Below are 55,208 nucleotides of genomic sequence, written 5' to 3'. Positions count from 1 at the left end.
CACCGTTCGGCAATGTTCTCTACATGCAGAACCTGACGGCGCTGAACCCGTATTTCGAGGCGACCGGGACCAAGCCCGAAGCCGCGGTCGGGGGCACCTGGCCTGAGCTTGGTTTTCGGCTGCCGACGCCGGAGGAAGGCGCGACGGAGGCGGCGCTGGTGGCAGGGGTCGAGTACGTCCTGTCCGATGCCATTCTGGTCCTCCGTCACGAGGCACCGCCGCACGAGCGGGAGTCCGCGCGGCAGTTCCTCCAGATGCTCGGCGCCGCCTATCAGTTGCTGGATCTACCCGCGGTCGAGTTCCGCGACTGGGTTGGGCGGGCGGAGAAGTCGGCGCACGATCTCGACACCGCACCGGCGGCGACGATCGAGCATTATGGCCACCGCTACGTCCATCCCTATACCGGCGCGGAGTATCCCGACGTCATGGTCCAGATGTCGGTGATCGCAGCGCTCCACGGCTGGGGGGAATGGCGCGGCGAGGCACATCCGCTGGAGGCGCAACTGAAGGCGGGGCTCCGCCGCTTCTACGACCCACAGCTGCGCACGATCCGGCGCTATCTGCCGAACGTCGGCGACGACAAGAATGCCGATGCCGTCGACAGCTGGTATATGTACCACCCGCTGCTGAACCTCGGCATCCTCGCGCTCGGCGAGGACGAGGAGGCCCGCAACCTTTTCCTCGACTCGATCGACTTCGCGGTGCGCGCGGCCCGTCATTTCAAATACCGCTGGCCGATCCAGTACGACATCACCGACTTCAGCGTGATCGACGAAACCGCGCCTGCCGACGGCCGCGGCCAGACCGACGTCGGCGGCATCTACGCGTGGGTCATGTTGCAGGCGTTCGAGTTGACGGACGACAAGATGTTCCTGGACGAGGCGCGGGCCGCGATCGATGCGGCGATGGGTTTGCGGTTCAACGTCAACTACCAGGCGAACCTGACCGCCTGGGGTGCTACCGCCTGCATGCGGCTTTGGCGGGTCACCAACGACGAGGTCTACCGCGAGCAGAGCTACGTCTATCTCGCCAGTTTCTTCCACAACAGCATCATATGGGACAGCCGGATCGGCCACGCCAAACATTACGAGACGTTCCTGGCGGTCACCTGTCTTCAGGATGCGCCGTACATGGCGATGTACGAGTGTTTCGACACGTTCGTCGCGTTCGAGCGCTTCTGCAACGACAGCGGCCCCGATCTGGAACCTGCTGCACGGATGCTAGTCAGCGAATATTGCAAATATGCGCTGTCGCGGGCCTGGTATTATTATCCCGACGCTTTGCCCGCGGACGTGATCGCCGACCAACAGCGTGAGAACAACGGCCATGTCGATGGCAAGCTGTCCTTCCCGCTGGAGGACCTCTACCCCGACGGCCAATGCGCCGGGCAGGTGGGGCAGGAGGTATACGGCGCGGGTGCCGCGTTCATCTTCGCGACCCGGGCCTTCCATCCTGTCGAGGGCGCGCCGTTCCAGCTGTTCTGCGACCATTTCGTGCGCGCGATGGAGCGGACCGGCGATCGCGCGCTGACGATCACGCTGGACGGCGGCGAGACCTGTGCCGCCAATCTGCGACTGGTCCGTCTCAAGCGGCGCAAGCTGCCGAAATCGACGGTGCGTACTGCGACCGGCGACAGCATCCGGCCGAACGCCACCACCACCGACCGCATCGATTACCGCGTTCCCGCGGCCGGCCGCCTCGTCCTGACCTGGGAGTGACCCATGACCTCGGATCCGACTTCGCTCACCGGTAAGCGGGTGCTGCTGACCGGCGGCACCACCGGCATCGGCCGCGCCACGTTGCAATTGCTGGTGGCGCAGGGCGCGCGCGTACTAACCTACGGCAGGCACCAAGAAGCGTTGGACTCGGCGCTGGACGAGTTCGGGCCAGCCGGCAGCGGGCAGGCGTTCGGCATGATTGCGGACTCCGCGGACAAGGCGCAGGTGGACCGGGTCTTCGCCGCCGTCGACGAACGACTGGGCGGGATCGACATGCTGGTGGCGTGCGCGGCGCTGGGCGCCGATCCGCTGGACGAGATGGCGGACGAGGACTGGCGGTACGTGATCGACACCAACCTCGTCGGCTATCTTGCCTGCGCCAAGGCGGCGATCACGCGCATGGAAGCGCAAGGCGGTGGCCACCTGCTGTTCGTCGGATCGATCAGCACCGAGATCAAGGCCCCCGGCGAGAGCGTCTATTCGGCGACCAAGGCCGGCATCCAGGCCTTTGCCGAAACGCTCCGCAAGGAGGTCGCCGAGCGTAACATCCGTGTCAGCGTGATCCAGCCCGGCTCCGTCGACACCGACATGCAGGAATGTAGCGACGACGAAAAGCGCGCCGCCGTCGACCGACACGAGATGCTGACCGCGACGGAGATCGCGGAGGCGATCGTCTTTGTCCTGACGCGTCCGGCGGGCACCGACGTCGTCAACCTCCGGATCGAACCCCGATTGCAGAAGACGAGCTGATACCGGCTTAGCTTCTCGTCATGACGGTGATACCGCCATTCCGCTCCAGAACGGCATACTGGATGTCGGACGAGGAACCGATGCCATGCATGCGCGCGGCGGCAACGACGCCTTCCCGACGGACGCCCATGCCCTTCAGCACGTCCTCCCGCCACTCGCCTCCCTGAACGATCACGATCGGCGTGCCGTCGACGATCGCACCGATCCGCGGACTCCGGCTTTTGGCCCAGGAGACGAAGCGGTGGAGGGAGGCGACGGCGATCACCGCGCAGGTGCAGTTCGTCACCGACCGGTCGGGCCCGAGAGTCGCGAGGATGATGACACCCCCGATCAGGAACACGAGCACGAACTCGAACAGCGTCATCTGCGATCCTGCCCGCCGGGCGAGCACACGCACGACGAGCAACAGGATGAAGTATCCGGCGGTCGCTCTCAGGATCGTATCCATGTAGGTGGCTCAGGGCAGGACGAGCACGCGTCGCGTGATCGGCGCCGCATCGGCGAGCTGGATCTTGAACGTGTAGCGACCGGGCGCGGCCGGCTGAAGCTGGATTTGCACCGCCGCTGGAGCCGCCGTCACCGGGACGACGTAGCTGATGCCACCCCGTCCGGGTGTGGAGGTCGACGGCTGCGGCGCGATACGTTGCGCGCCGAGATCGCGCACGACCGCATCACTGACATGAAACTGCACATGCCCGTTACGGATCGCAGCAGGCCCGAAACGCAACGTCATCGTCGAGGGCGTGTTCGCCCGTTCGATCCGCTCATAGTCCACGATCAGCGCCCTGTCGGGTGTCGACGCTTCGGCCTTGGCCAGCCATCCGCGCCCGAACAGCCCTGCCAGATCGCAGACGATGACGATCAGGAACACGGTCCAGACGAGCTTCTCGAACCGCCACCAGCGCCGCTGGAAGTCGAGGTCCTCGCCCACGGCGATTTCGTCATCCACCTTGGGCACGGAGTCTTCGACGGGGTTTAGGAAGGACTCGCGCGTCATCATGCGTCTCGCGGGGGGTGTTGGGGTTTGGGGATGACGGCGATTTGTCCGAACGTTTCCAGCACCGCGATGCGGATGCCGGACAGATCGCGAATGCCCTGCTCGCGCGCCACGTTCATCACGTCGTCATCCTGAACCATCATCCGGCGCAGCGTATCCGTGCGCCATCCGCGCGCCTCCATCAGGATCAGCGGCACGCCGTCGAGCACCTTCATGACGCGATCCGATCGAAACCGCAGCATCGACAGCGTGCGGTGGCACAGCGCGAGCGTCAGGATCTGGCAGACGCCGTTGACCATCGACGCCTCGATCCCGACCATGCCGGTGAGCGTCAGCCCCCCGAGATAAAAGATCAGCACGAATTCGAACGGCGTCAGCTGTTTGCCAAGCCGTTGTTCGACGATGCGCTCGACCAGCACCAGGATCAGGTACCCGACCGCTGCGCGTATCGGAGTTACCCGAGCTGGACGGACCGTCTGAGCGTCGACGCCAGTTCCGGCATCTCCGCGAGTGCAGCCGCCTCTGCCTGCGTAGCAGCCGAACCGTTCACGATCGCGACAAGGCGGGCGAAGGAGAACTGCTGCGGGCGATGCACGAGGACGACATCGGCACCCACGCGGAGCTCGCCGCCTTCGAGCACGCGGTAGTACCAGCCGGAGCGACCGCTCCTGACCATCGCACGCGCCATTCTCGGATCGCCAAAATACGCAACAAGCTTGAAGCATGGTTGACGCGGCTGACACACCTGCAAGGTGACGGAGCCGATCTGGTGCACGTCGCCGACGCACAACCCGCTTTCATCCAATCCGGCGATCGTCAGGTTCTCACCCATGCCGCCAGCGACGAACAGCTCGGACCGCTCCGGGAACTCGGCTCGCCACGCGGGATAGTGGCTGGCGGAATACCCGTAGACGGCTTTTTCCGGCCCACCGTGCACGGAATGGTCCGCCTGCTCGTCCCCGCTCAACCCCAGCGACGACACCGACACCGTGCCGACAACGGGTCGCTTCACATAGCCGCTCGGCACGGCCTTCGATCCCAACGGCGCGACCTGGCCGACCTGTACGCCCTCCACGCTGATCGTCATGCTTCCCCCTTTTGCACGGCAGCAATGCCCGACAGGATTACCGATCCGCGTTCGACCGACACAACCGTTCTGGATCATACATCCCTTGGCAACCGCGTCTGCATAGGTCGCGATGATGTCCATCGCCATTGTCGCCACCAAGCCCGAATACACGATCGAGGATGATCGGCTCCAGAGCGTGATCCTCATTCATGTCGAGGGTTTCTTCGACCTGCCGACACTGCGGGATCATTTCGCCGAAAATGCCGCGGTGGTGAAGCGCTGGCGTGCGGCAGACCGTCCGATCAGGGTCCTCATCAACGCCGTCGACCTGAAGCCGCACAGTCCAGAGGGTCAGGCCTGCGTACAGGATGCGACGGGAAGGATCTATCAAGCCGGCGACAAAGTGGCGGTCCTGGTGTCCTCAAGCCTCGTCAAGATGCAGATGCGAAGAGCCCTGTCGCGCGGCGACATCCTGAACTTCTTTATCTCGGAAAGTGCAGCGCTAACCTGGCTGGACGTTCAGCAGGATCAGGACCGACCCGAGGCAGCGGCTTAGCGGGCGATGCGTTTCGCGTCGGCGCACCCCGCACTCCGCAACCCACCAGACACACGATCGTTGTCCCTGCGTAACAGGAGGGATTTCGATGTTCACCACGACCCAATGGCTGATCGTCGCGCTGGTGCTCGTCGCGGGCTGGCTGCTCGGGCTGGCGAGCCATCCGGGCGGCAAGACGTGGAAGACGCGCTACGCCGCCGAGCGGGAAGCACACGCCGCCAACCGCAAGGAAGCCGAGGCGCGGATCGCCGCCGCCGACCGCCGCAACGCCGAGCTGGAGCGTGAGCATGCCCGCCTCGCCAGGACCGCGCCCGTCACCGCCGCGACGATCGCGCCCCGCGCCACGGCGGCGGCCAACCGCGCCCGCCCCGCCTACCCGACCGGCGAGCGTCGCGGCTGGTTCGACTGGGGTCAGCGCCCGCGCGTGTGATGCTCAACACCTCGTTAACCCTCCTGCGCATAGGGTCGCGACCGTAACGAAACGGGAGTGGACGATGCGCCAGAGGTGTTCGGTGGCCGGGATCGGCGAACAGGCGCAGGCCGTGCGCGCCGAAGCCGACAAGATGCGCGCCGCCGTCGAGGGCCACAACCGGGACGCCAAGGTCACGATGACGGTCCTGCAATTCCGGATGCTCGCCAGCATGATGACACAGCTTGCCGACGCCGCATCAGGCTGCGGCGGCAAGGACTGCATGGGTGCCGAAGTCGACGGCTTCCGCTTCTGGGTCGCCCAATCGCCGGTCGGTCATCCGCAGGGAACGGCTTGATACGGACGATGCCGGCAAGCGGCACCGTCCGTATCGACGTCATTACGCCGCGACGGGTACCAAAGCGCTACGACGACGCAGTGCGCCGCCGACCACGCCGATGCCCGCGATCATCAACGCCCAGCTGGCTGGCTCCGGCACGCGCGCGCCGCCGATGGCGAAACGGAAATCGCCATCCTGACGGCCCGAGTAATTGTTCAGCGGGTTACCGGAGCTGACGTTGCCGTTGGTCGTCAGGCGCAACGAATACGGCGTGTTGGCCGCCAGGGCGAAGGTGAGTAGCCCCGTGCCCCGCGGATCCGTCACGGCGTTGCCGCTGGCAAGACTGGTCATCGCGCCGTTGATGACGAAGTTCCAGCTTTGCAGCCCGAACGTCGCGCCGTCCGCCGTGATGGCGTAGTTGAACGACAGCGTCGCAGCCCGATCGAGCGTGAAATCGTAGCTCCAGCTCAGCCCGTCGCCGAAATTGGCGCCGACACCATCCTCGCCCGGCTGGGCAGCGAAGCTCCAGCCGGCGTTCGTGCCGATCGCACCCGACAGGCCGTCGGTCGCCCAGCTGCCTGTCGTTCCGCCGAAAGTGGTGACGGTACCGCCACTGGGGCCGGAGGCGACGGCACGGGCAAGAACGCCCATCGTGCGCGGCGTCGTGGTCCACGTATCGCTTGGCATATCCTGCGCAGTGACGTTCGAGGCGATCCGGGCATTGGCGTCGAACCCGACGAAGCCGCTGGCATTGCTGACGGTCTGCGCGGCCGCAGGCAATGGCGCGAGCAGCAATGCGGTCGTGACGATGGTCTTGAGCATGATGGTTCCCCCTGACAGTATGACGTCCTGCGCCGAACCACCATGCCGTCACCGCGAATCGGGCAAACCCGGATTTAACAGCCCTATCAGGGTTTTGCCGAATACTTCCCATCCGCCAACGAACACACCGGTTAACGCAACGTCAACTATAGCCGAAATGACTCGACAGCGCCATCGTTGCGCCCGTCGTTCAGGATCGCGCCAAGGCCGCCTGCGCCGCCGCCAGCCGCGCGATCGGTACGCGATACGGCGACGCCGACACGTAATCGAGGCCCACCTTCTCGCAGAACGCGATCGAGGCGGGATCGCCGCCATGTTCGCCGCAGATGCCCAGCTTGATGTCGGGCCGCGTCGCGCGCCCGCGCTCCACCGCCATCTCCACCAGCTCGCCGACGCCTTCGACGTCCAGGCTGACGAACGGGTCCTTGGCGTAGATGCCCTGCTCCACATAGGCGCCGAGGAAGCGGCTGGCGTCGTCGCGGCTGACGCCCAGCGTCGTCTGCGTCAGGTCGTTGGTACCGAACGAGAAGAACTCGCCCGTCTCCGCGATCTCGCCCGCCTTCAGCGCGGCGCGAGGCAGCTCGATCATCGTCCCGACGAGATATTCGACGCGCTTGCCGCGCTCGGTGAACACGGCCTCCGCCGCCTTGTCGACGACGGCCTTCATCAGATCGAGTTCGCGCTTGGTGCCGACCAGCGGGATCATCACTTCCGGGATCGGCGGCTCGCCCGACTTCTCGGCGACATCCAGCGCCGCCTCGAAGATCGCGCGGGCCTGCATTTCGTAGATTTCCGGATAGGTCACGCCCAGCCGACACCCGCGATGGCCGAGCATCGGGTTGAACTCGTGCAACTCGGCCGCGCGCCGCTTCAGCGTATCGATATCGACCCCCGCCGCCGTTGCGACCTCCGCGAACTCGGCTTCCTCGTGGGGAAGGAATTCGTGCAGTGGCGGGTCGAGCAGACGCACCGTCACCGGCAGGCCCGCCATGACTTCGAAGATTTCCGCGAAGTCGCTGCGCTGTTCGGGCAGCAGCTTGTCCAGCGCGGCGCGGCGACCCTTCTCGTCAGACGCCAGGATCATCTGTCGCACCGCGGTGATGCGTGCGGCGTCGAAGAACATATGCTCGGTCCGGCACAGGCCGACGCCCTCCGCGCCGAATTCGCGCGCGGTGCGGCAGTCGGCCGGCGTCTCTGCGTTGGCGCGCACCTTCAGGCGGCGGACCTCGTCGGCCCAGACCATCAGCGTACCGAAATCGCCCGCCAGCTCCGGCTGCACGGTCGCGACCGCGCCGGCCATGACCTCCCCGGTCGCGCCGTCGATGGTCACGATGTCGCCCTCGCGCACCTCCCGCCCGCCGACGCGCAGGATCTTGTCCTTGGCCGAGATGGAGATGCTGCCGGCACCCGACACGCAGGGACGGCCCATGCCGCGCGCGACGACGGCAGCGTGGCTGGTCATGCCGCCCCGCGCGGTCAGGATGCCACGCGCCGCATGCATGCCGTGGATATCTTCCGGGCTGGTTTCGGTGCGGACGAGGATCACCGCCTTGCCGTCCGCGGCCCAGCGTTCGGCGGTGTCGGCATCGAACACCGTCGCGCCCGACGCCGCGCCGGGCGAGGCCGGCAGCCCCTTGGCGATCACGTCGCGCGGCGCCGAAGGATCGAGCGTCGGGTGCAGCAACTGGTCGAGCGCGGCAGGATCGACGCGGGCGATCGCCTGCCGGTGCGTAATCAGCCCCTCGTTCGCCATGTCGACCGCGATCTTCAGCGCCGCCTTGGCGGTGCGCTTGCCCGACCGGGTCTGGAGCATCCAGAGCTTGGCCTTTTCGACCGTGAACTCGATGTCCTGCATGTCGCGGTAGTGGTTTTCGAGCCGGTCGAACACGGCGGCGAGTTCGCCGTACACTTCCGGCATCGCCTCTTCCATCGACGCGGCCTTCGCGCCCGCGTCCTCGCGCGCGGTCTTCGTCAAATATTGCGGCGTGCGGATGCCGGCGACGACGTCCTCGCCCTGCGCGTTGATGAGGAATTCGCCGTAATAGGCGCGGTCACCCTTGGACGGATCGCGGGTGAAGGCGACGCCCGTCGCCGACGTTTCGCCCATATTGCCGAACACCATCGCCTGGATGTTGACGGCGGTGCCCCAGCCGGCGGGAATGTCGTTCAGGCGACGATAGACCTTCGCCCGCTCCGACTGCCACGACCCGAACACCGCACCGACCGCGCCCCAAAGCTGGTCATGCACGTCCTGCGGGAACGGCTTGCCCCATTCCGCCTCGACCAGCGCCTTGTACTCGGCGACCAGCGCTTTCAGATCGGCGGCGGACAGTTCGGTGTCCAGCGTGAAGCCGTTGTCTTCCTTCGCGATCTCCAGCGCTTCCTCGAACGCGCCGTGATCCAGTTCCAGCACCACGTCGGCATACATCTGGATGAAGCGGCGATAGCTGTCCCACGCGAACCGCTCGTCGCCGGAACCCCGAGCCAGCCCCTCGACCGTCTCGTCGTTCAGCCCGAGGTTCAGGACGGTATCCATCATCCCCGGCATCGACACGCGTGCGCCGGAGCGGACCGACACGAGCAGCGGATTGGCGGGATCGCCGAACGCCTTGCCCGTCACCTGCTCGATATGCGCCAGCCCCTGCGCCACCTCGTCGCGCAGCGACTGTGGGAAGACCTCCCCCTCCTCGTAATAGCGCGTGCACATCGCGGTCGAGATGGTGAAGCCCGGCGGCACCGGCAGGCCGATCGAGGCCATTTCCGCCAGATTCGCACCCTTGCCGCCGAGCAGGTTCCGGTCGCCCTTGCCCCCATCGGACACCCCCCCGCCGAAGCGGTAGACATAGCGGTCGTCGGCCCCGTTCAGATCGGTGCTCGTTCCGGGTGCCGTCGCCATGTCCCTCGTCCCTCTATATATCGATGCATTCGTATGTTGTGCGCCGCAACATTCTGGCAAGCTATTTTCACGATGGGCCGCGGAAAGTTAGTCTAAGGTTAGTCCAACGCGGCTTTATCCCTCGATGCGCGAGAAGTCGGCGACGGTATGCACGGCGTCGCGCACGCGGGCGAGCAGCGCCAGACGCGCGGCGCGCTTGTCCGCATCCGGATCGTTGACGGTCACGCTGTCAAAGAACGCGTCGATCGGCCCGCGCAGCGTGGCGAGCGCCGCCATCGCCGCCTCGAAATCCTCCGCCTCCACCGCGCGGGCGGCAGCGGGTTCGGCGGCGTCGAGCGCGGCGATCAGGTCCGCTTCCGCTATTTCCGGCGTGTAGGACAGCGTTTTTCCGCCCCCTTCGTCGCCCCCCCCTTCTGGGGAGAGGTTGGGTAGGGGCTTGGCGGAACCGTCCTGAGACTCACCACCCACCCCCGGCCCCTCCCTTGGAGGGAGGGGAGAATAGCCCTCCTTCTTCAGGATATTGGCCGCACGCTTGTAGCCGGCGAGCAGGTTGGCGCCATCCTCCGTCCCGACGAACGCTTGCAACGCGCGGACGCGGGCGAGCAGGCGGACGAGATCGTCCTCCCCACCCAACGCGAACACCGCGTCGATCAGGTCGTGGCGGACGCCGGCTTCGCGTTGCTGGACTTTGAGGCGGTCGATGGCGAAAGTGATCAACTCATCGACGTATCGAGAGTACCCTGCATCGGCATCGGTTGTAACGTCACGAGCGCGACGTGCGCGATGGTTCTGCTCCAACGCCAACTCAAACATCTTCCGCAAGGACGCCGATAGCGCGTTCTGTTGGATAATCGAAGCGACTCCGAGAACTGCTCGACGCAGAGCAAAAGGATCTTTTGATCCCGTCGGTTTTTCATTGATTGAGAAAAACGCAGCAATCGTATCCAGCTTGTCCGCCAGCGATACCGCCACCGTCACGGGATCGGTCGGCACCTCGTCACCCTGCCCGACCGGCTTGTAGTGATCGCGCACCGCCGCTGCGACGCGGGGGTCTTCGCCTTGCGCGGCGGCGTAATAGCCGCCCATCAGGCCCTGCAGTTCCGGGAACTCGCCGACCATGCCGGTGACGAGGTCCGCCTTCGCCAGCCGCGCGGCGCGTTCGGCGAGGTCGGCCAGTTCCTCCCCGGCACGGGGAGGGGGACCATCCGCAGGATGGTGGAGGGAGGCGTCCGCAAGCGACGCACCATGAGGCACGCCCCCTCCACCAGCTTCGCTGGTCCCCCTCCCCGTGCCGGGGAGGATTATCCCCTCCTCCACCAGCCACCGCGCCAGCTTCGCGACGCGGTCGACCTTGTCGGCGACGGTGCCCAGCTTCTCGTGGAAGACGATCTTCGACAGCTTCTCCGCCTGCGTCTCCAGCGGCACCTTCAGGTCGGTGTCGTAGAAGAAGCGCGCATCCGACAGGCGGGCGGCGAGGACCTTGCGGTTGCCCTCGACGATCGTCGCGCCGCCGTCCGACGCCTCGATATTCGCCGTGCAGACGAAGGCGTTGGCCAGCGCGCCACCGGAATCACGGCACACGAAATACTTCTGGTTCACGCGCGCGGTCAGCTGGATGACCTCGGGCGGCACGCTCAGGAATTCGGCGTCGAACCGGCCGAGCAGCGGCACCGGCCATTCGGTCAGGCCGGCGTTCTCGCCCACCAGCCCCTCGTCCTCGACCAGCACCAGACCGGCCTCCGCCGCCAGCGCGGACGCGCGGTCGCGGATGATCGTGCGGCGGGCGTCCTGATCGACGATGACGTGCGCGGCGTTGAGCTTGGCGACGTAGTCGTCGGCCGATCCGATCGTGATCGGGCCGGGGTGGTGGAAGCGGTGGCCGAGCGTCGCATAGCCGCTCTCGATGCCGGCGATCGACACCGGCACCAGTTCCTCGCCGAGCAGCGCGACGATGCCGTGCAGCGGCCGCACCCAGCGCAGCGACTCGGTGGACGTCGACGCTGCGCCCCAGCGCATCGACTTGGGCCAAGGGAAGGCGCGGACGATCGCCGGGATCGCGTCCGCCAGCACGTCGGCGGTGGCGCGGCCGGGCTTTTCGGTGATCGCGAAGAACACGCCGTCCCGTTCGGTCAGCTGCTCGCGCGTCAGGCCGGTCTTGCGCAGGAAGCCCTCCAGCGCCTGTGGCGGCGCAGCGGTCTTGGGGCCCTTCACCTCCTCGGTGACGGCGGCGGTTTCCAGCGGCAGGTCGCGCGCGATCAGCGCGAGGCGGCGCGGGGTCGCGTATGTGGCGATCGCACCAGTCGTGATGCCTGCCTTGGCGAGTTCGGCGGCGAACAGGCGGGCGAGGTCTTCGCGCGCCTTGTCCTGCATGCGCGCCGGGATTTCTTCGGAGCGGAGTTCGAGGAGGAAGTCGGTCACGCGGCCCATCCGTTCTTGTCCATCCACGCCCCGCACGCGCCCTTCGCCAGATCGCGGACGCGGCCCATATACGCCTGCCGCTCGGCGACGGAGATCACGCCGCGCGCCTGCAACAGGTTGAAGGTGTGCGACGCCTTGATCGCCTGTTCGTAGGCGGGGATCGGCAGCCCGCGCTCAAGGCAGTTCTCGCACTCCGCCGCGGCCTTGCGGAACAGGTCGAACAGCGTGTCGGTGTCCGCGACCTCGAAGTTCCAGGTCGACATCTGGCGCTCGTTCTCCAGGAACACGTCGCCGTAAGTGACGCCGCTGTCGTTGAACGCCAGATCATACACGTTGTCGACGTTCTGGATGTACATCGCCAGCCGCTCCAACCCATAGGTCAGCTCGCCCGCGACAGGCTTCATGTCGTAACCGCCCATCTGCTGGAAATAGGTGAACTGCGTCACCTCCATCCCGTCGCACCAGACTTCCCAGCCCAGCCCCCATGCCCCGAGCGTCGGCGATTCCCAGTCGTCCTCGACAAAGCGGATGTCGTGGAGCGCGGTGTCGACGCCGATCGCCGCCAGCGAGCCGAGGTACAGGTCCTGAAGATCGGGCGGACTGGGCTTCAGGATCACCTGATACTGGTAGTAATGCTGGAGGCGATTGGGGTTCTCGCCGTAGCGGCCGTCGGTCGGACGGCGGCACGGCTGCACGAAGGCGGCGTTCCAGGTATCCGGCCCCAGCGCCCGCAGCGTGGTGGCGGGGTGAAAGGTGCCCGCGCCCATCTCCATGTCATAGGGCTGCAGGATCACGCAGCCGCGCTCGCTCCAATAGTCGTGCAGCGCGAGGATCATCCGCTGAAAGGACAGCGGGCGCTGAGCAGGTGGGGCAGCAGGCGGGGAGGCGGGTGGAGCGGCGGACATGCCCTGCGCTTTGGCGAAACCCCGCCGCCCCCGCAAGGGGAGCACCGGTTCCGCTGAAGGGTTCGTAACGTTTCCGGTATTATCGATCGCGCGCCCTTTCGCTCGCACCCGGGACGCTCCACATGACGCGCATGCTGAAACTCACCGCGACGGCCCTCGCCGCGTTCCTCGCCCTTCCCGCCTGCGCGCAGCAGGCGCCCACCCCGCAGACCGCGAAGGCGGATGCCGATCCGGCCTTGTGGGTGGTGAAGGACGCGGACACGACGATCTACCTGTTCGGGACGATCCATGTCCTGAAGCCGGGGATGACGTGGTTCGACGAGGCGGTGAAGACCGCCTTCGATCGATCGGGAGAGGTGGTGCTGGAACTGGTGATGCCTGACCCCGCCAAGATGCAGGGGCTGGTCGAGGCGACCGGCGTCGCGCCCGCGGGCACGCCGCCGCTGACCGAGCAACTGCCCGCGAGCAAGCGCGCCGCGTTTGGGAAGGCGGTGGTCGATCTCGGGCTGCCGGCGAACGCGCTGGATCGCTATCGCCCGTGGCTGGCGGCGACGCAGCTGTCGGTCGCGCCGCTGTCCAAGCTCGGCTACGACTCGGCTAACGGCCCGGAAGAAGTCATCACCGCCGCCGCCAAGGCCGCGGGCAAGCCGGTGATCGGGCTGGAGACGGCGGAGCAGCAGCTCGGCTATTTCGCGGGTTTATCGGCGAAGGCTCAACTCCAGTTCCTCGAGAGCACGGTCGACGAACTGCCGACCGTCGAGAAGCAGATGGCGCGGATGGTCGACGACTGGGCAAAGGGGCGGCCCGACGATCTCGCGAGCGAGATGAACGACAGCCTGAAGGACTCGCCGGAGGTGGCGAAGGTCCTGCTCACCGACCGTAACGCGCGCTGGGCGGACTGGGTGAAGATGCGGATGGACAAGCCGGGCACGGTGTTCGTCGCGGTCGGCGCGGGACATCTGGCGGGGCCGGAGAGCGTGCAGGCGCAATTGCAGCGGATCGGCGTCAAGGCGGAACGGGTGCCGTACTGATCTTCTGGTCCTCCCCCCGCACGGGCAGGGGGACCAGCGAAGCTGGTGGATGGCAGTCACGGGCGACACGGCTTGGGGCTGCCCCTCCGTCACGCCTACGGCGCGCCACCTCCCCGCGAGCGGGGAGGATTGAGTGCCGCACCTTGCCTTTCATCCGCATTTCCGCTAGGCGCGCCCGCTTCCGGCCATCACCATCCCTGGAGGCGTGGCGCGGATAGACACACTGTTTTCGGAGACGTTACATGAGCGAGACCATCACGCTCGCGGCCGAGACGCGTGACCGGGTTGGCAAGGGAGCCTCCCGGGCACTGCGTCGCGACGGCCGCGTGCCCGCCGTCATCTACGGCCTCGGCAAGGAGCCGACCGCCATCCACCTCGAAGAGAAGGCGCTGAACAAGGCGCTGTCGACGGGGCACTTCATGAACACGGTCGTGATGGTCGCCGGACAGCGCACGCTGCCCAAGGACGTCGCCTTCCACCCGGTCAGCGACCGCCCGACGCATGTCGACTTCCTGCGCATTTCCGAGCATTCGACGGTTACCGTCGCGGTGCCGGTGGTGTTCACGGACGAGGCCGAGTGCCGCGGCCTGAAGCAGGGCGGCGTGCTGAACATCACCCGTCACGAGATCGAGCTGGTCGTCGACGCCGCGGACATCCCGGCGGAACTGACCATTTCGCTCAAGGGTCGTGAGATCGGCGACGCGATCCACATCAGCGACGTCACGCTGCCGAACGGCGCGACGCCCGCGATCGAGGACCGCGACTTCGCGATCGCCACGATCGTGCCGCCGACCGTCCCGACCGCCGCCGACGAGGCGCTCGACGCCGAAGTCGCCGAGGCACAGTCGGAAGAGGCCGCCGCCGAGGCTGCTGCCGACGCCGCCGAAGAGGCCGGCGACGAGGATACGGCCGAGGGCTGATCCCCTTACCGTACCGACGTTTCGGGGGCAGGTGGCGGCAACGCCCCCTGCCCCTTCGTCGTTTATGGGGACTGAAATCCTCCCCTCAGGGGGTTGGGGTGGAGCCTCTCCCCCGGGGCGGGTCGCCCGCGGCACCCCCCCACCCCCAGCCCCTCCCCTGAAGGGGAGGGGAGAATAGAAGGTATGACGACATGCAGGTCTGGGTCGGGCTGGGCAATCCGGGGCCGCAATATGCGATGCACCGCCACAATATCGGCTTCATGGCGGCCGACGCGATCGCCGCGGTGCACGGCTTCGGCCCGGTCAGGAAGCAGTTCCAGGGGTGGACGCAGGAGGGCCGGATCGGGTCGCAGAAGGTTCTGCTGCTGAAGCCGGCCACCTTCATGAACGACAGCGGCCGGTCGATCGGGGAGGCGCTGCGCTTCTACAAGCTGGGCGTCGAGGCGCTGACGGTGTTCCACGACGAACTCGACCTCGCACCGTTCCGCGTCAAGGTGAAGACCGGCGGGGGTGCGGCCGGGCATAACGGCCTGCGATCGACCGACCAGCATCTGGGGCCGGAGTATCGCCGCGTCCGGCTGGGTATCGGCCATCCCGGGCACAAGGATCGCGTGACGGGCTATGTCCTCGGCAATTTCGCGAAGGTGGAGCTGGACTCGCTGTCCGACATGCTGGGCGCGGTCGCAGCCGAGGCGCCGCTGCTCGCCGCGAACGAGGATGTGCGCTTCGTCAACGACGTCGCGCTGCGCATGGCGGGCTGACGTGTGAATGATAGTCGTTCGCAACTATGCACGACGTTGCTTTTGATAGTCTGTCGCAAACAACTATACTGTTATTGACACTAACTCTCATCTTGTATGAGAATAACTCGCAACGGTGATTTGTTGTTGTCTTGGGAACTTTGCGGACGTACTTGCCGTTTTGTCATCAAGATTACGACTACAGGAGCAGTTCTCATGGCCCTCACCACCGCTGGCGTTGCCGCCTGTGCCAAGTGCAAGTTCTTCGACACCGAGGCTTCGGGCGAGCAGCTCGGCCTGTGCCGCTACAACCCGCCGATCAGCCAGCCGAGCGGCGACACCGCCGGTGTCTGGCCGAAGGTCGAGGCCAGCGACTGGTGCGGTCACTTCGAAGCGGTTGCCGCCTGATCGAACAACGGCGGGCGGTTCGCTCGCCAGCCGATTACGGAACGCCGGTCGCGCAAGCGGCCGGCGTTTTTGTTTTCCGCCGTTCTGCCGGGCTCGTCCCGGCATGACGGAAACTATTCCCCCAGCAACTCCGCCAGCCCCACCGGCCGGAACCCTCGCGCATCCACTCCCACGTCGAACTGCCGCAACATCGGCTTCAACCGTCCGTGACTATGGCCATGCAGGTTGATCGCGCCGCGATGCTGGCCGTTCCAGCTTCGGAAGGGATAATGGCCGAGAACGAGCCGCCGCCCTGCCCCTTCGATCTCGGCATAGTCGCGCACGCTGGCCCAACCCGCGATATCGCCGATCTCCGCCGGGTCGTTGTTCCCGCGCAGCAGATGCTTGGTGCCGTTCAGCGTCACCAGCAACGCCGGCAGGTCCGCCAGCCGGCGACAGACATCGCCCAGGTGCCAGATTACATCGTCCGGTCCCACGACCGCGTTCCAGTTCGCGATCAGCAGCGCATCCATCTCGATGACGCTGGCGAACGGCCGGCGCTGGATGTTGATCGTGCGGTGATCGCCAAAATGCGTGTCGGCGGTGAAGAACACGGCCACGATCAGGTCCAGTAGAGGACGCGAGCCTGCGGCAGGTCGCGGGCGATCCGCATCTGGAAAAACGCCCGCAGGTCTTGCATCGTCGCGGCGTCGTAGACATGCTTCACCGATCCGAACTTGGTCCGCTTCGCCGAGCGTTGCGCGCCGGTCATGTCGAGCGCGGAACCGGGATACCAGCTGTCGAGCACGGCCTTCGATCCCGGCGTGTAGCGGTGGGTGATGAGTTCGATCGTCAGGTCCGGCGCATCCGCGAGCAAGGCCGCGGCTTGCCCGATAAGGTCGCCATACGCCTGCTCCCATCCCTCGACCGCGATGATCGGCGCGATCGTCAGGCCGAGCGGGTAACCCGCGCGGCCCATGCGGGCGAGCGCCGCCAGCCGCTGGGCGACGGGATCGGTGCCCCCCTCGAACCGGGCGAATCGCGCCGGATTGACCGACGCACGCATGCGGGTGCGGCCGTGGTGGTCTAGCGACAGGAGCGGATCGACGGCGGCGAACTTGCTGGTGAAGCGAAGCTGCACGTCGGCCTCCCACGCCCCGAACCACGCGATCGTCGCGGACAGCGAGCCGGTCAGATGTTCGAGCGCGAGCGGATCGGTGTAGCAGCTCGCCTCGAACGTCGTGCCCTCATGCGCGCGGGCGGCGGAGCGCGAGGTCACGGCCCCCTGCCCCAGCCGTGGCGGCAGCTCCGCCCAGATTTCCGGCAGGTTCGCGTAAGCGCGCGTGATCGGCGGCCCCTTCAGCGATCCGGCGAGGTAGCAATAGCTGCAATGCGCCGGGCATCCTTCCGCGAGATCGATCCGCCAGTCGGCGGACGGCGCGATCGGTTGCGGGCGGCGCTTCGACGGCGGCGCGACCACGATCGCCAGCGTCTGCTTCGCCAGCGCATAGGCGGCGCGCGGGTCCCCGGGCTGGGCGAGCGCGAGGCGATCGGTCGCGAGGCGTTCGACGGCGATCCCCAGCGCCTCAACCCGAGCGACGATGGCGCGGCCATGCTCCCACTCCAGCGCCGACCGGGTCGCAACGACCCGGCGCGGTCGCCACAGGCGCGGGGCGGACGCGGACCGCAGTGTGGCGAGCGTGTCGGTTGGGGCGGAAGCCATATCGTTCAAACGCATCAGCGCGGGATCGGAAGCATGGATGTCGGCGATCGGCATCCTATGTGACTGATAACGATGCCAGACCCTTCACCGCTCATCCTCGCATTCGGCGACAGCCTGATCGCCGGTTATGGCTTGCGTCCCGACGAAAGCCTGCCCGCCCGGCTTCAGGCGCGGTTGCGCGCGACCCGTCCGCGCGCGCAGGTGGTCAATGCAGGCGTGTCCGGCGACACGACCGAAGGCGCATGGCGGCGATTGCCGCGCGTGCTGAGTGCGCTGCCGGAGCGGCCCGAACTGGCGCTGGTGCAGATCGGCCCCAACGATGTCCTCCGGGCGATCCCGCCGGAACGGATGCGCGCCCATCTGGAGGCGATCCTGACCGAGTTCGAGCGGTGCGCGATCCCCGTGCTGATGGCAACGGTCGCCGCGCCGCCGTTCCTGATCCAGCGGACGGAGGCGTATGCCGGCATTCACGAAGCCGTCGCGGCGCGGCACGGCGCGACGACCTGTCCGTTCTTCCCGCCGGGCGTGTTGGGGCACCCGGACATGGTGCTGTGGGACCGTGTCCACCCCAATGCCCGCGCGATCGCGCTGGTCGCGGAGCAGCTTGCGCCGGCGGTGGAGCGGATGCTGGCGCTTGCTGGTTCCGAAGCGGGATAGACCCACCTGTCTTCATTCCGGGCGCAGCGAAGCCATCCAGGCCTGCACTCGCGGCTCTGGATTACTGCGTCGCCCCCGCTCCTCGCAAGGACGGGTGCGCCTAGTGCGACAGGGTGGCGACGGCGCGCGCATCGGGATCGTCGCGAAGGGCCAGCGACAGGCTGGTCGGCGGCACCGCGGCGGCGGGGAGGTCGATCGTCGTGCCGGTGAAGCCGTCCGGAACCGCCGTCCGCTCCGCGCCGCCGGTCCCGACATCGCGGATCAGGAACAGGTTGCTGCCGCTGACGGTGCAGCGCGCCGCGTCGCAGGTGAAGCCGCTCAGGGTCGGCAGGCGGACCAGCGTCATCAATGGCTGCCACTCGCCGGTCGCGTCGCCCCGCTTCAGGCGGAAGCGCAGCGGACCATAAGCGGAGGGCCCGAGCGCGGTGCCCGGAGCGACCGTGGCGACCGCGACTTGGGCGTCCTGCAAGCGCAGGGGGACGCTCGTCGTCAGCCGCTCGTCGGCGGCGGCGATCTCCACCGTGTCGCCGGGCGCGAACCTTTCCTTGGTGCGCAACGAGAAGGTCAGTCGCGCGTCCTGCGCGATGAGGTTCTCGCCCTCCAGTCGCAACGGCATCGGCCCCGGCGGGGCGATCCGCTCCACCGATTTCGTCACCAGCGAAGCCTGCGGGCGCGGCGGGGCTGCTTTGACCGTACACGCGGCCTTGTCGCCGATCGCGAAACCGGGTCCGTCGAACGGCGTGAAGCCCCACAGGCCGTGCAGCACGCCCGGCATGGCGGTATCAACGTCGGCTGGCGCTGCACTCGCTAGGACATAGCCGCCCTTCGCCGCGTCGACCGCCACCGGCAGGTCGATGCTCGCGCCGTCCTTCTTGCGCAGTCGCAACGCCATCCGGCGCGGATAGTCGGTCGCGAACACCAAAGGCGCGCCGTTCACCGGCAGCACCAGCCCGCTGCGGCCGAGGCACAGGGGAGCGTTCGCGGCGGACTGAAGCGGCGGCAGCTTCGGCGCGGAGACGGGCGGCAACGCGACGACCAGCACCGATTGCGGTCGGCGGAACGAGGGAACGGCGTTCAGCAGCAGCCCGGTCGCACCGCCATCCTGCTCGCTGAGCGCGGGGATGAACTGCAACTGCGCCGACTGGAACGCGCCGAAGATACGGGCGAGGTCTCGGACGACGCCGATATAGGGGCTGTAATAGCCGTACCCGCCCTGCGGCGTCGCGCTGAGTTGCAGCGCGAGGTCGACCGGAGCGCCCGCCAGCGTTTCCGCGATCGAACTGGTCTGGCTGTCGGCGAGAACGACGGCGTTGCTGCTCTGCGTCAGGCACGCCGCCTGCACGTCCGCCTGACGCAGCAGGCAATTGGTGTCGAGCTTCACCGCAAGGCTCTGGGCGAGTTGGGGCGACACTTCGGCGATGCGCGTCGAATCGTGGCGCTGGATGCCGTCGAGGAACGCCGCCAGTCGCGCGCGGTCGAGCATCGCCTGGTTCAGCTCCTGCGACGCGCGCACGAATGCGCCCGGCCGGTCGCGGACCGCGCTCGTCACTGCGCCGATCGCGCCGCCGGTATCGGGGACGAGGAACACCAAGGCCTGCTCAGCGCCCTTCGGCACGACGGTGTCGATGATCGCCTTTTTAGGCTTCCACGTCTCCGCCTGCGTCAGCCAGTTCTTAGGGGGCGGGTTGGTCGCGCCGCGCAGGAACGCCAGCACCATCAGGTAATGCGCGCCCTGTTCGGGCGGCAGGTCGACCGCCACACGGATACGGTCGCCCGCCGTCAGGTTGGGCACCTGCGACAGCGGAAGCGTGACATCGCCGTGCCGGACCGACACGCGCAGCGACGGGCCGACAAGGTCGAACTGCCCGGTCTGCGCGACCGCGGCGGAGGTGGCGAGCAGCGCGGCGGCTGCGACGATCAGGGCCTTGGCGAAAGCGGGTACGGACACGCGCGGTGCTGTAGCGTGCGGGGCGCGCGTCGCCAAATCGCGTGGATCAGTACACCCGCTCGCCCACGACATTTCCGGTCGGGCTGTACCGGCACACCAGATACTCGTTCTGCGCATCGCCCGCCATCGCGCAGCCCAACCGCTGCGAATTGCGCCAGACGATCTGGGCATAGTGGCTGGCATCGCGGTAGTCGCCGGTGGTGCTGAACGCCGGGGTAATGCCGTTCACGAACACCTTTCGCTCGTCGAGCCAGTGCCCCAGCATCTCCTGGTAGGTGTAGGCCCGCGTGGTGCCCGTCCACAAATTTTCGCCCTCGTGATCCGGGCCGGGCGGCTGGTCGGCGTGGCGGAAGCGGCCGATCCGCGTCATTTCCAGTGCATAGGCGCGCGCACTCGTCACCAGCGTCGGATCCCAGGTCAGCGGCGGCAGCCCCAGCGTTGCGCGCTCGGCATTCTGCCCGTCGAGCATCGTCGCGCGCAGCAACGCCGCGCCGCGCGGCGCCGGTGCGGCGTCCGTCCTCGGCTCCACCACGCGGCGTGGCCCGTCGGTACAGGATGCCAGCAGCAACAGCGCCGCAATCCAGAGCTTTCCACGCATCCCTCGCATCTCCATAGACGGGGCCGATGACCGCACCTGACTTGGCCCTCTACGTCCATTGGCCGTTCTGCATATCGAAATGCCCCTATTGCGATTTCAACAGCCATGTCCGCGATTCCGTCGATCAGGCGGCGTGGCGCGACGCGATGCTGGCCGATCTCGCCTATGAAGCCGCGCTGACGCCCGGCCGGCGGCTGGGGTCGATCTTCTTCGGCGGCGGCACCCCGTCGCTCATGCCCCCGTCCACCGTCGCCGCCGTGCTGGAGGCGGCCGAGCGTGCGTGGGGCTTCGCGGACAGGATCGAGATCACGCTGGAGGCGAACCCGTCGTCGGTCGAGGCGGCGCGCTTCGCCGATCTGGCGAGCGTCGGCGTCAACCGCGTGTCGCTGGGGCTACAATCGCTGCGGAACGAGGCGCTGCATTTTCTGGGGCGAGCGCATGACGTGGACGAAGGGCTGGCCGCGCTGGCGACCGCGCAGGCGGCGTTCGCGCGTGTCAGTTTCGACCTGATCTACGCGCTGCCCGGCCAGACGATGGCCGAATGGCAGGCGGACCTCGCCCGCGCGCTGGCGCTGGGGACGGAGCATCTGTCGTTGTACCAGCTGACGATCGAGCCAGGCACGCGCTTCGCCACCGATGCGGCGGCGGGGCGGCTGACGATACCGGACGGCGACAGCGCCGCCGACCTGTTCGAGGCGACGCGGGCGACGACCGCGGCGGCGGGGCTGCCCGCCTACGAAACGTCGAACCACGCGCGACCGGGCGCGGAGAGCCGCCACAACCTCACCTATTGGCGCTACGGCGATTATGCCGGGATCGGTCCCGGCGCGCATGGCCGGCGTGCCCATGAGGCGGGGGCACTGGCGACGGTGCGCCACAAGAAGCCGGAGAACTGGCTGGGCGCGGTCGCGCGCAACGGCCACGGTGCGCAGGTCGAGGACCCGCTCAGCCCCCATACCCGCGCGGTCGAGGCGCTGTTGATGGGCCTGCGGCTGACCGAGGGCGTGGACCTGAAGCGGATCGCCGCGTTGGCGGGCGGGGTCGCACCGCTGGACCAGCGCGCGATCGAGCGGCTGTCGGCGCTGGGGCTGATCGTCGCGACGCCGGACCGGCTACGCGTCACCGAGGCAGGCGCGCTGCTGCTCGATGCGATCCTGACGGAGGTCGTGGAAACGCGCGTCGCCGCCTAACGGAGGCGGCACGCCGTCGATACCGCGAGCCCGTTCCCGAAATCGCGGCAATCCCAGCGCGCGTCGCGGGCGAAATCCGGATTGCGTGGGGCATCGCCCAGATGCGGCGTGTTCGCGACCCACAGGATCGCCGTCCCCGCTGCATGGCCCGCCCGCCCGAGGACGTAGCCGTTCGCGTCGATATGGGCGGGCACGATGATCTGGCGCACGGCGACGCGCCGCCCCGCGCGATCGAAGAAGAAGCGCGCGACCTGCGCCATCCGTCCGGTGTCGGATCGCTCTGCATCGGGATCGCTCCACACGAACACCAGTTCGCGAACGGGCCGCTGCATCAGCCATTCGCTGGGGCGTTCGAGATTGAACGAATGGCGCTGGTCCGCCTCCTGGGTGCCGAAGGACGAGCCGACCAGCCCGACCGCCCCGACGATCATCGCGAGGAAGGCCGCCGCGACGGCGGGCGCGTTGAAGCGGAGCGCCCACCGAGCCCAGACCGCGATGCCGAACAGCAGAGCCGGACAGGACGGCAACAGGTACCGGGGCGCGAATCCCGGCCGATAGACGCCGATCACGAAAAACAGCAGCACCGCGACGACGCCGCTGATGCCCAGCCACGCCTCCGGCGAGGGATCGAGGCTCAACGATCCGCCGAACCCGGACCGGCCTCTCCTCAGCCGCTCGACCAGCGTCCACAGCATCGCCGCCACGCCGATGCCGGCGAACACCGGGGTCCCCGCCAGCACGCCGGGCAGGCTGACGATGCTGGACCACGGGATCGTATAGCTGCTGCCGACATAGCCGCCGGTGAACCGCAGCACGAACGGCAGATGCACCGCCATCCACGCGATAAGAACGGCGAAAGGCGCCAGCGCCGGCCATGTCGCCAGCGCACGCCGGGGCCGCGTGCCGACGACGATCGATCCCTGCACCAGGCCGATCAGCAAGGCCCAGTAATGCGTCAGCCCCATCGCGGTCGTGATCGTGGTCCAGATCAGCATCCGCGACGTCGTCGTGCGGCGCATGGCCGCGACGAAAGCGATCCCCTGCGCCGTCGCCTGGAACGCCAGCAGCGAATAGGGCCGCGCGTCGCTCGACAGGATCGGTGCCGGCAACCACAGGAGCGTCGCCGCCGCCCAGAACAGCCGCAGGTCACGATCGGGGTGGCCACGCCACAGGATCATCGCCGGCGCGGCCAGCGAGAGTATGAGGCTGGGCAGACGCAGGGCCACGTCGCTGATGCCGGCGATCCGTGCCCATAGCCACATCGGGGCATAGAAGAGCGGCCCGGTCAGCTCGGCGCGCAACCAGTTCCAGAGACCGTTTGCGTCGTGCTGGCCGGCAATGACGCCCGTGAAGGTTTCGTCGAACCACAAGGGCGCGTGCCGGTTGAAGAACAGGCGCGTGGCGAGACCCAGCGCCAGCGCGGTCGCGAGCAGCGCCGGCCGCCAGTGTCGCTCCGCCCAACGCTCCGCCGCCAGGACGAGCCGCGGCGTGCGGACGGCAGAGATGCTGGTCGCCATGCTGCCCCGTGTACGGGCGAGCGGTTTGCGAATGGTTAATGGAATGCGAAGGCGGGGGCCGCCGATCCCCCCGTCATAGCGAGCGCAGCGAAGCGATCCAGGCCCATGCTTGCGGCTCCGGATGCCGCGTCGCTACGCTCCTCGCAATGACGGATTGGTCAGCATCGCGCTGCACGACCTCAAAGAAAGTTATACGGGTCCACGTCCACCGTCACCCGCGCCTTGGCAGGCCATTCGAGCGCCCCGAGCCATTCGCGGATGACGTCCTGCACGTCCAGCGCGCGGCGGGCATGCACCAGCAGGCGATACCGATGCCGCCCGCGCAGCATCGCCAGCGGTGCGGGCGCGGGGCCGTAGACGTGCATGCCGTCGACTTTCGGTGCGGTCCGGCCGACGAGGCGGGCGATCTCCAGCGCGCAGGGCTGGTCCTCCGATGACACCACGATCGCGGCATAGCGGCCGAACGGCGGTGCGCCCGCCTCGCGCCGCGCCTCCGTTTCCGCGGCGTAGAAGGTTTCGGCGTCGCCGGTAATCAGCGCCTGCATCACCTGCGCCTGCGGGCTGTGCGTCTGGATCAGCACGCGACCGGGCTTCTCCCCCCTGCCCGCGCGGCCCGACACCTGCCGGATCTGCTGGAACGTGCGCTCGGCGGCGCGCAGGTCGCCGCCCTCCAGTCCGAGATCGGCATCGACCACGCCGACGAGCGTGAGGTTGGGGAAGTGATACCCCTTGGTGACCAGTTGCGTGCCGACGACGATGTCGATGTCGCCGGCCTCCATCCGGCCGACGAACTCCGCCGCCTTGGCCGGCGACCAGATCGTGTCGCTGGTGACGACCGCGGTCTTCGCCTCCGGGAACAGCAGCGCCACCTCGTCGGCGATCCGCTCGACGCCGGGACCGCAGGCCACGAGCGTGTCCTCGCCCTTGCACTCCGGGCAGGCGCGCGGGACGGGTTCGACATGGCCGCAGTGATGGCAGGCCAGCCGCCGCGTCAGCCGGTGTTCCACCATCCACGCGGTGCAGTTGGGGCATTGGAAGCGGTGGCCGCACGTCCGGCACAGGGTCAACGGCGCATAACCGCGGCGGTTGAGGAACAGCAGCGATTGCTCGCGCCTGTCCAGCGTCTCGGTCAGCGCCGTGACGAGGCGGGGGGCCAGCCAGCGTCCCCGCTCCGGCGGCTCGGCGATCAGGTCGATCGCGGCGATGTGCGGCATCTCCGCCGGGCCGTAGCGGTCGGGCAGCTTCAGTTCGGCATAGCGGCCCAGCGCGACCTGCTGCCGCGTCTCGATCGCGGGCGTCGCCGAGGCGAGGATCACCGGGCATTGTTCGAACTTGCCGCGCATCACCGCCACGTCGCGCGCGTGGTAGTGGACGCCCTCCTCCTGCTTGAAGCTGGTCTCGTGCGCCTCGTCGACGACGATCAGGCCGAGATTGGCATAGGGCAGGAACAGCGCCGAGCGCGCGCCGACCGTGACCAGCGCGCGCCCCTCCGCGATTGCCCGCCACGCGCGGCGGCGCTGGGTCGAGCGCAGGCCCGAATGCCACGCCACCGGCTCGACACCGAACCGGTCGTGGAAGCGCTTCAGGAACGGCTCCGTAAGGGCGATTTCGGGCAGCAGGACCAAGGTCTGGCGGCCCTGACGGATCGCCTCCGCCACCGCCTCGAAATACACCTCCGTCTTCCCCGATCCGGTGACGCCATCGAGCAGCGTCGGCTCGAAGCGGTGGTCCGCGACGGCGGCGACCAGCGCGGCGGCGGCCTCCGACTGGCCGGGATTGAGCGTGGGGGCGGCATGATCCGGGTCGGGCGGGACGAAGGGGCTGTCGATATCGACCTCCACCGCCTCGATCGCGCCCGACTTGACGAGGCCGCGGATGACGGCGTCGGACACGTCGGCGATGGTGGCGAGTTCGCGGATCAGGCCCTGCCGATCGGCGATCCGCTCCAGCGCCTGCTCGCGCTGCGGAGTCAGGCGTGGCGGCACCTCCCCGGTCACACGGTACTCGGTGACGGTGCGCGCTCCCTCCAGCGCCGAGGTGGAGGCAAGGCACATGCGCAGCACCGACGCGGGACTGGCGAGGTAATAGTCCGCCGTCCACTCCACGAGCCGACGAAGCGGCGCTCGCAACGGCGGCACGTCGGCCACCGCCAGCAGATTGCGCAGGCGGTTGTCGCCGACCTCCGCATCGGACGGCATCCGATCCGGCTCCCACGCCACGCCCAGCAACTGGCGTGGCCCGAGCGGCGCGACGACGATCGATCCGGGCTCGACCTCGGTACCGTGCGGCACGCGGTAGTCGAGCGGCCCCAGGGCGGCGTTGAGCAGGAGGACGCGGGCGCGGGTCATGCGCCCGCCATATGGCGACGGATCGACTCGCGCGAAAGGCTGGGCAGTGGCAGGGAGCGGGAATGGACCTCCCCTTTCCGCTCGCCGAAGAATGGGCCGCGCATCTGGCGCGCGACCGGCGGCGGTCGGAGCATACGGTCAGGGCGTACCGCGCCACCGCCGTGCGGCTGCTGCGGTTTCTGGGCGAACACTGGGGCGGTGTGGTGACGCGGGAGGCGCTGGGTGGCGTCAGCGCGGCGGACCTGCGCGCATTCCTGGCGTGGCGGCGGACGGACGGACTCGGCAACGCCTCCGCCGCGCGCGAACTGTCGGCGGTGCGCGGGTTTCTGGCGTTTGCGGGGGCGGACGCGCCAAGATTGCGCGGGCCGAAGGTGGCGAAAGGCGTGCCGCGACCGGTCGTCCCCGCCGACGTCCTCGCGCTGGCGGGCGAGGTCGCGGACGAGGCGAGCGCGCCGTGGATCGGCGCGCGCGACTGGGCGGTGCTGCTGCTGCTCTACGGCGCCGGACTTCGGATCGGGGAGGCGATGGCGCTGACCGCATCGGTGCTGCCGCTCGGCGAGACGCTGACCGTGACCGGCAAGCGCGCCAAGACCCGCGTCGTGCCGCTGCTGCCGCAGGTACGGACCGCGATCGACGACTATGTCGCGCAGGTGCCGTGGCGGCTGGAGCGCGACGCCGCGCTGTTCCGCGGGGCACGTGGCGGTGCCCTGTCCGCGGGCGTGGTCCGGTCGGCGGTGCAGCGCGCGCGCGCCGGTCTGGGGCTGGGTGAGCGGACGACGCCGCATGCGCTTCGCCACAGTTTCGCGACTCACCTGCTCGGTCGAGGTGCCGACCTGCGCGCGTTGCAGGAGTTACTGGGCCATGCCAGCCTCTCGTCGACTCAGGTCTATACCTCGGTCGATGCCGCACACCTGCTCGACGTGTACCGCAACGCGCATCCGCGAGCCTGAGCGACGGTCAACGTTCCTCCCGCGGCTTCCACGTCGTGACGCGGTAGATGTACCAGCCGACGATCGCGACCGTCAGCGCCGCCGCGAACGGGCCGACATAGCGGTCGAGCATCTCGAACCGTCGATCCAGATACACGCCTGCCAGCGCCAGCACTGCGTTCCAGATCGCCGACCCGGCTGCCGTCGCGATCAGGAAGCGCCAGTGCGGCATGCAGGACATGCCGGCAGGGAGCGACACCATCGTGCGGAACGTCGGCATGAAGCGGAACACGAACACGACCCAGCCGCCGCGGTCGTGGAAGAAGCGGGTGATCTTTTCCACGTCCTCCCAGTCCAGCGTCAGCCACCGGCCCCAGCGATCGACGAACGGCTTCAATCCCTGATAGCCGAACTTCCGCCCCACCGCGTACCAGAAGTAGTTGCCGATGACCGTGCCGAGCGTACCCGCTGCGATCAGCCAGCCGAGCGTCATGTGACCGCGCCCGACCGCCATGCCCCCCAGACCCATGATCACTTCCGACGGGATCGGCGGAAAGACGTTCTCCAGCGCCATCAGGAAGACGATGCCAAGATAGCCGCCGCGGGCGATGAGATCGACGATGAAGTCGGTCATGCCGGGCACCGGGCGTCGACTGGCAGGTGGTACGAGTACATCGCGCCTCAACGCGTCGCGGGGGCATTCCGTTCGCCGACCTTCGCCTCGACCACATCCCAGATCATGCCCGCAACGTCGGTGCCGTCGAACTTTTCGATCGCGACGATGCCGGTGGGCGAGGTGACGTTGATCTCCGTCAGCCACTCGCCGCCGATCACGTCGATACCGACGAAGATCAGTCCGCGCGCCTTGAGCTCGGGGGCGAGCGCCGCACAAATCTCCCGCTCGCGCGCGGTCAGTTCGGTCTTCTCCGCCGATCCGCCGACCGCCAGATTGGAGCGAATCTCCCCCTCCCCCGGCAATCGGTTGATCGCGCCCGCGACCTCTCCGTCGACCAGCACGATCCGCTTGTCGCCCTTCGCCACCGCCGGCAGGAACGCCTGGATCATGTGCGGTTCGCGCCACGTCTGGTTGAACACCTCGATCAGCGCGGACAGGTTCGCGCCGTCGCTGCCGACCTTGAAGATCGCCTTGCCGCCATTGCCGTGCAGCGGCTTGACGACGACCTCGCGATGCCGGGCGAGGAACGCGCGCGCCTCGTCCAGCGAGCGGGTGATGAGCGTCGGCGGCATGAAGCGGGCATAGTCCAGCACCCACATTTTCTCCGGCGCGTTGCGGACGCTGGCCGGGTCGTTGACCACCAGCGTGCGGTCGGCGATCCGCTCCAGCAAGTGGGTCGCGGTGATGTAGCCAAGGTCGAAGGGCGGATCCTGCCGCATCAGCACGACATCGGCCTGCTCGCCGAGATCGAGCGACACCGGTTCGTCGAAGCGGAAATGATCGCCGACCACGCGCTGCACCGTCACCGGATGCGCCTTCGCCCAGAGCCGCCCGTCGGACCAGTTCAGATCCTCCGCACCGTAATGGAACAGCCGGTGCCCGCGGGCCTGCGCCGACAGCATCAGCGCAAAGGTCGAGTCGCCCGCGATGTTGATGCCGGCGAGCGGGTCCATCTGGACGGCGACGGTGAGGGTCATGCACGGCTCCTGAAATCTGCCGCGCATGTAGGGGGGCGACGCCGCGAAGTCACCCAAGCCCTAACCGATCCAGGCATTCTCGATGTGGCGCGGTCGGGTGCCCGGCGCGAGCAGGATCACGTCGACGCGGATATCGTCGCCCGGCCCGGCATAGCGCGGCATCAGCACCTCCGCCGCCGCCGCGACGCGGGCCAGCCGGCGTTCGTCGATGGCGTGATCCAGTTCGGCCACCGTGCGACGGGTCTTCACCTCCACGAAGGCGACGAGATTGCCCTTGCGCGCGACTAGGTCGACTTCCCCCGCCGGCGTGCGGACGCGACGGTCAAGGATGCTCCAGCCCTTGAGCCGCAACCACCAGCCGGCCAGCCGCTCGCCGCGCCGGCCGGCGGCTTCGGCGGTGCGGCGCTGGGGTGTGGAGCGGGACATCGCGGCAGCGTGGCGGAGGGCGGGCCGCTACTCAAGCGCCCCTTCTCCGCGTCGTTCAGGCGGCTTCGGCCCACAACCATTCCAGCGCTTCGTCCTCGCGATCGAAGATGCGATGCTTTTCCTGCGTCGACAGGCGCTTGGCCTGCAATCGATGCAACGTACCCGACACGACCAGCGCGATCTTGCGCGAGGGAGAGTCCGGCCGGACGATCTTGGCGAATTCGGCCGCGGCCTGCTGCGGCAGGATGTTCTTCTCGCGCATGTCGACGATCGTGAGGAACTGACCGTACGCGCGCCGGCACCGATCATCCCGCGGATCGTGCGTTCCAGATCCGCCACGAACACGGTCGTCAATGGTTGATCCCAAGTCCCTGCGAGTTCAACGCGCAGGAAATTCCGAACAGGATCGGTTTCGAATTTATAGCGACCGTCCGACACGGCATCCTCCAGCGATGTTGCTTCATGTTCGACGATGCCGATGTCTCACATTGCGCTTAAGCAATCATCTCCGGGCAGGTGTTTATCTCGGCATCGCTTTCAACTCCAGCGCACGTGCGTACAGGGTCTTGCGATCGAGGCCGAGCGCCTTGGCGACTTCGCCTGCGGCCTGCGAAACGGTGAGACGCGTCATCGCGTCCGCCAGCGCTGCATCGGCGTCGTCTGCGCTGGCGGGTTCGGCAGCACCCGGCGGCGCCACCACGATCGCGATCTCGCCCTTGGGCGGCGATTCGGCGTAGCGTGCGGCGAGCATGGACAGGGTCCCGGTCACCGCCTCCTCGAACCGTTTGGAGATTTCGCGAGTCACGGCGGCGTCGCGGTCGCCTAGTCCTTCCGCGAGCGCGGACAGGCAGGCGGCCAGGCGCGGCCCGGATTCGTACATGACCAACGTCGCGCGTACGCCGGCGATCTCCGCGATGGCATCGGCGCGCGCCTTCTCCTTGGGTGGCAGGAACCCAAGGAACAGGAAGCGATCCGTCGGCAGTCCCGCCAGCGTCAGCGCGGCGACCGCCGCGCAGGGGCCGGGGATCGTCGCGACCAGATGCCCCGCCGCCCGCGCATCGCGCACCAGCTTGTAACCCGGATCCGAGATCAACGGCGTCCCCGCGTCGGACACCAGAGCGACGATCTGCGTCGCCATGCGCGCGATCAGGCCCGGTCGGACGCCTTCGGCATTATGATCGTGATACGGCGTCATCGGCTTCTTGATGCCGATGTGCCGCAACAAGCCGGCGGTGACGCGGCTGTCCTCCACCGCGATCACGTCGGCCGCGCTCAGGACCGCCGCCGCGCGAGGCGACAGATCGCCGAGATTGCCGATGGGGGTGGCGACGATGTAGAGCCCGGGAAGAAAATCTTGCATGGGGACGTACATGGCAGAGGCCGCATCGATGCCGCAACGGGCGTTCCGCCGGCTGCACTGGGCCACGCTGGCGACAGCGGGGCTGCTCGGCGGGTGCCAGACGGTGCTGCCGCGCGGTGTGGAGCCGCCCGCGCCGACGACGCGCGCACCCGCCGCGACTGCGCCACGCGTGGAGCCGGGCGTGCAGGCCGGACTGCCGCGCGATGAGGGACGCAACCGTGTCGCGCTGCTGGTCCCGCTGAGCGGCAGCAACGCAGGCGTCGGCCAGTCGATCGCCAATGCGACGATGCTGGCTCTGCTGGACACGCAGAACCGGTCGGTGCGGATCACCAATTACGACACGGCGACCGGCGCGGCGAACGCGGCGCAGCGGGCGATCGCCGAGGGTGCGCAGTTGATCCTCGGGCCGCTGCTCGCCGACGACGTCCGCGCCGTCGCGCCGGTGGCGAAGGCGGCCAAGGTGCCGGTGCTGAGCTTTTCCAACGATACCGGTGTGGCGGGCAACGGCACCTATGTCATGGGCTATGTCCCCGCGCAGTCGGTGGACCGGGTCGTCAGCTATGCACGCGGGCGCGGTGTCACCAGCTTCGCCGGACTGGTTCCGAACGGTTTGTACGGGGAGCGCGCATCGACCAGCTTCCTGCGCGCGGTCGAGGGGGCGGGCGGACAGGTCGTGTCGCTCCAGGCCTATGGCCGTACGTCCGGCGGTGTCGCCACGGCGGTGCAGCGGCTGAACACCAAGGCGCCTTACGACGCGGTGCTGATCGCGGATGGCGGCGCGACGGCGGCGGCGGCGGCGCCGCTGGTCAAGCGGGGCGTCGGGGCGGGTACCCGTATTCTCGGCACCGAATTGTGGAACAGCGAGGCCAATATCGGCGCGCGCGCCACCCTGACCGGGGCGTGGTATGCCAGCGTGTCGAACGGCCTGTATCGGCAATATGCGGCCAAGTACCGGACGCGCTTCGGGGCTGCGCCGTATCGGCTGTCGAGCCTCGGCTACGACTCCGTGCTGCTGACCGTCCGGATCGCGCGCGACTGGGCTGTGGGCACGCCGTTCCCGGAGGCTAAACTGCGGGATGGGGACGGTTTCGCGGGTCTGGACGGCGCGTTCCGCTTCGGCCGCGACGGTGTCGCCGAGCGCGCGCTGGAGGTGCAGGAAATCCGCGGTGGTACGACCGTAACGGTGTCCCCGGCCCCGAGCGGATTCGGGAAGTAGCGGGTCCTCCGAGGGGCTCGTCCCGGCGACACGAGCCGTTAGCGTTTGAGTCTGTCGCCGGACGACGGAGCTGTTGCTCCCTCGGCTTGAAAGGTCGTTGCGAAATAACTCCGCTGCCTGCCATCGCGTCATTACATTGGCGAAGGCGGGACCGCAGAAGAGGTCTGTAACGAACCCTCTGGTGGAGGATCGGCGTGGGCCTCTGCACCAGCAATAAGGACGCGAAAACTACCTCGTCTTCGATCTCCGACGAGGGACTCAGAGCGTGATGACACCAGCTTGAACCGTTCGAGCCAAACCCGTCGAAGCACAGGTGAGACTTATGCTCTTCGGCAGGATCGGGCCAAACGGGCGTGGTAAATCAACGTCCTGTCGTCGCGCTTCGAAGCGAAACCGGCACCAAGGCGGTAGAGACGCTGTACCGTGGATGCCGGGAAAAGCCCGCCGCGACTGGGCCGCTCGGATCAGCCTGCGTGTTCGGCGAGGACCGTCAGTCCCTTGTCGTTGACCTCTGCGAAGCCGCCCTGAATCGCGATCGTCTCGGGCGCTCCGCCGGCGGTGCGATAGACCTGGATCGCTCCGTCGCGCACGGTGGACATGAAGGGCGCATGCCCCTCCAGCACGCCGAAATCGCCCTCGGTGCCGGGGACGACGACCATATGGACCTCCTCCGACCGGACGAGCTTTTCGGGGGTGACGAGTTCGAAGTGCAGCATGGTCTGTTACCTTCTCCCCTCCCGCAGCCGGGGGAGAGCCTTTTGCAGGGGAGCGTAGCCGGTGGAACAGGCTCCTCCCGCAGCGGGAGGAGCCGGTCGTCGGTTACGCGTCCTGCGCCATCTTCTCGGCCTTGGCGACGACCTCGTCGATGCCACCGACCATGTAGAAGGCCGCTTCCGGCAGGTGATCGTACTCGCCGTCGACGACAGCCTTGAACGAGCGGATCGTGTCTTCGATCTGCACGAACTTGCCGGCGATGCCGGTGAAGACCTCGGCGACGTGGAACGGCTGCGACAGGAAACGCTGGATCTTGCGGGCGCGCGTGACGGTCAGCTTATCCTCTTCGGACAGTTCGTCCATGCCGAGGATGGCGATGATGTCCTGCAACGACTTGTAGCGCTGGAGCAGCGACTGCACCGCACGGGCGGTGTCGTAGTGCTCCTGACCGACGACGCGCGGCTCGAGCACGCGCGACGTGGAGTCGAGCGGATCGACCGCCGGATAGATGCCCAGCTCCGAGATCGCGCGGTTGAGCACCGTCGTCGCGTCCAGATGGGCGAACGACGTGGCCGGAGCCGGATCGGTCAGATCGTCCGCGGGAACGTACACGGCCTGCACCGAGGTGATCGACCCCTTGTTGGTCGACGTGATCCGCTCCTGAAGCGCACCCATGTCGGTCGACAGCGTCGGCTGGTAACCCACCGCCGACGGAATGCGGCCGAGCAGTGCCGACACTTCCGCGCCCGCCTGCGTGAAGCGGAAGATGTTGTCGACGAAGAACAGCACGTCCTGCCCTTCCTGATCGCGGAAATACTCGGCGATGGTCAGGCCCGACAGCGCGACGCGGGCGCGGGCCCCCGGCGGCTCGTTCATCTGGCCGAACACCAGCGCGACCTTCGAACCCTCCGACTGCGGATTGCCGTCGGCATCCTTTGCGATGACGCCCGCGTCGAGGAACTCGTGGTACAGATCGTTACCCTCGCGGGTACGCTCGCCGACGCCCGCGAACACCGAGGTGCCGCCATGGCCCTTGGCGATGTTGTTGATGAGCTCCTGGATCAGCACGGTCTTGCCGACGCCGGCGCCGCCGAACAGGCCGATCTTGCCACCCTTCGCATAGGGCGCGAGCAGATCGATGACCTTGATGCCCGTCACCAGAATCGCGTTCTCCGTCGACTGGTCGACGAACAGCGGCGCGGGCGCGTGGATCGGGTTGCGCATGTCGGTCGCGACCGGACCACGCTCGTCGATCGGCTCGCCGATGACGTTCAGGATGCGGCCGAGCGTCGCCGGGCCGACGGGCACGGAGATCTGCGCACCGGTGTCGCGCACGCTCTGACCGCGGGTGAGGCCCTCGGTCGCGTCCATCGCGATCGTACGGACGGTGTTCTCGCCGAGATGCTGGGCGACTTCGAGAACGAGGCGGCTACCGTTGTTGTCGGTCTCCAGCGCCGACAGGATCGCCGGCAACTGCTCGGGGAAGTGCACGTCGACGACCGCGCCGATGATCTGCGAGATCGTGCCGGTGGTGTTGCTGCTGCCCGTCGACTGCGTCGGGCGGATGTCGTCTACGACGGTTGCCATTGCGGTTCTTCCTGCTTCGAAACTTTTAGAGCGCTTCGGCGCCCGAGATGATCTCGACCAGTTCGGTCGTGATCGCGGCCTGACGGGTGCGGTTATACTGGATCGACAGGCGGTTTATCATGTCGCCCGCGTTCTTCGTCGCGTTTTCCATCGCGTTCATGCGGCTGCCCTGCTCCGACGCGGCGTTTTCCAGCAGCGCGCGGAAGATCTGGATGGCGACGTTGCGCGGCAGCAGGTCGGCAAGGATCGCCTCCTCGCTCGGCTCGTACTCGGTCACCGCCGCCGGGGCATCGGCCTTGCCGGTCGCGCCCTTGATGCTGGACAGCGGCACCGGGACGAGCTGGATGCCGGTCGGCTCCTGCACCAGCGCCGAGACGAACTTGGCATAGAACAAATGCGCGACGTCGAATTCACCGGCGGTGAAGCGGGCGATCACGTCGTCGGCGATCGCGCGCGCATCGTCGAACGCCAGCTTCTTGATGTGGCCCATCTCATGATCGGCGGCGATCATCGTCGGATAGAAGCGGCGCAGCACGCGGCCCTTCTTGCCGGCGATGTAGAACTTCACCGTCTTGCCGTCGGCGATCAGCGCATCCGCCTTCTTGCGGGCGGCGCGGACGATGTTGGTGTTGAAGGCACCGGCCAGACCACGCTCGGACGTGGCGACGACGATCAGGTGGACCTGATCCTTGCCCGTGCCCGCCAGCAAAGGCGACGCGCCCGGCGCGATGCCGACGCGGCCGGCGATGCTGGCCATCACACCCTCCAGCCGGTCGGCATAGGGGCGCGCGGCGACCGCCGCCTCCTGCGCACGGCGCAGCTTGGCGGCGGCGACCATCTTCATCGCCTTGGTGATCTTCTGGGTCGATTTGACCGAGTTGATCCGAACCTTGAGGGCCTTCAAACTTGCCATCGTTATCCTTCATGGGTCCCAGCGAAGGCGGGGACCCAGTACTGGGCTCCCGTCTTCACGGGAGCACATCGAGCGATCAGGCGAAGTTCTTCGCGAACTGGTCCAGCGCGGCCTTCAGCCCCGACTTCGCCTCGTCGCCCAGATCGCGCGTGTCGCGAATCTTGGTCAGGACGCCGGCGTGATTGGCGCGCAGGTCCTGCAGCATCGCGGCTTCGTAGCGGGTCACGTCGGCGACCGGTACGGTGTCGAGATACCCCTGCGTTCCGGCGAAGATCGACGCGGTCTGCTCCTCGAACGGCATCGGCGAGAACTGCTTCTGCTTCAGCAGCTCGGTCAGGCGCGCGCCGCGGTTCAGCAGCTTCTGCGTCGAGGCGTCGAGGTCCGAACCGAACTGCGCGAACGCCGCCATCTCGCGATACTGCGCCAGCTCCAGCTTGATCGAGCCGGACACCTTCTTCATCGCCTTGGTCTGCGCAGCCGAGCCGACGCGGCTGACCGACAGGCCGACGTTGATCGCCGGGCGGATGCCCGCGAAGAACAGGTCGGTTTCGAGGAAGATCTGGCCGTCGGTGATCGAGATCACGTTGGTCGGGATGTAGGCCGACACGTCGCCCGCCTGCGTCTCGATGATCGGCAGCGCGGTCAGCGAGCCGCCGCCGTTGGCGTCCGACATCTTGGCGGCACGCTCCAGCAGGCGCGAGTGCAGATAGAACACGTCGCCCGGATAGGCTTCGCGGCCCGGCGGACGGCGCAGCAGCAGCGACATCTGGCGATAGGCGACCGCCTGCTTCGACAGATCGTCGAACACGATCAGAGCGTGCATGCCGTTATCGCGGAAATACTCGCCCATCGCCGCGCCGGTGTATGGCGCGAGGAACTGGAGCGGAGCCGGCTCCGACGCGGTCGCGGCGACGACGATGGAATATTCCATCGCGCCATTCTCTTCGAGCGTCTTGACGAGCTGCGCCACGGTCGAGCGCTTCTGGCCGACCGCGACGTAGACGCAGTACAGCTTCTTCGATTCGTCGGTACCGGAATTGACGCCCTTCTGGTTGATGAAGGTGTCGATCGCGACGGCGGACTTGCCGGTCTGACGATCGCCGATGATGAGCTCGCGCTGACCGCGGCCGACCGGCACGAGCGCGTCGATCGCCTTCAGGCCCGACTGCATCGGCTCCGACACCGACTGACGCGGGATGATGCCGGGGGCCTTCACCTCGACGCGGCTGCGCTGGTCGCTGACGATCGGGCCCTTGCCATCGATCGGGTTGCCGAGGCCGTCCACGACGCGGCCGAGCAGGCCCTTGCCGACGGGGACGTCGACGATCGTGCCGGTGCGCTTGACGGTGTCGCCCTCGCGGATCTCGGCGTCCGAGCCGAAGATCACGACGCCGACGTTATCGGCTTCGAGGTTGAGGGCCATGCCCTGCACGCCGTTAGCGAATTCGACCATCTCGCCCGCCTGGACGTTGTCGAGGCCGTAGATGCGCGCGATGCCGTCGCCGACCGACAACACCTGACCGGTTTCCGAGACCTGCGCCTCGGTGCCGAAATTGGCGATCTGGTCCTTGATGACCTTGGAGATTTCTGCGGCGCGGATATCCATTATCTTCAGCCCTTCATCGCGCTGGCGAGCGCATTCAAACGGGTACGGATCGACGAATCGATCATCTGGGAACCGATGCGGACGACGAGCCCGCCGAGCAGCGCCGGATCGACCGACAGGTCGACCGACACCTCACGCCCGACGCGGGTACGAAGCTGCTGCTTCAGTTCGGAAATCTGGCTCTCGTCGAGCGGGTGGGCGCTGGTCACCTCCGCCGACACTTCCCCGCGGTAGCGCGAGGCGAGCTTGCGGAAGGCGCGGATGATCGCGGGAAGCTGCGCCAGACGGCGGTTCTCCGCGAGCACGCCCAAAAAGCTCTTCGTCGTGGCGTCGATGCCGAGCTGGTCGGCGGTGGCAAGCACCGCCTTCACCGCCGGGCCGCGACCGACCATCGGGCTGGTTGTCAGCGTGCGGAAATCGTCCGACTGCGCCAACGCGTCGCGCACCGTCGTCAGGCTAGCCTCGACGGTGTCGATCGCCTTCGCGTCCTGCGCCAGCTCGAACAGCGCGAGCGCGTAGCGTCCACCCAGGCTCGCCTGGATGCCGCCGCCTGCAATACCTCCGGAAGTCTCCACGGACCTGGAATTCCTCGTCGCCGTAACGGATGATGCCCAACACCACGGGGCGCGCAAAACGCGCCTCCGAAGGGCTGGCGGGCGGCTAGCATGAGGTCCGCGATTGTGCAAGCCATGCGGGCCGAACGGTGGCTGCGGCCAGCCACCGTTCAGCCGCCGCGGCTATCGTACCAGCAGCGAAACGGAGAGTGACGATGCGGGGCTGGCGGGCGGCGACAGTAGTGATGACGCTTTCGACGCCCACAACGGCGGAGACGATCCGGGTCACCGGCATGCTGCCAGCGACGACGTCCGAGGCACCGCTGTTGCGAACGATCGCGGTCGCGCGCTTCGGCGGGCCGGACGGGGACGCCGTTGCCGGCGCGATCGGCGCGCGGCTGGCGCAGGCGGACGACGAACCGCGCCCCTTCTTCGATCTCGTCGCCCGCCCCGCAGCTGCGGAAGGCGTGATCGACGGTCAGGCGAGTGTCGATATTTCCGAGAGCAGCTACACGGAAACGCGCAAGCGCTGTGCCGAGAAGGTGAAGAAGGAATGCGTGCGCCACGAACGCTATGTCGTCGAATGCCTGCGACGGAGCGTGGCGCTGCACGGCGACTGGCGGCTGGTGCGGCGGCGGGACGACCGCGTGCTGTTCGCCCGCCCGATGGCGCAGGAGGCGAGCGACGAGGCGTGCGAGGATTCGGGGACGCTGTCGGATGTCGGATCGACGGTCGACCGGATGCTGAACGCGGTGGCTGCGCAGGTCCGCGTCGACATCGCCCCGCACCGAGAAAGCTGGACGCCCCGCATCCGCGAGGGTCGCGACGGCATGAGCAAGGCGGACGCCGCGGCATTCAAGGCAGCGGTGGCGTGGACGAAGACCGATGTCCGTGCGGCCTGCGACGCGTTCGCGGCGATCGAGGCGCGGGCGCCGCATCCCTCCACCCGCTTCAATGTGGCGCTGTGCGCAGAGTCGCGCGGCGACTTCGCGCAGGCGCAGGCCGGCTATGCCAGCGTCGCGACGTGGATACCCGGCGATGCGGACGACGCGCAGAAGGGGTTGCGCCGGGTCGAGCGGCTGGTCGCCGGCGAGCGCCAGATGGCAGACGTCAAGCGAGCGCGGAGCGAAGCCCGGTTTTGATCGCAAGCGGCGGGATGCGGTCGGCGGACGAAGCGCGTAGATCGACCGGTATGGACAGCATCGATCCCGAGAGCGCCTGGGCCGCCTTCGCCGCCCGCGACCGCACCGCCGATGGATGCTTCGTCGTGGGCGTGCGGACCACCGGCATCTACTGCAAGCCGAGCTGTCCCGCCCGGCATCCGCGGCGCGAGAATGTCGGCTTCTATGCGGACGGCGCGGCGGCACGGGCGGCGGGCTTTCGCGCCTGCCTGCGATGCACGCCCGACAGCATCGGCCGCGATCGGCTGGCCGTGGCGGCGGCGGCGGAACTGCTGAACGGCGGTGTCGCGATACCGCTGGCAGAACTGGCGGCGCGGGTCGGCTATGCGCCACATCACTTCCAGCGACTGTTCACGCGCGCCACGGGGTTGAGCCCCGCCGCCTATACGCGGGCGCGGCGCGAGGAACGCGCGGTCAAAGCGCTGTCGAGGGAGGAGAACGTGACGGACGCGATCTACGGGGCGGGCTACAATGCCGCCAGCCGCTTCTACGATACTGCCGCGCCGCGGCTGGGCATGATGCCCAGCGTGTGGGTCCGGGGCGGTGCGGGGGCGACGATCCGCTGGACGGTAGTGCCGACCACGCTCGGGCCGCTGATGATCGCGGCCACCGCCAAGGGCCTGTGCCGCGTCGCGTTCGACGAGGACGAGGCGGCGCTGCGGGCACGTTTCCCCGCCGCCGACGTGATCGCGGGCGACGCGGCGCTGGCCGACCTCGCGGCGCGTGTCGTGGCGGAGGTGGAGCAGCCCGCCGGCGCCGCCGACCTGCCGCTCGACGTGCGCGGCACCGCGTTTCAGGAGGCGGTCTGGCGCGCGCTGCGCACGATCCCGAAGGGGGAGACGGTCAGCTACGCAGAACTGGCGGCGATGGCCGGGCGGCCGGGCGCGGTCCGCGCGGCGGGCACGGCGTGCGGGGCGAACGGGGTCGCGGTGGTGGTGCCGTGTCACCGCGTGACGAAGCGGGACGGGTCGGTGGGCGGCTACGCCTATGGACCAGAGCGGAAGCGGGTCTTGCTGGAGCGGGAGCGCGGGCCACTGTGACATCCGGGCGCGCTGTACGGCGTCACCGCGAACGAATAGCCAAGCTTCTACCCCACCATCACTCTCTTCTGGAAGGAGATCGTTGCAAAACCCTCCTCTACCACCCCGGCGAAGGCCGGGGCTCAGTTGTGATGCCAGTGGTAATCGATCGAGGACGTTGCCCAACAGGACCCTGGCTTTCGCCGGGGTGGTGGCTGTGTGTTGCTCGAGTGGAGCCAGTTCGCAACGATCCCGTAAAAGGAGCGAGCAACGGTCAGTTCGGCGCCTTCGCCTGCGCCTCCAGCGTCGCAATGGCATCGGGGCCCTTCGCGCCGCCATCGAGCAGCGCGACGAGCTTCGCCGCCGGGTTGTCGGGCGCGGCGTGCGGATCGAAGGCCAGCGGGCGGAGCAGCATCTTCGCCTCGGCGACATCCCCGTCGAGCAGGAACTGCCGCGCCGCGCGCCAGCGCAGCGAGCCGTCCTGCGGCACCAGCTGCGTCGCGCGCTTCAGGCCGAGGATCGCCGACCTGGTCGGCGGCGCACCGGCCATCGCGAAGCTTTCATAGTAGAGCATCAGCGCGTCGGCGTCGTTGGTGTCGACCTTGTTCGCCCGGACGATCCAGCTTCGCGCCTCCTTCCACGCCGCCGCATCCGGCTCTGCTTTCGCGACGATGGCCCGGCGAAGGTGAACCCGCGCCTTGTACAGCAGCGCCTGTGCCGACTTCGGGTCGGCGGCGATCGCACGATCCGCCGCCGCCTCGGCCAGATCGTCCTGCTTGGCGTCGTAGGCGATCTCGGCGAGCCATCCTTGCGCGACGGCATCGTTCGGATGAGCGGCGGCAACCGGCGCGGCCTGCGCCAGCAGCGCCTTGGCCTGTTTCTCGTCGACGCCGCGGTCGGATCGCATCCGAAACCCGATCATCGCCGCCTCTCCCGCCGTCAGCGTGCGGATCGCGATCGGCGCGATCGGCAGCCGCGACCGCGCCATCTGCTTCACGACGAACTTGTTGCGGCTGAGATAAGCATCGACCGTGCGGTTGAAGTCGGACAGCTTGCCGAACGCCTGCGTCGCGGCCTCGACGCTGGGCACGCCGGCGGACAGCTTGTCGAGATAGGCGTTGAACCGGCCCGCCATCGCGGGGTCGGACACGATCATGTGCGTGAGCAACCAACCCCGCCCATACATCGCATCCATCTCCTGCGGTCCGCGGATCGTATCGCGGCCATCGAACAGGCGCTTGACCGGCATGGCGTAAGCAAGGCCGTAGACGCGGTGCTGTGCGGGCACGCCGAAGCGGACGTCGGTGGCGTCGAACTTCGTCGTCGCCATGTACTCGGCATAGCCTTCGGAGAACCACGCCGGATACGGGGCCGCGTAATTGCCGAGCAGGAAGTGGTGGCCATATTCGTGGAACAGCACCAGTTGCGGCGAGAAGTCGTCGGCACTGGTCGCGGCGGGTGTGTAGGCGACGGACCCGCTGACACGCGGCAGGTAGAAGCCGGCGACGTTCTGGCCGCCCCGCCCCATCAGCTTACGGATCGCATCCTCGTTGCGGACGGTATAGACGGTGACGACGTTGGCGCCCTCGTCCAGTTCCTTGGGCGTGGCGCTGATCAGCCGCATCAGCGCGTCCAGCTGCTCCAGCCGCGTCGCCGATTCGCGAATCTGGTCCTCGGTGGCATCGGCATAAACGACGAAATGCCTGCCCTTCGCCTGCCGCCATTCGGCCTGCGTGGCCGTCGATGCCAGCAGCGCCGCAGCGGCGGCGATCCGGTACCTGAAAGACAGCATCGGCTCAGCGCGGCTTCAGCGTCGTGGCGGGACGCGCCGACCGGTACATCTGCCACGCGATGTCGTCGAGCAGGCCGGTATTGTCCTTGCCCTTGTGGAACAGGTCGAAATGCGTGCGATCGGGGACGTAGGTGAAGCTCTGATGCGCGCCCAGCCGCTCGAACACGGCCTGTAGACGGCGGGCCGGGCCGTCGAGATAGAAGGTGTCGGCGGTGCCGACGATGAGGTGGATCTTGCCGTCGAGGTCCGATCTTAACGTCGGCCAGTCGCGCGCGACGATATGCGCGATGTCGTAGTGGTCGCGCCAATGGGTGGCTACCGCGGGATCGACATCGCCGGTCGCGCGGTCGAACAGCGAGATCGGCTTCCCGTCCGGGCCCTTGGGGGAGAACACCCAGTCGAACGACGCGAACTGCCCGCCCACGGGGCCGAGCACCTGTTCGATCGCGGCGAACTGCTGCTGTGTGGCGATGACCTTGCCCTTCTCCCGCGCGACCGGAATCGGCTGTCCGGCAGTATCGCGATAGGCGTTGGCCTTCGCCGCATAGATGTCGACGTTGGTGAAGTCGTGGAAGTCGCTGGGGTCCGGTGAGGTGGGCCAGGTGCCGCCGAACATCTTCGGATAGCGGACCTGCAGCCACAGGCTGGCCCAGCCGCCCGACGAATGGCCCGTCAGGAACCGCGAGCCGGCGCGCGCATCCATCGCGTAGCGGCCCTCGATCCAAGGGATGAACTCCTCCGTGAGCGCCTGACCCCACGGGCCGTTGTTCGCCGAGTCAGCGAACTCGTGCGTGCCGGTGGGGGAGCTTTCGTCGAGGATCACCCAGATCATCGGCGGGGCCGCGCCCGATGCCATCTTCCCGCTCATGCCGGCCGCCTGCCCCTGCGCGCTCATCAGCGTGCTGCCGAAGCCGCCGGTCGAATAGACGGTCGGATAGGTCTGGCCATCGGCCCCATAGCCTGGCGGCAACGCCACCCAGCCACGGATCGCGGTCGGCTGCCCCCGGAACCGGGTCATCGTCGGGCTGACGAATTCGACGGGCTGCACCTTCGCCAGATTGGCGCGCAGCCGATCGCGCATGGCGACATCGGGGATCTGGGCGAGCGCCTGTTCCGTCGTCTTGGCCGGGATCTCCGTCGCCAGCGTCAGGACCGGCGCGCGACCGGGCAGCGCCGCCTCGACGATCGGCGACACGAGATCGCCGGCATCGCGACCGCGATAGTTATAGTTGTGGTTGCGATCGAGCACCGCCTGGAACCGGTACGTTCCGGGCGGCAGGGTCGAGAATGGCGCAGGAAAGGCGTCCGCCTCCCCGTCGACCTGCGCGGTCTGGCCCGCGGTCCACCGCGTCGTCTCGCGCGCGGCGATGGCGGTGCCGGACGGCTCGAATGGTGACGTGTCGATCGCCTCGTCCGCCTTCGCGCCGGGCTCCACGCGCTTGGCGAAGACGATCAGCCGACCTGACTGCGGCCCCTGAATCGTCGGCGACAGGGTTACCGGAATCGTAACGGGTGTCGCATCCTGCGCCGCCGCAGGGGCCGCGACCATCGCCAAAGCCAAGGCTAGCGAACCCAGCATCATCCCGCGTGTCATCGTCATTCCCTAGTCCCCGAAGCGTCGATGCTGCCGCAAATCCCGGCGGCGGCAAAGCGGGTTTGGTTAGGCAAATGTAAAACCTTGCCGATTAGTCCGGGACGCGAACAGATTGAGGTCCCGGTATGAGTGCGTTCGGACGTCGGAGCGGAATGGGAACGGGTCAGGGCGCACGACCCGCGTTCGGAGTCGCTCGCCCGATGCAGGGTGGCGGTCCCGCTCCCCGTCCCGAAGCGGATGCCGGTCTGTCGGGCGGCACGCAATTCCCGTCGATCGACATGCTGACGCCGATGCCGGGCGAATCGGACGCCATCTTCGCCGCGCCGCAGGCCGATGCGATGCAGCGGCTGGCCGATCGTCAGGCCGCCAGCGGCGAAGCGGGATCGAGCCGGGTCGAGGGCTTCGAAGCCTCCATCCACAAGATCAAGGAACAGGTGCTGCCGCGCCTGCTGGAGCGCGTCGACCCGGAAGCGGCGGCGACGCTGGGCAAGGACGAGCTGGCCGAGGAATTCCGGCCGATCATCCACGAGGTGCTGGCCGAACTGAAGCTGACGCTGAACCGCCGCGAGCAGTTCGCGCTGGAAAAGGTGCTGGTCGACGAGCTGCTCGGCCTCGGGCCGCTCGAGGAGTTGCTGGCCGACCCGTCGATCAGCGACATCATGGTCAACGGCCCCGAGCAGACCTATGTCGAGCGCAAGGGCAAGCTGGAACTGGCGCCGATCCAGTTCCGCGACGAGGAGCACCTGTTCCAGATCGCGCAGCGGATCGTGAACTCGGTCGGCCGGCGCGTCGACCAGACCTCGCCACTCGCCGACGCTCGCCTGAAGGACGGGTCCCGCGTCAACGTCATCGTACCGCCGCTGAGCCTGCGCGGTACGGCGCTGTCGATCCGTAAATTCTCCGCCAAGCCGATCACGATCGACATGATGGCGGGCTTCGGCAGCATGTCGCCCAAGATGGCGACGGCGCTGAAGATCGCGGGCGCAAGCCGCTTCAACGTCGTCATTTCGGGCGGTACCGGTTCGGGCAAGACCACGATGCTCAACGCCCTGTCGAAGATGATCGACCCGGGCGAGCGCGTGCTGACGATCGAGGACGCGGCCGAACTTCGCCTGCAACAGCCGCACTGGCTGCCGCTGGAAACCCGCCCTGCCAATCTGGAGGGTCAGGGCGAGATCAGCATCCGCGATCTCGTCAAGAACGCGCTGCGTATGCGCCCGGATCGCATTATCCTGGGCGAAATCCGTGGCAGCGAGTGTTTCGACATGCTCGCCGCCATGAACACGGGCCACGACGGATCGATGTGCACGCTCCACAGCAACAGCCCTCGCGAGGCGCTGGCGCGGATGGAGAACATGGTGATGATGTCCGACATCAAGGTGCCGAAGGAAGCGATCAGCCGCCAGATCGCCGATTCGGTCGACCTCATCATCCAGGTGAAGCGCCTGCGCGACGGTTCGCGGCGCGTGACCAACGTCACCGAGGTGATCGGCATGGAAGGCCCGGTGATCGTCACGCAGGAACTGTTCAAGTTCGAGTATCTGGACGAGTCGGCGGACGGCAAGATCCTCGGCGAGTACCGTTCGATGGGCCTGCGTCCCTACACGCTGGACAAGGCCAAGCAGTACGGGTTCGATCAGGCGTATCTGGAGGCGTGCCTGTAGTGCACCGTCACGGCGGTTCGCCCTGACCACGATTAGTGGCTAAAGCCACCCGCGTGCTGGCCCTGTTCCTTCTTCTCGCCTCCCCCGTTCCGGCCGAGCCGCCGGCGGGCAATGTCACGATCGCGGCGGATGCGGAGGCGCGGTGGGTGCCGTTCACGCTGACGCCGGGCAACCAGATCCTGTTCGACGCGACGCTCGACGGACGAAAGGTCAGCGCGATCCTCGACACCGGCGTCAGCGTCACCCTGCTGGCGCGCACCTCCGCCGCCCTGGTCCCGGCCAAGGTCAAGGCCGGCGGGACCGCGGCGGCGATCGGCGGGGCGGTGCCGATCGGCTGGATGACGACCGGCCGCGTCAGTTTCGGCGGGGTCGAGCGGCGCGGCGGGTCGGTCGCGGTCGCCGCCCTGCCCGCCGCCGCGACAGGGCGGACCGAGGCCGTGGACCTGCTGGTCGGGCGCGACCTGCTGGCGAAGGGCGCGCTCGACATCGACTTCGCCAACCGGCGCTTTCGGGTGCTGCCATCGGGTCGCCTTCCCTTCGCAGGTGCCACCGCGCCGCTGACGATCTCTCGCGAGCGGCGTGTCTACGAGACGAGCATGACGATGGGCACACGGCGGCTGGCTCCGGTGGTCGTCGATACCGGCGACGGCGCGTCGGTGACGATCGCCGCACCGGAATGGCGCGCCGCCGCGCTGCCGGGTGTGACGTCGACCAGCGCGATCGGCTTCGGACTGGCGGGGCCACTGGTCACCGACCTCGCGATCGTTCCTTCCCTGAAGCTGGGCACATTGACGACGGGCGAGGTCGAGCTGCGCGTTGAGCCGGCTGGCGGGTTCAGTCAGGCGATCGGCGTCGCGGGGCGCATCGGGTCCAGCTTCCTCCAGCATTACCGCGTCCTGCTCGATCCGGGCGCGGGACGTATGGTGCTGAGGCTGGACGATCCGAAGCCGCCGCTGCGTTCCACCAGCGGTATCCTGCTCGGCGTCGCGAAAGACCGGCTGAACGTGCTGCACGTCATGCGCGGCGGGCCGGCGGCGGCAGCCGGCTGGCGCGCGGGCGAGACGATCTGCGCGATCGACGGCGTGCCGGTGCCGGCGGACTACGCGGAAAACCGGATGGCGGCGTGGTCGATCGGCGCGCCCGGAACCGTCGTGCGGCTGAAGCTGTGCGGGGGCGAAGAGCGACGCCTGACGCTGCGGCGCTTCTACTGAGCCATAGCGTCAGGCGTCACCCCCTACCGCTCTACGCCCTTCGCCTTGCCCCAGCTGCGCGCCACCGTATAGCCGAGATAGCCGGTGCCGAAGAGCGCGTAGAGCGGCTCCGGAATACCGGCCAGATAGGCGTTCATGCCCGCCGCGATGTTGGTCGCCATCGCCGGGGCGATCGCCGCGATCACGCCCATCGGGATCGCCCAGAGCAGCAGCGCGTACATCACGTACAGGAACATCGGCCGCGCCCGGGACGTCCACGGATCGGGCGACTGCGCCTCCGCGATCACCGCCGCTATCTGCTGGCGAAGACGTTCGATATCCTGCGTATTCTCAAGGCGGAGCAGTTCCAGCTTGGCCGCGTCGCGCGCCTTGGGATCGGGTATCAGTTTGTCGAGAAGCCCCGCGACGGGGCCGATGATGGCATCCACGATGGCCATGTCGATCCTTTCTAAGGTTAGGCTAAGGTTAGTCCAACGACGCGCGTCAGCCGACGCGGTTCGCGAGCCAGCCGTAGAGGAACGCCTCGTTCGCCGGCCGTCCCTCGGCGAGCGTCAGATAGCGTTCGCCCTGCAACGCCTCGACCGCGCGGACCAGCACGCCCTCCCCCGATCGACCGCGCCGGCGCAGGAACGCGTCGAGCGCTGCCAGCGTATCCGGCCCGACCCGCCCGTCGACCGCGATGTCGGCGTAATCGCCGCCGCCGCGATTGAGCGCGGTGAGCGCCCGCTGGAGGAAGCCGATCGCGACCGCAGGCCCCATGTTCACCGCCGTATCGAACAGCTCCGTCGCCAGCTTCGGCGCGAGCGCGGCGACCACATCGAGCCGCGGGCGCGACCAGTACAGCCGGCGGTAGATCGCGACCGCCCTGTCGCGCGGCAGGTCGCGCATCGGCCCGCTCCAGCCGTCGGCGCGCGCCACCGCCTCGGTGATGCCCCAGCGTGTCGCGCCGCCGCGGTCGGCCGGATGGTCGCCGAAGCCGCCTTCGCGGGCGATCACGGCCTTGATCAGATCGTCGATGTTCATGAGGTGCCCACCTGTTGCTGGAAAGGGCGCTCCATTTATACGAGTCGCCGCGTGTAGGACAGCAGCGCCTTTTTTCGGCCCGCGGCTTTGGCTAGAAGTGCAGCGATGAGGGCCATCATCATCGCGGCGGGCCACGGCTCGCGCCTGTTGCCGCTGACGCTGACGACGCCGAAATGCCTGGTGCCGGTGGGCGGTCGCGCGATCCTAGACCACCAGCTCGATGCGATCGCGGCGGCGGGGATCGAGACGGCGGTGATCGTCGGCGGCTATCGCATCGGCCAGATCGCGGAGCATCTGGCGGCGCGGTCCGCGCGGGAAATCGCGACCGAACTGGTCTTCAATCCCTTTTGGTCGGCGGCGAGCAGCATCGGCAGCGTCTGGGCAGCACGCGCGCATCTGGCCGGACCGTTCGCGCTGATGAACGGCGATACGGTATTCGACGCGGACGTCATGCGCAGTGCGGTCGAGGCGGCCCCGTCCGGCGTGACGTTGATGGTGGAGGCGCTGGGCGCGGCGGAGCTGGACGACATGCTGGTCGCGGTGGAACGCGGCCGCGTGCTGGCGGTGGGCAAGACGCTGGAGGGGGCGACGCACCGATCGCTCGGGATCGTACTCTCGCGTGGCGGCGACGCCTATGCCCGCGCGCTGCGGCTGGTGATCGGCGAGGACGAGGGTATCCACGCCTATCATCACGCGATCGTCGACCGGCTGGCGAAGGCGGATGCGGTGGCGGCGGTGACGATTCCCGCGGACGGCCACTGGCAGGAGATCGACCGGCCGGAGGACATCGACCGCTGGCGGCGGGAGCATGGCGGTGGGTGAGTCGGGGGTGAGCGATGGAGCCGGGCTTCAAGTCCGACCATTGTGCCACCCCGGCGAAGGCCGGGGTCCAGTCGCAAAGGTTTCAGTTGGCGTGGACAGCGGCCACCAACTCTGTGCGCGGCAACGGGGCCCCGGCCTTCGCCGGGGTGGGGTCTGTAGAGACGGCGGGGCCGAACGTCGGATCAACGAAGCAACCTCTCAGCGCGTTTGCCAAGGACTGCCCGCATGACCAGTGTCGGCTTCCTGTTCCTCGGCGAGCTGCACCTGATCCCGCATCTGCTGCCGATCGCGGCGGCGCTGGCGCGGCGGGAGGAGGCGCCCGCCGTGACGCTGCACGTCGCGACATCGGTGCATGAGGAGATCCTGCGCGAGGCGGTCGCGACGCTGGGGATCGATGTCGCGATCCGGCGCGTGCGCGGCTTCCGTGAAGCCGCACCGGGATCGCGGGAGACGCCGCCCCTGCCCTCCAAGCCGCTGGTGCTGGCGCTGAACGCACGCCGCTTCCTGACGCACGACGTGGTGGTGGTAGCGGAGCGGACCAGCCTGTGGCTGCCGCGGGTCGCGCGACGGCTGGGGATCGGAGGCCCGACGCGCTTCGTCTACAACGAACATGGCGCGGCCCCGCACGCCAACTTCGCCGATCCGCGCAACCGCGAGGCGGATGCGATCCTGATGCCGAGCGAGGGCATGGCCGCGCGCGTGCGGGCATCGGGGCATGACAACGCGCCGATCCACGTCGTCGGCTATATCAAGCCGGATTATGTCCGCGACCTCGTCACCGCCGCCGCGATGCCGCGCTTCCCGGACGATCGCCCGGTCGTCGTCTACGTACCGCACTGGAAGCGGGACAAGTCGAGCTGGTGGGGGATGGGCGAGGCGGTGATGGCGTGGATCGCCGCGCAGGACCGCTACAACCTCATCGTCGCGCCGCACGTGCGCCTGCCGAAATTCGATCCCGAGTTCGAGCGCCGCGTCGCGCCCTATCGCGGCCGGCCGAACATCGTCGTCGATGCGACATCCTACCGGCTGATCGACCAGAGCTATACCGGCCATGCCGACCTGTATCTGGGCGACGGCAGCAGTCAGGTGGTGGAGTTCGCCGCCGTGAAGCCGCGGCCGATCGTGTTTCTCAACCCCGACCGACACCCCTGGACGGACGACCCCCGCTTCAGCCACTGGTCGATGGGCGACGTGATCGACGACATCGCCGCGCTGCCGGCCGCACTGGACGCCGCGCCGGGCAAGCTGTCGCACTATGAACCCGTGCAGCGCGCCTATGTCGAGCGGATGATGGGCGTCGACGACGGGCATGCCAGCGACCGGGCGGCGATGGTGGTCGCCGGGCTAATGCGCCAAGATAGTGGCAGCCGGAGCGGAAACCGCTAGGAACGCTGGCGATGACTGCCGTGACCAAGCCCCGCCTGACATCCGTCGGCAACAATCCGACCCGTATCTGGGGCATGACCAATGCCGAACGGACGCGGCGGATCGCCAAGGCGCAGGAGCTGGACGGCGGCGGCGATGCTGGCGTGATGCTGGCGAACGACGATTACGCGTTCGATCCGGCGTGGAGCCGCTACGTCGCCGCGCGGCCGGGCAGCGTGTTGATGCTGGCGGGCGTGCCGGTGCTGGCGCATGTCGATGCCGGCCGAGCGGATGCGGTGGCGGCGGGGATGCTGGATGCAAGCAGCGATGCTTCGACTGCGCTCAGTACGAACGGGGGTTCGGGCGCCTCCACGTCTACGCCCCTGGAAAGTTCAGCCACCCCCCTCCCCTCGCTGACGATCATCGACGCCAGCGATCCCGCCGGCATCTACGACGACGTCCTGCGCAAGCGGGAGAAGCCGTTCGCGCTTCCGCTCACGCCAGAGACCGTCCCGGTAATCGAGCGCGCCAGTTATCAGGGCGCGTACAAGGGCGTCACCGACCTGCTGACGCTGTACCTGTGGCCGGTCTGGGCGTTCCACATCACGCGGTTGTGCGCCCGGATCGGTATTTCGCCCAACGGCGTGACCGCGATCGGCAGCGTGCTGTGCATCGTCGCGACGGTCGCGTTCTGGTACGGGTGGTTCTGGTCGGGGCTGGCGATCGGCCTCGTGTTCATGGTGCTGGACACGGTCGACGGCAAGCTGGCGCGGTGCACGATCACCTCGTCGAAGCTGGGCAATGCGTGGGACCACGGCGTCGATCTGGTCCATCCGCCCTTCTGGTGGTGGGCATGGGCGGCTGGGTGCGCGCCGTACGGGCGGCCGCTGACCGACGGGACGTTCTGGATCGTTATCGGCACGATGCTGTTCGGCTACGTCGCGCAGCGGTTGATCGAGGGGGCGTTCATCGTCCGCTTCAGGATGCACATCCATGTCTGGCAGCGGTTCGACAGCAAGTTCCGGCTCGTCACCGCGCGGCGCAATCCGAACATGGTGATCCTCTTCGCCAGCCTGCTGATCCTGCGACCCGACTGGGGGATCATCGGCGTCGCGGCATGGACCGCGATCTCGCTGGTCGTCCATCTCGTCCGTCTGTTGCAGGCGATGGCGATGAAGGCGCGCGGGGTTCCGATCGTCAGCTGGCTGGCCGATTGAGCACGGCGGCCGACATGGTGGAGGAACCGGAAGGCCGCTTCAGCGGTGCGATGGGCGCGGTATGGCGCAACCTCGGCTGGCTGCTCGCCAGTCGCGGCGTGCTGGCGGTGCTGTCGCTGTTCTACCTGGGCATCGCGACGCGGTCGCTGGGGGTCTACGGATTCGGGCGGTTCGCGCTCATCATCGGCGCGGCGCAGACACTCGCCACCTTGGTGGCGTTCCAGAGCTGGCAGGTGATCGTCCAGTACGGCACGCCCGCACTGGCGCGCGGCGACGACGAGGCGCTGGGCCGCGTGTTCCGCGGGTCGGCGCTGGTCGATGCGGGCAGCGCCGCGATCGGCGCGGTGCTGGCGTGGCTGATCCTGGAGTTCTTCGGCGAGGCGCTGGGGATCGGCCCGACATTGCAGCGCGCGACGCTGATCTTCGCCATCGTGCAGCTCGTCACGATCCGCTCCACCCCGCTTGGTATCCTGCGCCTGCGCGACCGGTTCGCGCTGTCGGCGGCGGCGGACAGCGTGACGCCCGTCGCGCGGTTCGTCGGCACCGTGCTGGTCTGGGCGGTACACCCGACCGTGCAGGGATTCCTGTTCGCCTGGGGTCTGGCGGAGATCCTGACCGCGGCGACCTATTGGATCATGGTCGCGCAACGCGGCGAGATCGCCTTGATGCGGCGCGGGCGCGGCATGAAGCGGCTGCTGGCCGAGCATCCCGGCATCGTCCGCTTCGCACTGTCGACCAACGCCAGTTCGACGCTGGGCCTGTCGAGCAAGCAGATCCCGCTGCTCGTCGTCGGGGCCGCGGCCGGGCCGGCGGCGGCGGGCGCGTTCCGTCTCGCCAGCCAGATCGCGCAGGCGCTGGCGAAGCTGTCGCAACTCATCAGCCGCGCCGCCTTTCCGGAGGTCGTGAAGACGGTGCGCGACGCCAAACCGGGCGAACTCGGCCGGTTGCTGAGGCGATTGTTCCTCGCGAGCGGCGCGGCGGCGGTCGTCATCATGGCGCTGGTCGCGGTGGCGGGTCGGCCGGTGCTGAATCTGGTTGGTGGACGCGACTTCACGGGCGCGTGGCCGATCCTGTTGTGGCTGGCGGTGGCGGGGTGCCTCGACTTCGCCACGGTCGGCGTCGACACGGTCATGACCGCGCTGCAACGCGCCGGCACCGTCTTCGCGATCCGGGCGCTGGGGGCCGGCCTGATGCTGGCGGCGGCGTTCGCGTTGATGCCGTTCTTCGGACCGACCGGCGTCGCGATCGGCGTCGCGGTCGGGTCTGCGGGGGTCGCGGTGATGATGGCGATCGTGGCTGTACGGCTTGCGAAACATGGGGCAAGGCGGCCTTCGTAGCGCCTTCATAAAGCCGTGGTTGCTCCCCATCTGCCACCGCATGATGGCGAATAATCTGGTAAAAACGATGCTTGCGGGCACACTGGCGCTCGCCCCCTCCGCCGTCGCGGCGGAGAGCTGCACCGGTACGCCGGGCGGCAATGCGGTGAAGCTGACGGTGCAGGCGACCGGCCTGCGCAACGGTAGCGGCGAGGTCGCGTTCACCGTCTATGCCGATGACAAGAAGCGGTTCCTGGCCAAGGGCGGCAAGCTCGCCCGTGTCCGCGTCCCCGCCCGCGCGCCGGTGACGAGCGCCTGTTTCTGGCTGCCGGCCGGCCGATACGCGGTCGCGCAATATCACGACGAGAATGGCGACCGGAACTTCAACCGGACGCTGTGGGCGCCAAAGGAAGGCTTCGGCTTCTCCAACGACGCGCCGACCTCGATCGGGTTGCCGGCGCTCGACGCGGCGCGGTTCACCTTGCCCGCCGGGGGCCGAACACTGAGCATGGCGATGCGCTATCGCCGTTGAATGCGGCAAGCCGTTGAACCTGCATTCGATTGCCTGCCCCGAAAATCGGAACCGATGCGCTGGCGAAACATTCCCGCCCTGAATTGGTCACAAATGTGTAGTCAGGCATAATGTCCTAGCCTGTCCGGAAGCCCAACGCCGATGTCTGCCACCGTTCTTGCCTTTGCCGGGGTCGAACCGCACTTTACCCCCACGGTGAAGGCAGCGCCGAGCGCGTCCGCGGCGGGCAATCTCCGCGTCGGCATCGTCTGCAACCCCAAGAGCCATCGCAATCGCGGTGCGGCCTATGCCGCGGGCGTACCCGGTGCCGGTCGGGTGATGGTCGCCGCGCCGTCCACCCGTGAAGCGCTGGCCGACACGCTCTCCGATTTCGCCAAGGCGGGGATCGACCTGCTGGTGATCGACGGCGGCGACGGCACCGTGCGTGACGTGCTGAGCGGCGCGGGCAACGCCTGGGGCCGGCGCTGGCCGACGATCGTCGTCATCCCGTCAGGCAAGACCAACGCATTGGCGATCGACCTTGGGCTGCCTGCCGACTGGACGCTGGACGACGCGCTGGTCGCGGCGCGCGTCGGCCGCACGGTGACGCGCCGGCCGCTGGAGATCGCACGCACCGACGCACCCGGCACGCCGGCGCTGCGCGGGTTCCTGATGGGCGCGGGCGGCTTCGTCAGCGCGACCGAACTGGCGCAGCGCACGCACCGGGTCGGTGCGTTCAACGGCGTCGCTGTCGGCCTCGCGCTGGGCTGGACTGTCGTGCAGACGATGTTCGGCAGCGATTCGGGCGCATGGCGCTCCGGCACGCCGATGACGCTGACGACGCCCGCCGGCACCGTCGAGGCGCACCCGCGCTACCTGCTGCTCGCCTCGACGATGCAGCGCATGCCGCTGGGGCTGAAGCCGTTCGGCCCGACGCGCGAGGGGCTGAAGCTGCTCGACGTCGACGCGCCGCTGCGGCTGATGGCGGCGGCGGTGCCGGCGATCCTGGCGGGCCGTGCGAGCGGGTGGCTGGCGAAGCTGGGCTATCACCGCCGCGACATGACCGGCTTCCGGCTCGACATGGATGCCAACTTCATCCTCGACGGCGAGCATTTTCCGGGCGGGGCGCTGGAGGTTCGACAGGGCCCGCGCCTCTCCTTCGTCGTCCCGTGACCGACGCACTGCGGGCGTACGTCGCCGATACGCTCGCCGCGCCCGTGCCGGCGGCGGTGCGCCATGTGGCTGAGCTGCTGGCCAAGGATGCCGGCGCAGAGGCGGTGCTGTTCTACGGCTCCAACCTGCGCACCGGCTCGCTGGATGGCGTCCTCGACTTCTACGTGCTGACCGCAGGCGCACGGGAGAGGGGTATCTGGCCGCGGGTCGGCTACCGCGAGTTCGCGGTCGGGCCAGCGACGCTGCGCGCGAAGATCGCGACGATGACGCTCGCCACCTTCACGACCGCCGCCGAGGGGCGGTCGATCGACACGACGATCTGGACCCGCTTCGTGCAGCCCGCCGCACTGGCGCAGGCGCGGTCCGACGCGGCAGCGTCCGCGGTTGTCGACGCGATCGCCGCGGCGGCGGTGACGGCGGCGCGGTTCGCCGCTGCGCTGGGTCCGCCAGAGGGTAATTCGGCGGATTACTGGCGTGCGCTGTTCCGCCAGACCTATGCCGCCGAACTGCGTGTCGAGGCGCGCGGGCGTGAAGAGCAGATCCTGACGCATGGCGGCGATCGCTATGACACGCTGCTGCCGCTGGCGTGGGAGGCGGGCGGCGTGCCGTTCGTGCGCGACGGATCGAGCCTGATCGCGCGCATGCCCGCAAGCGAAGCGGCACGGTGGCGCGCGAAATGGGCGCGGCGGCGGCGGCTGGGCAAGCCGCTGAACGTCGTGCGGCTGGTACGCGCGGCCTTCACCTTCGACGGCGCGGCGAAATACGGCGCATGGAAGATCGAGCGGCATACCGGCATCGCGGTGGGGATGACGCCGTGGCGCGAACGCCACCCGATCCTGGCCGCGCCCGGCGTGTTCTACCGCGTCTGGCGAGCGCGGCGATGACGCCCGCCGCCGTCATCCTCGCCGGGTCGCGGCCGGGTGCGCCCGATCCGCTCGCCGCGGCGGCGGGCGTCGCGCACAAGGCGCTGATCGTGCTTCAGGGCGACACGCTGCTGGCGCGGGTGGCGGCGGCGTTGCGAGCGGCGGGGCTGGAGCGGATTGCGGTGTCGGCGTCCGACCCCGCGGTGCTGGCGGAAGCGGCCCGACTCGGCTTGCAGGCGCTGCCCCCCGCCGCCGGACCGAGTGGTAGCGTTGCGGTGGCGCTGGAGACGCTCGGCGCGCCGTTGCTGGTCACGACGGCGGACCACGCGCTGCTGGAAGGAGCATGGGTCGAGCGTTTCCTCGCGGACGTGCCTGCCGGTATCGACGTCGCCGCGCTGATGGCGGAGCGCGCCGAGGTCGAGGCGGCGGCACCGGGCACGCGGCGGACGTACTTGCGCTTCGCGGACGGGGCGTGGTCCGGCTGCAACCTGTTCCTGCTGGCGACGCCCGGTGCGGCCCGCGCGCTGGACCTGTGGAAGCAGGTGGAGGCGGATCGCAAGCGGCCGTGGCGGATCGTGCGGCGATTGGGAGTGGGGCTGTTGCTGCGCTACGTCGCGGGGCGGCTGACGCTGGCCGATGCGGTGGCGGCGCTCGGCGTACGCGCTGACCTGAAGGCGACGGTGGTGGCGAGCCCATTCGGGCTGGCGGCGGTGGATGTCGACAAGGTCGCTGATCTGGAGCTGGTGCGGGGGATTGTTGCAAGCCGGTGACCCTCACCCTTCGCACCAGCTACGCCGGTTGGCCCTTCCCTCTCCTTGAGGGAGAAGGAAGGAAGAGTGCAGCGACGGGAGGGTGAGGGCGACTAAAGCCCCTCCCCCAGTTGCTCCAGCGATCGCTGTTTCGTCTCCGGGAAGAACAGGAACACGATCACCAGCTGCGCGACCATCGCCAGCGCGAACACCACGAACGGCGCACCGCGCGAATAGGCGGCGACCAACGGAAAGCCGCCGGCGATCACCGCGTCGAACGCCCAGTGCGTCGACGACCCCAGCGACTGGCCGCGCGCCCGGACGTCGGTCGGGAAGATTTCCGAGATGTAGACCCAGATCACCGCGCCCGAACTGAACGCGAAGAAGGCGATATAGGCGAGCAGCAGCCACAGCAGATACTGCTCTCCCTGCCCGCTGAGGAAGATCGCCGCCGTTCCCGCCAGTGTGGCGGCCAGCCCGACCGACCCGATCATCAGCAGCGTCCGCCGCCCCAGCCGGTCGATGACGGTCAGCGCCAATCCGGTGAAGATGAAATTGGCGGCACCGATCGCGATCGCCTGAAGGTCGGCGGACGTGCCACTGAACCCCGCCGCCGCGAAGATGTCGTTCAGGTAATAGAGGATCGCATTGATGCCCGTCAGCTGGTTGAACGCCGCGACGGCGAAGGCGAGCAGCATCGGCTTGCGATGCCGTGACCAGCTGAGCTTCGCGCTCGACGCGTGATCATCGGCACGCTGATAGGCGGCGACGCTGCGGTCAGGATCGGGATCGCCCAGGCTGGCGAGCACCG

At 68.2% G+C, this 55,208-nt stretch carries 54 protein-coding genes (2 of these 54 cut by a window edge); 25 read left to right on the top strand and 29 right to left on the bottom strand.

The window, feature by feature from the left end; all coding sequences use genetic code 11:
- Together ILT43_RS17935 and ILT43_RS17930 are read left to right on the top strand one after the other, a co-directional pair.
- Positions 1 to 1,718 carry the 3' portion of a hypothetical protein gene (locus ILT43_RS17935; RefSeq protein ID WP_204200358.1) on the top strand. It extends 484 nt beyond the left edge of the window, so the window shows 1,718 of its 2,202 coding nt (coding positions 485–2,202); the start codon falls outside the window, past its left edge; the stop codon is at positions 1,716 to 1,718.
- Positions 1,719 to 1,721: 3 nt separating this feature from the next.
- Positions 1,722 to 2,468, top strand: coding sequence for an SDR family oxidoreductase (locus ILT43_RS17930; protein ID WP_204200357.1), 747 nt, complete (start codon positions 1,722 to 1,724; stop codon positions 2,466 to 2,468).
- Positions 2,469 to 2,475: 7 nt separating this feature from the next.
- Here ILT43_RS17930 and ILT43_RS17925 read toward each other — a convergent pair whose 3' ends face one another.
- The 4 genes from ILT43_RS17925 to ILT43_RS17910 are packed head-to-tail and all read right to left on the bottom strand — an operon-like array spanning position 2,476 to position 4,552.
- Positions 2,476 to 2,916, bottom strand: a complete 441-nt coding sequence (locus tag ILT43_RS17925; protein ID WP_204200356.1) for a DUF421 domain-containing protein — start codon at positions 2,914 to 2,916, stop codon at positions 2,476 to 2,478.
- 9 nt (positions 2,917 to 2,925) lie between these two features.
- The gene (locus ILT43_RS17920; protein WP_204200355.1) at positions 2,926 to 3,426 is read right to left on the bottom strand and encodes a hypothetical protein; all 501 of its coding nucleotides are present in this window, start codon (positions 3,424 to 3,426) and stop codon (positions 2,926 to 2,928) included.
- Positions 3,427 to 3,464: 38 nt separating this feature from the next.
- Positions 3,465 to 3,884, bottom strand: a complete 420-nt coding sequence (locus ILT43_RS17915; protein WP_204200354.1) for a YetF domain-containing protein — start codon at positions 3,882 to 3,884, stop codon at positions 3,465 to 3,467.
- Between the two features lie 35 nt (positions 3,885 to 3,919).
- On the bottom strand, positions 3,920 to 4,552 hold the full coding sequence (locus tag ILT43_RS17910) for an MOSC domain-containing protein (protein WP_204200353.1): 633 nt from the start codon (positions 4,550 to 4,552) through the stop codon (positions 3,920 to 3,922).
- A gap of 112 nt (positions 4,553 to 4,664) precedes the next feature.
- Here ILT43_RS17910 and ILT43_RS17905 point away from each other — a divergent pair, with 112 nt between their 5' ends.
- The 3 genes from ILT43_RS17905 (at position 4,665) to ILT43_RS17895 (ending at position 5,857) form a co-directional block, all read left to right on the top strand.
- On the top strand, positions 4,665 to 5,090 hold the full coding sequence (locus ILT43_RS17905) for a hypothetical protein (RefSeq protein ID WP_204200352.1): 426 nt from the start codon (positions 4,665 to 4,667) through the stop codon (positions 5,088 to 5,090).
- Between the two features lie 88 nt (positions 5,091 to 5,178).
- Positions 5,179 to 5,520: a hypothetical protein gene (locus ILT43_RS17900; protein WP_204200351.1), complete on the top strand. Its 342-nt coding sequence runs from the start codon at positions 5,179 to 5,181 to the stop codon at positions 5,518 to 5,520.
- Positions 5,521 to 5,602: 82 nt separating this feature from the next.
- Positions 5,603 to 5,857, top strand: a complete 255-nt coding sequence (locus ILT43_RS17895) for a hypothetical protein (RefSeq protein ID WP_204200350.1) — start codon at positions 5,603 to 5,605, stop codon at positions 5,855 to 5,857.
- A 42-nt stretch (positions 5,858 to 5,899) separates the two neighbouring features.
- On the opposite strand, the gene ILT43_RS17890 is transcribed toward ILT43_RS17895, so the two are convergent.
- The 4 genes from ILT43_RS17890 to ILT43_RS17875 all read right to left on the bottom strand — a co-directional run bounded on the left by ILT43_RS17890 (position 5,900) and on the right by ILT43_RS17875 (position 12,811).
- Positions 5,900 to 6,661, bottom strand: a complete 762-nt coding sequence (locus tag ILT43_RS17890) for a PEPxxWA-CTERM sorting domain-containing protein (protein ID WP_204200349.1) — start codon at positions 6,659 to 6,661, stop codon at positions 5,900 to 5,902.
- A gap of 190 nt (positions 6,662 to 6,851) precedes the next feature.
- Positions 6,852 to 9,557 (bottom strand): pyruvate, phosphate dikinase, encoded by a 2,706-nt coding sequence (gene ppdK, locus ILT43_RS17885; RefSeq protein ID WP_204200348.1) that lies wholly within the window; start codon positions 9,555 to 9,557, stop codon positions 6,852 to 6,854.
- Positions 9,558 to 9,671: 114 nt separating this feature from the next.
- Complete coding sequence (gene glyS / locus ILT43_RS17880; RefSeq protein WP_204200347.1) at positions 9,672 to 11,975, bottom strand: glycine--tRNA ligase subunit beta; 2,304 nt, start codon at positions 11,973 to 11,975, stop codon at positions 9,672 to 9,674.
- Positions 11,972 to 12,811, bottom strand: coding sequence for a glycine--tRNA ligase subunit alpha (locus tag ILT43_RS17875; RefSeq protein ID WP_425530313.1), 840 nt, complete (start codon positions 12,809 to 12,811; stop codon positions 11,972 to 11,974). The genes glyS and ILT43_RS17875 overlap by 4 nt, the downstream gene beginning before the upstream one ends.
- Positions 12,812 to 13,011: 200 nt before the next feature.
- Between ILT43_RS17875 and ILT43_RS17870 the strand changes: the two genes are divergently transcribed.
- From ILT43_RS17870 to ILT43_RS17855, 4 genes are all read left to right on the top strand, one after another.
- Positions 13,012 to 13,911: a TraB/GumN family protein gene (locus tag ILT43_RS17870; RefSeq protein WP_204200345.1), complete on the top strand. Its 900-nt coding sequence runs from the start codon at positions 13,012 to 13,014 to the stop codon at positions 13,909 to 13,911.
- 242 nt (positions 13,912 to 14,153) lie between these two features.
- Positions 14,154 to 14,831 carry a 50S ribosomal protein L25/general stress protein Ctc gene (locus ILT43_RS17865; RefSeq protein WP_204200344.1) on the top strand — a complete coding sequence of 226 codons (678 nt, stop codon included), beginning with the start codon at positions 14,154 to 14,156 and terminating at the stop codon, positions 14,829 to 14,831.
- Between the two features lie 191 nt (positions 14,832 to 15,022).
- Positions 15,023 to 15,592, top strand: coding sequence for an aminoacyl-tRNA hydrolase (pth, locus tag ILT43_RS17860; protein ID WP_204200343.1), 570 nt, complete (start codon positions 15,023 to 15,025; stop codon positions 15,590 to 15,592).
- A gap of 195 nt (positions 15,593 to 15,787) precedes the next feature.
- Positions 15,788 to 15,979 (top strand): hypothetical protein, encoded by a 192-nt coding sequence (locus ILT43_RS17855; protein ID WP_055841169.1) that lies wholly within the window; start codon positions 15,788 to 15,790, stop codon positions 15,977 to 15,979.
- Between the two features lie 113 nt (positions 15,980 to 16,092).
- Here the strand turns inward: ILT43_RS17855 and ILT43_RS17850 are convergent, their stop codons facing one another.
- Together ILT43_RS17850 and ILT43_RS17845 are read right to left on the bottom strand one after the other, a co-directional pair.
- Entirely contained in the window at positions 16,093 to 16,578 is a 486-nt protein-coding gene (locus ILT43_RS17850; RefSeq protein WP_204200342.1) for a hypothetical protein, read from the bottom strand.
- A 2-nt stretch (positions 16,579 to 16,580) separates the two neighbouring features.
- Positions 16,581 to 17,696, bottom strand: coding sequence for an SPL family radical SAM protein (locus tag ILT43_RS17845; RefSeq protein ID WP_204200341.1), 1,116 nt, complete (start codon positions 17,694 to 17,696; stop codon positions 16,581 to 16,583).
- A gap of 57 nt (positions 17,697 to 17,753) precedes the next feature.
- Here ILT43_RS17845 and ILT43_RS17840 point away from each other — a divergent pair, with 57 nt between their 5' ends.
- Positions 17,754 to 18,338 (top strand): arylesterase, encoded by a 585-nt coding sequence (locus ILT43_RS17840; RefSeq protein ID WP_204200340.1) that lies wholly within the window; start codon positions 17,754 to 17,756, stop codon positions 18,336 to 18,338.
- 100 nt (positions 18,339 to 18,438) lie between these two features.
- Here the strand turns inward: ILT43_RS17840 and ILT43_RS17835 are convergent, their stop codons facing one another.
- Positions 18,439 to 20,286, bottom strand: coding sequence for a hypothetical protein (locus ILT43_RS17835; RefSeq protein ID WP_204200339.1), 1,848 nt, complete (start codon positions 20,284 to 20,286; stop codon positions 18,439 to 18,441).
- Positions 20,287 to 20,332: 46 nt separating this feature from the next.
- On the bottom strand, positions 20,333 to 20,884 hold the full coding sequence (locus ILT43_RS17830; RefSeq protein ID WP_204200338.1) for a CAP domain-containing protein: 552 nt from the start codon (positions 20,882 to 20,884) through the stop codon (positions 20,333 to 20,335).
- Positions 20,885 to 20,910: 26 nt separating this feature from the next.
- On the opposite strand from ILT43_RS17830, the gene hemW reads away from it, so the two are divergent.
- A complete protein-coding gene (gene hemW, locus ILT43_RS17825) occupies positions 20,911 to 22,074 on the top strand; it encodes a radical SAM family heme chaperone HemW (protein WP_204200337.1) in 1,164 nt (387 codons plus the stop codon).
- On the opposite strand, the gene ILT43_RS17820 is transcribed toward hemW, so the two are convergent.
- Together ILT43_RS17820 and ILT43_RS17815 are read right to left on the bottom strand one after the other, a co-directional pair.
- The gene (locus ILT43_RS17820) at positions 22,071 to 23,591 is read right to left on the bottom strand and encodes a hypothetical protein (protein ID WP_204200336.1); all 1,521 of its coding nucleotides are present in this window, start codon (positions 23,589 to 23,591) and stop codon (positions 22,071 to 22,073) included. The two genes, hemW and ILT43_RS17820, sit on opposite strands and share 4 nt — an antisense overlap.
- 179 nt (positions 23,592 to 23,770) lie before the next feature.
- Complete coding sequence (locus tag ILT43_RS17815; RefSeq protein WP_204200335.1) at positions 23,771 to 25,939, bottom strand: primosomal protein N'; 2,169 nt, start codon at positions 25,937 to 25,939, stop codon at positions 23,771 to 23,773.
- Positions 25,940 to 26,001: 62 nt separating this feature from the next.
- Between ILT43_RS17815 and ILT43_RS17810 the strand changes: the two genes are divergently transcribed.
- Positions 26,002 to 26,889, top strand: a complete 888-nt coding sequence (locus ILT43_RS17810) for a tyrosine recombinase XerC (protein WP_204200334.1) — start codon at positions 26,002 to 26,004, stop codon at positions 26,887 to 26,889.
- 7 nt (positions 26,890 to 26,896) lie between these two features.
- Here the strand turns inward: ILT43_RS17810 and ILT43_RS17805 are convergent, their stop codons facing one another.
- The 5 genes from ILT43_RS17805 to rsmI form a co-directional block, all read right to left on the bottom strand.
- Entirely contained in the window at positions 26,897 to 27,502 is a 606-nt protein-coding gene (locus tag ILT43_RS17805) for a DedA family protein (protein WP_204200333.1), read from the bottom strand.
- A 47-nt stretch (positions 27,503 to 27,549) separates the two neighbouring features.
- Positions 27,550 to 28,521, bottom strand: coding sequence for a glutathione synthase (gshB, locus tag ILT43_RS17800; RefSeq protein ID WP_204200332.1), 972 nt, complete (start codon positions 28,519 to 28,521; stop codon positions 27,550 to 27,552).
- Positions 28,522 to 28,581: 60 nt separating this feature from the next.
- On the bottom strand, positions 28,582 to 28,947 hold the full coding sequence (locus tag ILT43_RS17795) for a YraN family protein (RefSeq protein WP_204200331.1): 366 nt from the start codon (positions 28,945 to 28,947) through the stop codon (positions 28,582 to 28,584).
- 55 nt (positions 28,948 to 29,002) lie between these two features.
- Positions 29,003 to 29,209 carry a hypothetical protein gene (locus tag ILT43_RS17790; RefSeq protein ID WP_204200330.1) on the bottom strand — a complete coding sequence of 69 codons (207 nt, stop codon included), beginning with the start codon at positions 29,207 to 29,209 and terminating at the stop codon, positions 29,003 to 29,005.
- A gap of 258 nt (positions 29,210 to 29,467) precedes the next feature.
- Positions 29,468 to 30,307, bottom strand: coding sequence for a 16S rRNA (cytidine(1402)-2'-O)-methyltransferase (gene rsmI, locus ILT43_RS17785; RefSeq protein ID WP_204200329.1), 840 nt, complete (start codon positions 30,305 to 30,307; stop codon positions 29,468 to 29,470).
- A gap of 10 nt (positions 30,308 to 30,317) precedes the next feature.
- On the opposite strand from rsmI, the gene ILT43_RS17780 reads away from it, so the two are divergent.
- On the top strand, positions 30,318 to 31,523 hold the full coding sequence (locus tag ILT43_RS17780) for a penicillin-binding protein activator (protein WP_204200328.1): 1,206 nt from the start codon (positions 30,318 to 30,320) through the stop codon (positions 31,521 to 31,523).
- A 464-nt stretch (positions 31,524 to 31,987) separates the two neighbouring features.
- Here the strand turns inward: ILT43_RS17780 and ILT43_RS17775 are convergent, their stop codons facing one another.
- The 5 genes from ILT43_RS17775 to ILT43_RS17755 form a co-directional block, all read right to left on the bottom strand.
- Entirely contained in the window at positions 31,988 to 32,239 is a 252-nt protein-coding gene (locus ILT43_RS17775) for an ATP synthase F1 subunit epsilon (protein WP_204200327.1), read from the bottom strand.
- 103 nt (positions 32,240 to 32,342) lie between these two features.
- Positions 32,343 to 33,824: a F0F1 ATP synthase subunit beta gene (atpD, locus tag ILT43_RS17770; RefSeq protein WP_055841128.1), complete on the bottom strand. Its 1,482-nt coding sequence runs from the start codon at positions 33,822 to 33,824 to the stop codon at positions 32,343 to 32,345.
- Positions 33,825 to 33,849: 25 nt separating this feature from the next.
- Positions 33,850 to 34,737, bottom strand: a complete 888-nt coding sequence (locus tag ILT43_RS17765; protein ID WP_055841125.1) for a F0F1 ATP synthase subunit gamma — start codon at positions 34,735 to 34,737, stop codon at positions 33,850 to 33,852.
- Between the two features lie 76 nt (positions 34,738 to 34,813).
- Positions 34,814 to 36,343 carry a F0F1 ATP synthase subunit alpha gene (gene atpA / locus ILT43_RS17760; RefSeq protein WP_204200326.1) on the bottom strand — a complete coding sequence of 510 codons (1,530 nt, stop codon included), beginning with the start codon at positions 36,341 to 36,343 and terminating at the stop codon, positions 34,814 to 34,816.
- Positions 36,344 to 36,348: 5 nt separating this feature from the next.
- Complete coding sequence (locus ILT43_RS17755; protein ID WP_204200325.1) at positions 36,349 to 36,918, bottom strand: F0F1 ATP synthase subunit delta; 570 nt, start codon at positions 36,916 to 36,918, stop codon at positions 36,349 to 36,351.
- A 194-nt stretch (positions 36,919 to 37,112) separates the two neighbouring features.
- Here ILT43_RS17755 and ILT43_RS17750 point away from each other — a divergent pair, with 194 nt between their 5' ends.
- Together ILT43_RS17750 and ILT43_RS17745 are read left to right on the top strand one after the other, a co-directional pair.
- A complete protein-coding gene (locus ILT43_RS17750) occupies positions 37,113 to 38,039 on the top strand; it encodes a hypothetical protein (RefSeq protein ID WP_204200324.1) in 927 nt (308 codons plus the stop codon).
- 50 nt (positions 38,040 to 38,089) lie between these two features.
- Entirely contained in the window at positions 38,090 to 39,118 is a 1,029-nt protein-coding gene (locus ILT43_RS17745; RefSeq protein ID WP_204200323.1) for a bifunctional transcriptional activator/DNA repair enzyme AdaA, read from the top strand.
- Between the two features lie 253 nt (positions 39,119 to 39,371).
- Here ILT43_RS17745 and ILT43_RS17740 read toward each other — a convergent pair whose 3' ends face one another.
- Together ILT43_RS17740 and ILT43_RS17735 are read right to left on the bottom strand one after the other, a co-directional pair.
- Positions 39,372 to 40,889 carry a tetratricopeptide repeat protein gene (locus ILT43_RS17740; protein WP_204200322.1) on the bottom strand — a complete coding sequence of 506 codons (1,518 nt, stop codon included), beginning with the start codon at positions 40,887 to 40,889 and terminating at the stop codon, positions 39,372 to 39,374.
- A gap of 4 nt (positions 40,890 to 40,893) precedes the next feature.
- On the bottom strand, positions 40,894 to 42,489 hold the full coding sequence (locus tag ILT43_RS17735) for an alpha/beta hydrolase (protein ID WP_204200321.1): 1,596 nt from the start codon (positions 42,487 to 42,489) through the stop codon (positions 40,894 to 40,896).
- 119 nt (positions 42,490 to 42,608) lie between these two features.
- Between ILT43_RS17735 and ILT43_RS17730 the strand changes: the two genes are divergently transcribed.
- Both ILT43_RS17730 and ILT43_RS17725 read left to right on the top strand, forming a co-directional pair.
- Entirely contained in the window at positions 42,609 to 44,147 is a 1,539-nt protein-coding gene (locus tag ILT43_RS17730; protein WP_239474996.1) for a TadA family conjugal transfer-associated ATPase, read from the top strand.
- 35 nt (positions 44,148 to 44,182) lie between these two features.
- On the top strand, positions 44,183 to 45,358 hold the full coding sequence (locus ILT43_RS17725; protein WP_204200319.1) for an aspartyl protease family protein: 1,176 nt from the start codon (positions 44,183 to 44,185) through the stop codon (positions 45,356 to 45,358).
- A gap of 23 nt (positions 45,359 to 45,381) precedes the next feature.
- Here the strand turns inward: ILT43_RS17725 and ILT43_RS17720 are convergent, their stop codons facing one another.
- Positions 45,382 to 45,795 (bottom strand): holin family protein, encoded by a 414-nt coding sequence (locus tag ILT43_RS17720; protein WP_204200318.1) that lies wholly within the window; start codon positions 45,793 to 45,795, stop codon positions 45,382 to 45,384.
- A 46-nt stretch (positions 45,796 to 45,841) separates the two neighbouring features.
- Positions 45,842 to 46,381, bottom strand: coding sequence for a glycoside hydrolase family 108 protein (locus ILT43_RS17715; RefSeq protein WP_204200317.1), 540 nt, complete (start codon positions 46,379 to 46,381; stop codon positions 45,842 to 45,844).
- Between the two features lie 105 nt (positions 46,382 to 46,486).
- Between ILT43_RS17715 and ILT43_RS17710 the strand changes: the two genes are divergently transcribed.
- The 8 genes from ILT43_RS17710 (at position 46,487) to ILT43_RS17675 (ending at position 54,418) form a co-directional block, all read left to right on the top strand.
- Complete coding sequence (locus tag ILT43_RS17710; protein WP_204200316.1) at positions 46,487 to 47,203, top strand: phosphocholine cytidylyltransferase family protein; 717 nt, start codon at positions 46,487 to 46,489, stop codon at positions 47,201 to 47,203.
- A 225-nt stretch (positions 47,204 to 47,428) separates the two neighbouring features.
- Positions 47,429 to 48,589: a CDP-glycerol glycerophosphotransferase family protein gene (locus ILT43_RS17705; protein WP_204200315.1), complete on the top strand. Its 1,161-nt coding sequence runs from the start codon at positions 47,429 to 47,431 to the stop codon at positions 48,587 to 48,589.
- Positions 48,590 to 48,600: 11 nt separating this feature from the next.
- Positions 48,601 to 49,785 (top strand): CDP-alcohol phosphatidyltransferase family protein, encoded by a 1,185-nt coding sequence (locus ILT43_RS17700; protein WP_204200314.1) that lies wholly within the window; start codon positions 48,601 to 48,603, stop codon positions 49,783 to 49,785.
- Positions 49,786 to 49,799: 14 nt separating this feature from the next.
- The gene (locus ILT43_RS17695; protein ID WP_204200313.1) at positions 49,800 to 51,122 is read left to right on the top strand and encodes a lipopolysaccharide biosynthesis protein; all 1,323 of its coding nucleotides are present in this window, start codon (positions 49,800 to 49,802) and stop codon (positions 51,120 to 51,122) included.
- A 40-nt stretch (positions 51,123 to 51,162) separates the two neighbouring features.
- Entirely contained in the window at positions 51,163 to 51,633 is a 471-nt protein-coding gene (locus ILT43_RS17690) for a DUF2141 domain-containing protein (protein WP_204200312.1), read from the top strand.
- A gap of 141 nt (positions 51,634 to 51,774) precedes the next feature.
- The gene (locus ILT43_RS17685) at positions 51,775 to 52,785 is read left to right on the top strand and encodes a diacylglycerol/lipid kinase family protein (protein WP_204200311.1); all 1,011 of its coding nucleotides are present in this window, start codon (positions 51,775 to 51,777) and stop codon (positions 52,783 to 52,785) included.
- Entirely contained in the window at positions 52,782 to 53,669 is an 888-nt protein-coding gene (locus ILT43_RS17680; protein WP_204200310.1) for a hypothetical protein, read from the top strand. The genes ILT43_RS17685 and ILT43_RS17680 overlap by 4 nt, the downstream gene beginning before the upstream one ends.
- Entirely contained in the window at positions 53,666 to 54,418 is a 753-nt protein-coding gene (locus ILT43_RS17675) for an NTP transferase domain-containing protein (protein ID WP_204200309.1), read from the top strand. Before ILT43_RS17680 ends, ILT43_RS17675 begins: the two co-directional genes overlap by 4 nt.
- 92 nt (positions 54,419 to 54,510) lie before the next feature.
- Here ILT43_RS17675 and ILT43_RS17670 read toward each other — a convergent pair whose 3' ends face one another.
- A protein-coding gene (locus tag ILT43_RS17670) for a sugar porter family MFS transporter (protein WP_204200308.1) crosses the window boundary here: on the bottom strand, positions 54,511 to 55,208 show its 3' portion. It continues 607 nt past the right edge of the window; only the last 698 of its 1,305 coding nucleotides appear in the window; its start codon lies off the right edge, out of view — the gene reads right to left on this strand; the stop codon is at positions 54,511 to 54,513.

It is taken from the genome of Sphingomonas longa (assembly GCF_016892685.1).
In the GTDB taxonomy this organism is placed as follows: domain Bacteria; phylum Pseudomonadota; class Alphaproteobacteria; order Sphingomonadales; family Sphingomonadaceae; genus Sphingomonas; species Sphingomonas longa.
The sequence above is the reverse complement of the archived record's forward strand: the minus strand, read 5'-3'. Positions and strand labels throughout refer to the sequence as shown.

What these genes read in the sequence shown, in the direction of transcription:
- ILT43_RS17930 (WP_204200357.1), top strand. Translation starts at nt 1,722, where the DNA reads ATGACCTCGGATCCGACTTCGCTCACCGGTAAGCGGGTGCTGCTGACC.
- ILT43_RS17925 (WP_204200356.1), bottom strand. Translation starts at nt 2,916, where the DNA reads ATGGATACGATCCTGAGAGCGACCGCCGGATACTTCATCCTGTTGCTC.
- ILT43_RS17910 (WP_204200353.1), bottom strand. Translation starts at nt 4,552, where the DNA reads ATGACGATCAGCGTGGAGGGCGTACAGGTCGGCCAGGTCGCGCCGTTG.
- ILT43_RS17905 (WP_204200352.1), top strand. Translation starts at nt 4,665, where the DNA reads ATGATGTCCATCGCCATTGTCGCCACCAAGCCCGAATACACGATCGAG.
- ILT43_RS17900 (WP_204200351.1), top strand. Translation starts at nt 5,179, where the DNA reads ATGTTCACCACGACCCAATGGCTGATCGTCGCGCTGGTGCTCGTCGCG.
- ILT43_RS17890 (WP_204200349.1), bottom strand. Translation starts at nt 6,661, where the DNA reads ATGCTCAAGACCATCGTCACGACCGCATTGCTGCTCGCGCCATTGCCT.
- ppdK (WP_204200348.1), bottom strand. Translation starts at nt 9,557, where the DNA reads ATGGCGACGGCACCCGGAACGAGCACCGATCTGAACGGGGCCGACGAC.
- ILT43_RS17875 (WP_425530313.1), bottom strand. Translation starts at nt 12,811, where the DNA reads ATGATCCTCGCGCTGCACGACTATTGGAGCGAGCGCGGCTGCGTGATC.
- ILT43_RS17870 (WP_204200345.1), top strand. Translation starts at nt 13,012, where the DNA reads ATGCTGAAACTCACCGCGACGGCCCTCGCCGCGTTCCTCGCCCTTCCC.
- ILT43_RS17865 (WP_204200344.1), top strand. Translation starts at nt 14,154, where the DNA reads ATGAGCGAGACCATCACGCTCGCGGCCGAGACGCGTGACCGGGTTGGC.
- pth (WP_204200343.1), top strand. Translation starts at nt 15,023, where the DNA reads ATGCAGGTCTGGGTCGGGCTGGGCAATCCGGGGCCGCAATATGCGATG.
- ILT43_RS17855 (WP_055841169.1), top strand. Translation starts at nt 15,788, where the DNA reads ATGGCCCTCACCACCGCTGGCGTTGCCGCCTGTGCCAAGTGCAAGTTC.
- ILT43_RS17845 (WP_204200341.1), bottom strand. Translation starts at nt 17,696, where the DNA reads ATGCGTTTGAACGATATGGCTTCCGCCCCAACCGACACGCTCGCCACA.
- ILT43_RS17840 (WP_204200340.1), top strand. Translation starts at nt 17,754, where the DNA reads ATGCCAGACCCTTCACCGCTCATCCTCGCATTCGGCGACAGCCTGATC.
- ILT43_RS17830 (WP_204200338.1), bottom strand. Translation starts at nt 20,884, where the DNA reads ATGCGTGGAAAGCTCTGGATTGCGGCGCTGTTGCTGCTGGCATCCTGT.
- hemW (WP_204200337.1), top strand. Translation starts at nt 20,911, where the DNA reads ATGACCGCACCTGACTTGGCCCTCTACGTCCATTGGCCGTTCTGCATA.
- ILT43_RS17820 (WP_204200336.1), bottom strand. Translation starts at nt 23,591, where the DNA reads ATGGCGACCAGCATCTCTGCCGTCCGCACGCCGCGGCTCGTCCTGGCG.
- ILT43_RS17815 (WP_204200335.1), bottom strand. Translation starts at nt 25,939, where the DNA reads ATGACCCGCGCCCGCGTCCTCCTGCTCAACGCCGCCCTGGGGCCGCTC.
- ILT43_RS17810 (WP_204200334.1), top strand. Translation starts at nt 26,002, where the DNA reads ATGGACCTCCCCTTTCCGCTCGCCGAAGAATGGGCCGCGCATCTGGCG.
- ILT43_RS17805 (WP_204200333.1), bottom strand. Translation starts at nt 27,502, where the DNA reads ATGACCGACTTCATCGTCGATCTCATCGCCCGCGGCGGCTATCTTGGC.
- gshB (WP_204200332.1), bottom strand. Translation starts at nt 28,521, where the DNA reads ATGACCCTCACCGTCGCCGTCCAGATGGACCCGCTCGCCGGCATCAAC.
- ILT43_RS17795 (WP_204200331.1), bottom strand. Translation starts at nt 28,947, where the DNA reads ATGTCCCGCTCCACACCCCAGCGCCGCACCGCCGAAGCCGCCGGCCGG.
- ILT43_RS17790 (WP_204200330.1), bottom strand. Translation starts at nt 29,209, where the DNA reads ATGCGCGAGAAGAACATCCTGCCGCAGCAGGCCGCGGCCGAATTCGCC.
- rsmI (WP_204200329.1), bottom strand. Translation starts at nt 30,307, where the DNA reads ATGCAAGATTTTCTTCCCGGGCTCTACATCGTCGCCACCCCCATCGGC.
- ILT43_RS17780 (WP_204200328.1), top strand. Translation starts at nt 30,318, where the DNA reads ATGGCAGAGGCCGCATCGATGCCGCAACGGGCGTTCCGCCGGCTGCAC.
- ILT43_RS17775 (WP_204200327.1), bottom strand. Translation starts at nt 32,239, where the DNA reads ATGCTGCACTTCGAACTCGTCACCCCCGAAAAGCTCGTCCGGTCGGAG.
- atpD (WP_055841128.1), bottom strand. Translation starts at nt 33,824, where the DNA reads ATGGCAACCGTCGTAGACGACATCCGCCCGACGCAGTCGACGGGCAGC.
- ILT43_RS17765 (WP_055841125.1), bottom strand. Translation starts at nt 34,737, where the DNA reads ATGGCAAGTTTGAAGGCCCTCAAGGTTCGGATCAACTCGGTCAAATCG.
- atpA (WP_204200326.1), bottom strand. Translation starts at nt 36,343, where the DNA reads ATGGATATCCGCGCCGCAGAAATCTCCAAGGTCATCAAGGACCAGATC.
- ILT43_RS17750 (WP_204200324.1), top strand. Translation starts at nt 37,113, where the DNA reads ATGCGGGGCTGGCGGGCGGCGACAGTAGTGATGACGCTTTCGACGCCC.
- ILT43_RS17745 (WP_204200323.1), top strand. Translation starts at nt 38,090, where the DNA reads ATGGACAGCATCGATCCCGAGAGCGCCTGGGCCGCCTTCGCCGCCCGC.
- ILT43_RS17740 (WP_204200322.1), bottom strand. Translation starts at nt 40,889, where the DNA reads ATGCTGTCTTTCAGGTACCGGATCGCCGCCGCTGCGGCGCTGCTGGCA.
- ILT43_RS17735 (WP_204200321.1), bottom strand. Translation starts at nt 42,489, where the DNA reads ATGACGATGACACGCGGGATGATGCTGGGTTCGCTAGCCTTGGCTTTG.
- ILT43_RS17730 (WP_239474996.1), top strand. Translation starts at nt 42,609, where the DNA reads ATGAGTGCGTTCGGACGTCGGAGCGGAATGGGAACGGGTCAGGGCGCA.
- ILT43_RS17720 (WP_204200318.1), bottom strand. Translation starts at nt 45,795, where the DNA reads ATGGCCATCGTGGATGCCATCATCGGCCCCGTCGCGGGGCTTCTCGAC.
- ILT43_RS17715 (WP_204200317.1), bottom strand. Translation starts at nt 46,381, where the DNA reads ATGAACATCGACGATCTGATCAAGGCCGTGATCGCCCGCGAAGGCGGC.
- ILT43_RS17710 (WP_204200316.1), top strand. Translation starts at nt 46,487, where the DNA reads ATGAGGGCCATCATCATCGCGGCGGGCCACGGCTCGCGCCTGTTGCCG.
- ILT43_RS17705 (WP_204200315.1), top strand. Translation starts at nt 47,429, where the DNA reads ATGACCAGTGTCGGCTTCCTGTTCCTCGGCGAGCTGCACCTGATCCCG.
- ILT43_RS17700 (WP_204200314.1), top strand. Translation starts at nt 48,601, where the DNA reads ATGACTGCCGTGACCAAGCCCCGCCTGACATCCGTCGGCAACAATCCG.
- ILT43_RS17695 (WP_204200313.1), top strand. Translation starts at nt 49,800, where the DNA reads ATGGTGGAGGAACCGGAAGGCCGCTTCAGCGGTGCGATGGGCGCGGTA.
- ILT43_RS17690 (WP_204200312.1), top strand. Translation starts at nt 51,163, where the DNA reads ATGATGGCGAATAATCTGGTAAAAACGATGCTTGCGGGCACACTGGCG.
- ILT43_RS17685 (WP_204200311.1), top strand. Translation starts at nt 51,775, where the DNA reads ATGTCTGCCACCGTTCTTGCCTTTGCCGGGGTCGAACCGCACTTTACC.
- ILT43_RS17675 (WP_204200309.1), top strand. Translation starts at nt 53,666, where the DNA reads ATGACGCCCGCCGCCGTCATCCTCGCCGGGTCGCGGCCGGGTGCGCCC.